55 protein-coding genes (1 of these 55 only partly in view) are annotated in these 57,671 nt (G+C 32.3%); 11 read left to right on the top strand and 44 right to left on the bottom strand.

Annotated elements, in window-relative coordinates; translation table 11 throughout:
- The 8 genes from kdpB to J3S90_RS11845 all read right to left on the bottom strand — a co-directional run.
- Positions 1-1,979, bottom strand: the 5' portion of a protein-coding gene (kdpB, locus tag J3S90_RS11810) for a potassium-transporting ATPase subunit KdpB (protein WP_188050504.1). It extends 31 nt beyond the left edge of the window; 1,979 of the gene's 2,010 nt are visible here — the first part of the coding sequence; it begins with the start codon at positions 1,977-1,979; its stop codon lies beyond the left edge, outside the window.
- Between the two features lie 12 nt (positions 1,980-1,991).
- Positions 1,992-3,680 carry a potassium-transporting ATPase subunit KdpA gene (gene kdpA, locus J3S90_RS11815; RefSeq protein ID WP_210646351.1) on the bottom strand — a complete coding sequence of 563 codons (1,689 nt, stop codon included), beginning with the start codon at positions 3,678-3,680 and terminating at the stop codon, positions 1,992-1,994.
- A 35-nt stretch (positions 3,681-3,715) separates the two neighbouring features.
- Positions 3,716-3,793 carry a potassium-transporting ATPase subunit F gene (locus tag J3S90_RS11820; protein WP_210646426.1) on the bottom strand — a complete coding sequence of 26 codons (78 nt, stop codon included), beginning with the start codon at positions 3,791-3,793 and terminating at the stop codon, positions 3,716-3,718.
- A 6-nt stretch (positions 3,794-3,799) separates the two neighbouring features.
- Positions 3,800-4,159, bottom strand: coding sequence for a DUF7674 family protein (locus tag J3S90_RS11825; protein ID WP_188050506.1), 360 nt, complete (start codon positions 4,157-4,159; stop codon positions 3,800-3,802).
- Positions 4,160-4,298: 139 nt separating this feature from the next.
- Positions 4,299-4,580 carry a DUF7674 family protein gene (locus J3S90_RS11830; protein ID WP_210646352.1) on the bottom strand — a complete coding sequence of 94 codons (282 nt, stop codon included), beginning with the start codon at positions 4,578-4,580 and terminating at the stop codon, positions 4,299-4,301.
- Positions 4,581-4,741: 161 nt separating this feature from the next.
- Entirely contained in the window at positions 4,742-6,082 is a 1,341-nt protein-coding gene (locus J3S90_RS11835; protein WP_210646353.1) for a sigma-54-dependent transcriptional regulator, read from the bottom strand.
- Between the two features lie 201 nt (positions 6,083-6,283).
- Complete coding sequence (locus J3S90_RS11840) at positions 6,284-6,859, bottom strand: YciE/YciF ferroxidase family protein (protein WP_210646354.1); 576 nt, start codon at positions 6,857-6,859, stop codon at positions 6,284-6,286.
- Between the two features lie 12 nt (positions 6,860-6,871).
- Positions 6,872-9,013, bottom strand: coding sequence for a catalase (locus J3S90_RS11845; protein WP_210646355.1), 2,142 nt, complete (start codon positions 9,011-9,013; stop codon positions 6,872-6,874).
- A 342-nt stretch (positions 9,014-9,355) separates the two neighbouring features.
- On the opposite strand from J3S90_RS11845, the gene J3S90_RS11850 reads away from it, so the two are divergent.
- The 8 genes from J3S90_RS11850 (at position 9,356) to msrA (ending at position 21,357) form a co-directional block, all read left to right on the top strand.
- Positions 9,356-9,550: a hypothetical protein gene (locus J3S90_RS11850; protein ID WP_188050510.1), complete on the top strand. Its 195-nt coding sequence runs from the start codon at positions 9,356-9,358 to the stop codon at positions 9,548-9,550.
- Positions 9,551-9,915: 365 nt separating this feature from the next.
- The gene (locus J3S90_RS11855) at positions 9,916-10,350 is read left to right on the top strand and encodes a response regulator (RefSeq protein WP_210646356.1); all 435 of its coding nucleotides are present in this window, start codon (positions 9,916-9,918) and stop codon (positions 10,348-10,350) included.
- Between the two features lie 14 nt (positions 10,351-10,364).
- The gene (locus J3S90_RS11860) at positions 10,365-14,333 is read left to right on the top strand and encodes a PAS domain S-box protein (protein ID WP_210646357.1); all 3,969 of its coding nucleotides are present in this window, start codon (positions 10,365-10,367) and stop codon (positions 14,331-14,333) included.
- A gap of 424 nt (positions 14,334-14,757) precedes the next feature.
- Positions 14,758-15,456, top strand: a complete 699-nt coding sequence (locus tag J3S90_RS11865) for a TIGR04282 family arsenosugar biosynthesis glycosyltransferase (RefSeq protein ID WP_210646358.1) — start codon at positions 14,758-14,760, stop codon at positions 15,454-15,456.
- A gap of 41 nt (positions 15,457-15,497) precedes the next feature.
- Positions 15,498-18,473 carry a TonB-dependent receptor gene (locus tag J3S90_RS11870; RefSeq protein WP_210646359.1) on the top strand — a complete coding sequence of 992 codons (2,976 nt, stop codon included), beginning with the start codon at positions 15,498-15,500 and terminating at the stop codon, positions 18,471-18,473.
- 157 nt (positions 18,474-18,630) lie between these two features.
- Positions 18,631-19,620: a phosphotransferase gene (locus J3S90_RS11875; RefSeq protein ID WP_210646360.1), complete on the top strand. Its 990-nt coding sequence runs from the start codon at positions 18,631-18,633 to the stop codon at positions 19,618-19,620.
- 4 nt (positions 19,621-19,624) lie between these two features.
- Positions 19,625-20,587, top strand: coding sequence for a nucleoside hydrolase (locus tag J3S90_RS11880; protein WP_210646361.1), 963 nt, complete (start codon positions 19,625-19,627; stop codon positions 20,585-20,587).
- Between the two features lie 143 nt (positions 20,588-20,730).
- A complete protein-coding gene (msrA, locus tag J3S90_RS11885; RefSeq protein ID WP_210646362.1) occupies positions 20,731-21,357 on the top strand; it encodes a peptide-methionine (S)-S-oxide reductase MsrA in 627 nt (208 codons plus the stop codon).
- A 7-nt stretch (positions 21,358-21,364) separates the two neighbouring features.
- On the opposite strand, the gene J3S90_RS11890 is transcribed toward msrA, so the two are convergent.
- From J3S90_RS11890 to J3S90_RS12020, 28 genes are all read right to left on the bottom strand, one after another.
- Positions 21,365-22,408, bottom strand: a complete 1,044-nt coding sequence (locus J3S90_RS11890; RefSeq protein WP_210646363.1) for a glycoside hydrolase family 113 — start codon at positions 22,406-22,408, stop codon at positions 21,365-21,367.
- 55 nt (positions 22,409-22,463) lie between these two features.
- Positions 22,464-23,807, bottom strand: coding sequence for a glycosyltransferase 87 family protein (locus tag J3S90_RS11895; RefSeq protein WP_210646364.1), 1,344 nt, complete (start codon positions 23,805-23,807; stop codon positions 22,464-22,466).
- On the bottom strand, positions 23,804-25,285 hold the full coding sequence (locus J3S90_RS11900; RefSeq protein WP_210646365.1) for a cellulose synthase family protein: 1,482 nt from the start codon (positions 25,283-25,285) through the stop codon (positions 23,804-23,806). Before J3S90_RS11900 ends, J3S90_RS11895 begins: the two co-directional genes overlap by 4 nt.
- Before the next feature lie 28 nt (positions 25,286-25,313).
- Positions 25,314-26,003 (bottom strand): glycosyltransferase family 2 protein, encoded by a 690-nt coding sequence (locus tag J3S90_RS11905; protein ID WP_210646366.1) that lies wholly within the window; start codon positions 26,001-26,003, stop codon positions 25,314-25,316.
- 10 nt (positions 26,004-26,013) lie between these two features.
- Entirely contained in the window at positions 26,014-26,403 is a 390-nt protein-coding gene (locus J3S90_RS11910) for a toxin-antitoxin system YwqK family antitoxin (RefSeq protein WP_210646367.1), read from the bottom strand.
- 43 nt (positions 26,404-26,446) lie between these two features.
- On the bottom strand, positions 26,447-27,166 hold the full coding sequence (locus J3S90_RS11915; RefSeq protein ID WP_210646368.1) for a DUF547 domain-containing protein: 720 nt from the start codon (positions 27,164-27,166) through the stop codon (positions 26,447-26,449).
- Positions 27,167-27,178: 12 nt separating this feature from the next.
- Entirely contained in the window at positions 27,179-28,771 is a 1,593-nt protein-coding gene (locus tag J3S90_RS11920; protein WP_210646369.1) for a 4Fe-4S binding protein, read from the bottom strand.
- A 2-nt stretch (positions 28,772-28,773) separates the two neighbouring features.
- Entirely contained in the window at positions 28,774-30,069 is a 1,296-nt protein-coding gene (locus tag J3S90_RS11925; protein ID WP_210646370.1) for an NAD(P)/FAD-dependent oxidoreductase, read from the bottom strand.
- 366 nt (positions 30,070-30,435) lie between these two features.
- Entirely contained in the window at positions 30,436-31,395 is a 960-nt protein-coding gene (locus J3S90_RS11930) for a fasciclin domain-containing protein (protein WP_210646371.1), read from the bottom strand.
- 11 nt (positions 31,396-31,406) lie between these two features.
- Positions 31,407-32,291, bottom strand: a complete 885-nt coding sequence (locus J3S90_RS11935) for a hypothetical protein (protein ID WP_210646372.1) — start codon at positions 32,289-32,291, stop codon at positions 31,407-31,409.
- A gap of 287 nt (positions 32,292-32,578) precedes the next feature.
- The gene (locus J3S90_RS11940) at positions 32,579-33,334 is read right to left on the bottom strand and encodes a DUF547 domain-containing protein (RefSeq protein WP_236023944.1); all 756 of its coding nucleotides are present in this window, start codon (positions 33,332-33,334) and stop codon (positions 32,579-32,581) included.
- A 52-nt stretch (positions 33,335-33,386) separates the two neighbouring features.
- Complete coding sequence (locus tag J3S90_RS11945; RefSeq protein WP_210646373.1) at positions 33,387-34,256, bottom strand: sterol desaturase family protein; 870 nt, start codon at positions 34,254-34,256, stop codon at positions 33,387-33,389.
- Positions 34,257-34,258: 2 nt separating this feature from the next.
- On the bottom strand, positions 34,259-34,897 hold the full coding sequence (locus J3S90_RS11950; RefSeq protein ID WP_210646374.1) for a TIGR04282 family arsenosugar biosynthesis glycosyltransferase: 639 nt from the start codon (positions 34,895-34,897) through the stop codon (positions 34,259-34,261).
- The gene (locus J3S90_RS11955; RefSeq protein WP_210646375.1) at positions 34,887-35,381 is read right to left on the bottom strand and encodes a rhodanese-like domain-containing protein; all 495 of its coding nucleotides are present in this window, start codon (positions 35,379-35,381) and stop codon (positions 34,887-34,889) included. The genes J3S90_RS11950 and J3S90_RS11955 overlap by 11 nt, the downstream gene beginning before the upstream one ends.
- 718 nt (positions 35,382-36,099) lie before the next feature.
- Positions 36,100-36,312: an ATP-binding protein gene (locus J3S90_RS16190; protein ID WP_210646428.1), complete on the bottom strand. Its 213-nt coding sequence runs from the start codon at positions 36,310-36,312 to the stop codon at positions 36,100-36,102.
- Entirely contained in the window at positions 36,313-36,435 is a 123-nt protein-coding gene (locus J3S90_RS16040) for a hypothetical protein (RefSeq protein ID WP_255462856.1), read from the bottom strand.
- A gap of 315 nt (positions 36,436-36,750) precedes the next feature.
- Positions 36,751-37,635, bottom strand: a complete 885-nt coding sequence (locus tag J3S90_RS11965; protein ID WP_188050531.1) for a pirin family protein — start codon at positions 37,633-37,635, stop codon at positions 36,751-36,753.
- A gap of 349 nt (positions 37,636-37,984) precedes the next feature.
- The gene (locus J3S90_RS11970) at positions 37,985-38,914 is read right to left on the bottom strand and encodes a ClpXP adapter SpxH family protein (RefSeq protein ID WP_210646376.1); all 930 of its coding nucleotides are present in this window, start codon (positions 38,912-38,914) and stop codon (positions 37,985-37,987) included.
- 458 nt (positions 38,915-39,372) lie between these two features.
- Positions 39,373-40,620 carry an amidohydrolase family protein gene (locus J3S90_RS11975; protein WP_210646377.1) on the bottom strand — a complete coding sequence of 416 codons (1,248 nt, stop codon included), beginning with the start codon at positions 40,618-40,620 and terminating at the stop codon, positions 39,373-39,375.
- Positions 40,621-40,678: 58 nt separating this feature from the next.
- Positions 40,679-41,425: an SDR family NAD(P)-dependent oxidoreductase gene (locus J3S90_RS11980; protein WP_236023945.1), complete on the bottom strand. Its 747-nt coding sequence runs from the start codon at positions 41,423-41,425 to the stop codon at positions 40,679-40,681.
- 11 nt (positions 41,426-41,436) lie between these two features.
- Positions 41,437-41,991, bottom strand: a complete 555-nt coding sequence (locus J3S90_RS11985; RefSeq protein WP_210646378.1) for an NADPH-dependent FMN reductase — start codon at positions 41,989-41,991, stop codon at positions 41,437-41,439.
- A 23-nt stretch (positions 41,992-42,014) separates the two neighbouring features.
- Complete coding sequence (locus J3S90_RS11990; RefSeq protein ID WP_210646379.1) at positions 42,015-42,824, bottom strand: SDR family oxidoreductase; 810 nt, start codon at positions 42,822-42,824, stop codon at positions 42,015-42,017.
- A 146-nt stretch (positions 42,825-42,970) separates the two neighbouring features.
- Complete coding sequence (locus tag J3S90_RS11995; RefSeq protein WP_210646380.1) at positions 42,971-44,482, bottom strand: catalase; 1,512 nt, start codon at positions 44,480-44,482, stop codon at positions 42,971-42,973.
- Positions 44,483-44,575: 93 nt separating this feature from the next.
- Complete coding sequence (locus J3S90_RS12000; RefSeq protein ID WP_210646430.1) at positions 44,576-45,289, bottom strand: pirin family protein; 714 nt, start codon at positions 45,287-45,289, stop codon at positions 44,576-44,578.
- Between the two features lie 270 nt (positions 45,290-45,559).
- Positions 45,560-46,432, bottom strand: a complete 873-nt coding sequence (locus tag J3S90_RS12005) for a helix-turn-helix domain-containing protein (RefSeq protein WP_210646381.1) — start codon at positions 46,430-46,432, stop codon at positions 45,560-45,562.
- A gap of 41 nt (positions 46,433-46,473) precedes the next feature.
- Complete coding sequence (locus tag J3S90_RS12010) at positions 46,474-47,043, bottom strand: TMEM175 family protein (protein ID WP_210646382.1); 570 nt, start codon at positions 47,041-47,043, stop codon at positions 46,474-46,476.
- A gap of 184 nt (positions 47,044-47,227) precedes the next feature.
- Positions 47,228-47,803: an MliC family protein gene (locus tag J3S90_RS12015; RefSeq protein ID WP_210646383.1), complete on the bottom strand. Its 576-nt coding sequence runs from the start codon at positions 47,801-47,803 to the stop codon at positions 47,228-47,230.
- Between the two features lie 83 nt (positions 47,804-47,886).
- Complete coding sequence (locus J3S90_RS12020) at positions 47,887-48,183, bottom strand: DUF4298 domain-containing protein (RefSeq protein ID WP_210646384.1); 297 nt, start codon at positions 48,181-48,183, stop codon at positions 47,887-47,889.
- Between the two features lie 408 nt (positions 48,184-48,591).
- Here J3S90_RS12020 and J3S90_RS12025 point away from each other — a divergent pair, with 408 nt between their 5' ends.
- From J3S90_RS12025 to J3S90_RS12035, 3 genes are all read left to right on the top strand, one after another.
- On the top strand, positions 48,592-48,765 hold the full coding sequence (locus J3S90_RS12025) for a transposase (protein ID WP_317192543.1): 174 nt from the start codon (positions 48,592-48,594) through the stop codon (positions 48,763-48,765).
- Between the two features lie 827 nt (positions 48,766-49,592).
- Entirely contained in the window at positions 49,593-49,871 is a 279-nt protein-coding gene (locus J3S90_RS12030; RefSeq protein ID WP_210646385.1) for a DNA-binding protein, read from the top strand.
- Entirely contained in the window at positions 49,855-50,169 is a 315-nt protein-coding gene (locus J3S90_RS12035) for a hypothetical protein (RefSeq protein ID WP_236023946.1), read from the top strand. The genes J3S90_RS12030 and J3S90_RS12035 overlap by 17 nt, the downstream gene beginning before the upstream one ends.
- Before the next feature lie 89 nt (positions 50,170-50,258).
- Here the strand turns inward: J3S90_RS12035 and J3S90_RS12040 are convergent, their stop codons facing one another.
- From J3S90_RS12040 to J3S90_RS15975, 8 genes are all read right to left on the bottom strand, one after another.
- Entirely contained in the window at positions 50,259-52,427 is a 2,169-nt protein-coding gene (locus J3S90_RS12040) for a peptidase domain-containing ABC transporter (RefSeq protein WP_210646386.1), read from the bottom strand.
- A gap of 77 nt (positions 52,428-52,504) precedes the next feature.
- A complete protein-coding gene (locus tag J3S90_RS12045; protein ID WP_210646387.1) occupies positions 52,505-53,641 on the bottom strand; it encodes an HlyD family secretion protein in 1,137 nt (378 codons plus the stop codon).
- An 80-nt stretch (positions 53,642-53,721) separates the two neighbouring features.
- Complete coding sequence (locus J3S90_RS12050) at positions 53,722-54,957, bottom strand: hypothetical protein (RefSeq protein ID WP_210646388.1); 1,236 nt, start codon at positions 54,955-54,957, stop codon at positions 53,722-53,724.
- 118 nt (positions 54,958-55,075) lie between these two features.
- A complete protein-coding gene (locus tag J3S90_RS12055; RefSeq protein ID WP_210646389.1) occupies positions 55,076-55,213 on the bottom strand; it encodes a class IIb bacteriocin, lactobin A/cerein 7B family in 138 nt (45 codons plus the stop codon).
- Positions 55,214-55,234: 21 nt separating this feature from the next.
- A complete protein-coding gene (locus J3S90_RS12060; RefSeq protein WP_196831095.1) occupies positions 55,235-55,375 on the bottom strand; it encodes a class IIb bacteriocin, lactobin A/cerein 7B family in 141 nt (46 codons plus the stop codon).
- A gap of 429 nt (positions 55,376-55,804) precedes the next feature.
- Positions 55,805-56,902 (bottom strand): hypothetical protein, encoded by a 1,098-nt coding sequence (locus J3S90_RS12065; protein ID WP_210646390.1) that lies wholly within the window; start codon positions 56,900-56,902, stop codon positions 55,805-55,807.
- A gap of 62 nt (positions 56,903-56,964) precedes the next feature.
- Positions 56,965-57,093, bottom strand: coding sequence for a hypothetical protein (locus J3S90_RS16045; RefSeq protein WP_262897590.1), 129 nt, complete (start codon positions 57,091-57,093; stop codon positions 56,965-56,967).
- Positions 57,094-57,122: 29 nt separating this feature from the next.
- Positions 57,123-57,272 carry a bacteriocin gene (locus tag J3S90_RS15975; RefSeq protein WP_236023947.1) on the bottom strand — a complete coding sequence of 50 codons (150 nt, stop codon included), beginning with the start codon at positions 57,270-57,272 and terminating at the stop codon, positions 57,123-57,125.
- Positions 57,273-57,671: the final 399 nt, after the last annotated feature.

Raw genomic sequence — 57,671 nt, forward strand, 5'->3', positions numbered from 1 at the left:
AATTTGATACCGATGAAGGGAACGATGATTCCACCAACACCAAACAGCAATAAATTTCTTCTCAATAAAGCACTAGCGCCAATTGGTTTGTAACTCACTCCTTTTAAAGCCAATGGAATCAAGAACGGTATAATGATCGCGTTGAAAATTACGGCTGAAAGTATTGCACTTTCAGGACTGTGTAAATGCATTATGTTTAATCCTTGAAGCGCTGGAATTGCAGTGATAAACAACGCAGGAATGATGGCGAAATATTTGGCTACATCATTTGCAATACTAAACGTAGTAAGCGTTCCGCGAGTCATTAATAACTGTTTACCAATTTCTACGATTTCAATTAATTTGGTTGGATCATTGTCTAAATCAACCATATTTCCGGCTTCTTTTGCTGCTTGTGTTCCGCTATTCATGGCAACACCAACATCAGCTTGTGCAAGGGCAGGAGCGTCATTGGTACCATCTCCCATCATAGCAACCAAACGACCAGCCATTTGCTCTTGCTTGATGTAATTCATTTTATCCTCTGGTTTGGCTTCGGCAATAAAGTCATCAACACCTGCTTTTTCGGCAATAAATTTGGCAGTCAAAGGATTATCACCTGTTACCATTACCGTTTTAATTCCCATTTTGCGAAGTCTTTCAAATCGCTCGAACATCCCAGTTTTAATAATGTCTTGCAATTCGATTACTCCAAGAGCCACTTCATTTTCAGAAACTACTAAAGGTGTACCTCCATTTTCAGCAATTACTTTTACTTGGTCCAAAAGTTCGGTTGGAAAGGTATTTCCAGCATTTGTCACCATGTTTTTAATGGCATCTGTAGCTCCTTTTCTAATACGAGTACTGTCAAAATTGATTCCTGAACTTCTAGTCTCGGCAGTGAACTTGATAAATTGTGCGTTACTATTTTGAAAAGTTAAAGGATCTATTTTTGACAATTCAACAATCGATTTTCCTTCTGGTGTTTCATCAGAAATAGAACTTAAAAATGCCGCTTTGATTAATTGTGCTTCTGTAATTCCAGGAGCAGGGTAGAAGTGAGTTGCTTTTCGGTTCCCAATCGTAATTGTTCCCGTTTTATCCAACAGTAATACATCAATATCTCCAGCAGTTTCAACCGCTCTACCACTTTTCGTGATTACATTCGCTCTCAAAGCGCGGTCCATTCCTGCAATTCCAATTGCTGATAAAAGTCCTCCAATAGTTGTTGGAATTAAGCAAACAAAGAGTGCTATAAAAGAAGCGATTGTAATATTAACATTCGAATAATCTGCTAATGGTTTTAAAGTCACACAAACAATGATGAATACTAAGGTAAACCCAGCAAGTAATATGGTTAATGCGATTTCATTTGGTGTTTTTTGGCGTGAAGCTCCTTCTACCAAAGCAATCATTTTATCTAAAAAACTTTCGCCTGGTTCATTAGTAACTTCTACAACAATTCGGTCTGATAATACTTTTGTACCACCGGTAACCGAACTTTTATCTCCACCAGATTCTCGAATTACGGGAGCTGATTCACCTGTTATGGCACTTTCATCAATTGTGGCCAAACCTTCTACGATTTCTCCATCAGTTGGAATAATATCGCCAGCTTCGCACACAAATAAATCGCCTTTTTTTAGTTGAGATGATGATATTTTTTCGCCGCTTTTTAAAGTTGCAGGAGTTTCTTCTCTTGTTTTTCGCAAACTGTCCGCTTGCGCTTTTCCTCTTGCTTCGGCAATGGCTTCGGCAAAATTGGCAAATAACAACGTTAATAATAAGACTAGGAATACTACAAAATTATATCCAAAACTACCTTGTGAAGTTTCGCCTGTTAATGTCCAAATAGAAACAACGAGCATAACAAATGTTCCGATTTCTACCGTGAACATTACCGGATTTCGAAACATAAGTTTCGGATTCAATTTCACAAAAGATTTAACCAATGCTTGTTGCATGATGTCTTTTTGAAATAAGGATTGATCTTTATTCATTTTAAATTCTTTTTAGTAAATGGTAAAATATTCAGCTATCGGTCCTAAGGCTAATACAGGGAAAAAGGCTAATGCAGCAATAATCACTATTACAGTCAATGTTACTACACCAAAAGTTCCTGTATCAGTTCTTAATGTTCCATCGCTTTCAGGTATGTATTTTTTCTGTGCTAACAATCCAGCAATGGCTACAGGTCCGATTATGGGTAGAAAACGTGCTAGAATTAAAACAATTCCTGTAGAAACATTCCACCAAACTGTGTTGTCTCCCAAACCTTCAAATCCACTACCGTTATTTGCTGATGCAGAAGTAAACTCGTAAAGCATTTCACTCAAACCATGAAATCCAGGATTATTTAAAGTTGCTGTACCGTATTCTGGCATCGCTGCTGTTAATGCAGTTCCCACTAAAATCAAGAATGGGTGCATTAATGCGATAATCATCGCTATTTTCATTTCCCGAGCTTCCACTTTTTTACCAAGGAATTCGGGTGTCCTTCCTACCATTAATCCACTGATGAAAACAGCCAAAATGATAAAAACAAAAAAGTTTAAAATTCCAACGCCAACTCCACCATAAAAACTATTAATCATCATGGCAAGCAATTCATTCATTCCAGAAAGTGGCATTGTACTGTCGTGCATAGAATTGACAGATCCTGTTGATATTACCGTAGTAGCAATACTCCAGTAACCAGTAGCTGCCGCACCAATTCTTGTTTCTTTACCTTCCATGGCACCAAGTGAAGTATCAATTCCCATTTTCTCAATCATTGGGTTTCCTTGCATTTCACCGATCACATTTGGAATCGCCAAAGCCAAGAAGCCAATAGTCATAACCCCGAAAATCATCCATGAGAACTTTTTTCTTTTAATGAAATATCCAAAGGCAAATATCATAGCAAACGGAATAATCATTTGAGCCCACATTTCTAACATATTGGTGAAATAAGTTGGATTTTCTAGTGGATGCGCTCCGTTAGTTCCAAAAAATCCTCCACCATTTGTTCCAATGTGTTTGATGGCAACAAATCCTGCTGCTGGTCCGCGAGAAACCTCTTGTACATCACCTTGTAAAGTAGTAATACTGTCTTTTCCTTCAAATGTCATTGGTGTTCCTTGGAAAGCCAAAAGAGCTGCTACAACAAAAGAAAGCGGTAACAATATGCGAGTGCAAGATTTCATGAAATAGGTATAAAAATTCCCTAGTTCCGTTGTTGTTTTATCTCTAAAAGCTCTAAAGACCACTACTGCAGCTGCCATTCCTGTTGCTGCACTTACAAATTGCAAGAACATCAAATAAAATTGTCCTAGATAACTTATTCCAGTTTCTCCTGAATAATGTTGTAAGTTGCAATTGACCACGAATGAAATTGCAGTGTTAAAAGCTAAATCAGCTGACATACTTGGATTTCCATCTGGATTTAGGGGTAAACTTCCCATAGTCATTAGGATAATCATTCCCAAGACAAACCATATTAAGTTTATGGTTAGTAACGCTTTCATGTGTTGTTTCCAGTTCATTTCTTCGGCTGGATTGACACCGCTTAATTTGAAAAATAACTTTTCAAGTGGATTAAATATAAAATCCAGCCAAGTTTTCTCCATTCCGTAAACCTTGGAAATATATTTTCCTAACGGAATAGCGAGTGCTAAGGTGAGCAAGAACATCGCTATAATTCCTAATATTTCTGTATTCATTTTTTAGTATTAAGGGTTAAATAATTCTTTGGTTCCTAAAATTTTTCAGGTTTTAATAGTACATAACAGATGTAGACAAAAACTGCAATTGCTATAATAAATAATGCGGTCATAATTTTTTAGTTTTCTAATAGTGTTCTTAAATAGCCTTGTTTCGATTCTTTTGAAAGAAAATCCAAATGCTTCTTTAAACTTGCTGGATTTTCTTGAGCACTTAATTCAGTAAAGAATTCGTTCTCAATTGCATTTCTAGTGTAGTGATTGCCACTTTCATACAACATGTTGATCACTCTAATAATTTCTCTTGCTGATTCTGACTCAGATTCGTCAAGTGAATCCATTTTCTCCACACAAAATCTAGCAACACTTTTTAATAGTGCATATTGATTAATAGTTTCATCATTAGTAGATGGAAAATCAGTCCAGTTTTTGGAATCGGGAATCCATTGTTGGATAGCCTCGTAGATTTTTGTTTTCATTATTAGATGTTGTCAAAATAATTGATAGAGAGATAGAGCAGCCAAAAGCATAATAAACCGAGAGCGAAAAGGATAAGTGTTAACATAATAAATGGATCTAAGTGAATTAAAATTGTAGTAGGAAGAGTATCATTGGTTATTATACTCCTAAAGAATTGATTTGCTTGTTATACTCTAATTTCAAATTTTTAGGAAAGAGATTAGAAATGCTGCAATGACGGAGTTCCATAAAAGAAGAAACCGAAAAAACATAAATATTAGAAATGACACTTTTAGTTTCATTGCTTCCGCTGTTGAATAAGTATTCTGCGTGCGTTAGACATTTTTTAGCTCTAGCAATATTTCCAGCACTAATCGCTTTTTTTGTGATTTCTGCAAAGCGTTCTGCTTGTTTGTAAATCGTAATGACTTGATTTTTCATAAGGATGAATTTTTATGTTCTCCTCACTCATGCCAAATCCTGTTCCAATAAATATAGATTTCCGTAAAGTATTACTAATGTTGGTTTTAATTAGTTCCTTTAAAAAAAAGACATAAAAAAAGCCTATCATAATGATAGGCTTTTATTGAAATGATAGGTTTTTATTGAATGTTGTATTCTTCTAATTTTCGATATAAGGTAGCAATACCAATTTCGAGTAAACGAGCTGCTTCGGCTTTATTACCTTTGGTATAATTTAGTAATTTTTGGATGTGTAGTTTTTCGACACTTTGCATAGAAAATGCCGACAAGCTTTTCCCATTTTTACTTTGTTCTTGCTGCATTTCGTAAGGAAGCAAATCTGTGGATAAAACTGTACTACTGCATAAAATTACGGAACGCTCAATTACATTTTTTAATTCTCTAATGTTTCCAGGCCATTGATAGATTTCTAATTTTTGCAAAAAATCACTATCAATTTGTAATGTTTGTCTATTCATTTTTTCAGCAAACTGTCTTACAAAATAATGAGTCAATGGTTCGATATCTTTTATTCGTTCCCGTAAAGGCGGAATGGTAATCTCAAAAATATTTAATCTAAAGTATAAATCTTGACGAAAGCGTTTTTCGTCACTTTCTGTTTTCAAATTTCTATTGGTAGCTGCAATCAAGCGGAAATTTGATTTTTTTGGTGTAGAATCTCCAACAGGAATGTATTCGCTCGTTTCTAGTACACGAAGTAATTTAGCTTGTAAATCTATTGGCATTTCGCCAATTTCATCTAGAAATAAGGTTCCGCCATTGGCTTCTTCTATAAAACCTTTTTTATCTTTTATAGCGCCAGTAAATGACCCTTGTTTATGACCAAACAATTCACTTTCTAAAAGTTCTTTGCTAAAGGTGCTGCAATTTAAGGCTACAAATGATTTTCCTGCTCTATTGCTGTTCTCATGAATCGCTTGCGCAAAAACTTCCTTACCAGTTCCGGTTTCTCCAGTTAAAAGTACGGTAGAATCGGTACTTGCCACTTTTTTGGACAACTCGATTACTTGTTCCAATCCTTTTGACTTTCCAATAATAGCATCAAAAGAATACTTTTTTGAAATTCGTTTTTCTAGCTGCTTAATTTTTTGCTGAAGAGTAACCTTCTCAATTGCTTTGTATAAAAGTGGAATTATTTTATCATTATCATCGCCTTTTACAATGTAATCAAAAGCACCATTTTTCATGGCTTGCACACCATCGGAGATTTTACCGTAGGCGGTCAACAAAATAACTTCTGTTAAAGGGAAACTAGCTTTAATTTTCTCGAGAAATTCAACGCCGTTGCCATCAGGGAGTTTTACGTCACAAAGGACAACATCAATTTCATTTTGTTCTAATTTCTTGAAACCAGATTTTAAATCTGCTGCTTCCAAAACTACAAAACCTTCTGACTTTACAATTCGAGCAAGAAGTCCTCTTAACTTTTCTTCATCGTCGATTATTAGAATATTTCTCAATTCGATTACAATTTATTTTTTGTAAAATTAGATATTATTTTTCTTCTTATTTTAAGATCAATACTAAAGTTTTTTATGCATTATAATCGCACATTAATTTTTAAATTTAATTAGAGGTCAAAAGCGTTTAAATAGAAAAATCTGTATCAGATACAGATTTTTCTATTTATTGTAAAATAAATAATCGTAAAAACTTTAATGCTATTTACGAACAGCATCATGATTAACAGCATTCAAGGCAACTTCATTCAGTATAAAGTCCGATTCTTTTTCTTCTGCTAATGTTTGTGTTAACAATTTTGCAGCATCATTTTCGCCCAACGCTTTTGCAAACGCTACCAATGTTCCATAAGTAGCAATTTCATAATGTTCTATTTTTTGCGATCCAGCGATTATTCCAGCATCACGAACAGCCCCTGGCATTGTTTCTTCAAGGATACTATCTCCCTCTTTTAATAGCCCTGCCATTGCCTCACATTTTTTTCCTTCAGCTTTTTCGCTAAGCAGTTTGAAAACGTTGTCTAAACGAATCACTTGATTCTTAGTTACGGCAAAATGTTCATTGATAGCTGACTTAAGAGTGGGCGAAGTAGCATTTGCAGCCATTTTAGGTAGGGCAGTAACAAGTGCATTTTCTGCCCAGTATATATCTTTTAAACTGTCTATAAATAAATCCTTAAGTGTTTTAGCTGCATCCTTTTTTGGTTCTACTATAAGGTTATTCGTTTTGTCTTTAACAGTACTTTTGTTTTGTGTTGGGTGGTCTGAATTTTTCATAAGTTCTATTTTTTATTGGTATAAATTTTCTTCTCGTTCCCAGTAACGGTGTTTACCCATTGCTTTTATAAATTCTGTAGCAAAATCTTTTGACGCTTTTTCTTCTTTCATAATAATTCCTTTGTCACTGGTTTTTATTTTGGATGCAAATGATGTCGCTTTTAATAGTTTTTGCCCATCGCCATCTGCTCCTATAACTTTGCAATGTTTGTAAGCATCATTCAAGAATTCTTGTACTTCTTCGTTTTGCTCTAAGGCTTTTATTTCTTTTCCATGCGGAATATAAACTGAGTCAAAAAGAACGGATGAAGCGGTAAGAAAACTAAAGTCTACTGGAATAGCACCATCATTTTCGGTTTTCAGGCTTCCTTGATGAGGTGCTATCACAAAACCTTTTGCCCCTTCTTTTAACAATGCGCTTTTTATATTGGCTACACAAGCTTCAGAAACTCCTTCATTACAAATAATAGCTACTTTTCTTGAAGTTATTGTATTAGAGTTTGTTGGGTTTTTAATCATGGTTAGCGCATCCGAAGAGGATACGGATTGTTTAACTGTAGTTGATTCTTGATTTCCCATTTCATTCTCTGGTGAAACTCCGTGGTTCATAGGTTTTTCTGGTGAATCAGGAACTTGTGCTCCTAAACCTAAAGCAACTTTTTCGGCTAATTGTTGGTCTACTTGAGCTAAAAGGCCTAACATGCGAATTCTAATAGCTGCGGTTTCAACTTTTCCTAATTCAAAACGTAAGGCTTTAACGATATGGCTTTTCTCCACCTCAGTTTGACTATTAAAAAATAATTTGGCTTGACCAAAATGATCATTAAAACTTTCGCTTCTACCTCTTATTTTGTGAGAATCGATGCGCTCATTAAAACTTGAAAATCCACCTTCATTTATTTTAGCTTGGTATGGACATCCGCCGCCGAGAGAATTAGGATGATAACTTACACGACCCGTATTAATTTCCTGACGCATATGACCATCTCTCTGGTTATTGTGTACGGCTGCAATACTGCGGTTGATTGGTATTTCATGAAAATTTGGACTTCCTAATCTGGATAATTGGGTGTCTGTATATGAAAATAATCGGCCTTGCAAAAGAGGATCATTACTAAAGTCAATTCCAGGAACAAGATGACCGGGGTGAAAGGCAATTTGTTCTGTTTCTGCAAAAAAGTTATCTGGGTTTTTATTCAATACTATTCTTCCAATTATTGTAACCGGCACAAGTTCTTCCGGAATCAGTTTTGTTGGATCTAATAAATCAAATTCATATTTATGTTCATCTGCAGATGGAATAACTTGAACTCCTAATTCCCATTCTGGAAAATTCCCCATTTCAATAGCATCCCATAAGTCTTGACGATGAAAATCAGCATTTTTTCCTGATATTTTTTGTGCTTCATCCCAAGCTACTGCATGTGTGCCTAATTTTGGTTTCCAATGAAACTTTACAAAAACAGATTCGTCTTTAGCATTTATGAGTCGGAAAGTATGAACTCCAAACCCTTCCATCATTCGTAAACTTCTAGGAATAGCTCTATCTGACATAATCCACATGATCATGTGCATGGATTCTGGCATTAAGGAAATAAAGTCCCAAAAAGTATCGTGTGCCGAAGCTGCTTGTGGCATTTCGTTATGAGGCTCAGGTTTAACTGCATGTACAAGATCAGGAAATTTAGAAGCATCTTGAATAAAAAACACAGGCATATTATTTCCTACCAAATCATAATTTCCTTCTTCTGTATAAAACTTAATTGCAAAACCTCTAACATCTCTTGCCAAATCTGTAGAACCTCGAGAACCCGCTACAGTAGAAATACGAGCAAATATGGGGGTTTTTAGTCCTTTGGTTTGCAGAAAGCCAGCCTTTGTCAATTCTGGAATCGGATTTGTAACTTCAAAAAAACCATGAGCTCCAGATCCTCTTGCATGTACAATTCTTTCTGGAATTCTTTCATGGTCAAAATGAGTAATCTTTTCTCTTAAAATAAAGTCCTCTAATAAAGATGGACCGCGTTCACCTGCTTTTAAGGAATTATTGTCATCGTTGATTTTTAGACCTTGATCGGTTGTCAAAAATTTGTTGTTTGCATCCGATTTGTTTTTAGCTAAATCGCGATGCTTGCTGTCTTGTAGATTTTCCATAGAATTTATGATTATTAAATTTATAGCTGTATGTAAGTTGATATTTGTGTACGTGTTTATAATTTTATTTTAAATCTTAAAATCAAATTTATTTATTATCTGATCAAATAAATTATAAAATATTTTTAAAATTTTATATAATTTAAAACATTAAGTATTTGATAATGTTGCTATTGAGTTTTATTCTAATGTAGAATTTTTTAATGAAAAAATAATTGAAACAAGACGTTTTTAAGGATTTTGAATGATGATGAGTTTGAATTTTGCAAATATTGTTTGTGATTGTGTAATAACTTTTTAAGTTCATAATGGTAATTTTATTAAAATTTAAAACCACAAAAAATGAGCACAAACAATTCAACTCCGCAAAATTCGAACAACAAAGGATCAGATAACCGAAGTGATATGAGAAAGCATCAATATAAAGATCACGATCAAGTGTTAACGAATGATGAAAACTACGATGAGGATACTCAAAAATTTAAAGGGGAAGCACCAGATTTTGATGATAAACTCAATAATGAAGAAAAAAAATAAATTTTAAAAGCGTCTTAGAGCAATCTCTAAGACGCTTTTTTTTTGTAGTATTATTATAAATTTATATTTCTTTCCTCAAATTGGTTTTTAAGACTCTTCATAACTCTTAACCATTTTTTGAGAGCTTATATTTTCTAAATAAATTGATTTTAAGACAAAAATTCCTTTTTTATTTTGTTTAAGTACAATTTCATTATCCAAATAACAGACTTCTGCTCTCTATTAAATGCTAGTAATTCTTAAGGCATTAAACCTATATCAATTGTTTAACAAAAATTTTTCTTACTTTTGATTGAATTTTTTATTCCTCTTTAAATAATTAATTCAAAAGCGTCATTAAAGAATCTATTTAAAGGAATATTATTATGCAAAAATTATTACTTGCAGACGATGACATAGATGATCGTCTTTTCTTTGAAGATGCTGTAGAAGAGCTCTTTAGTTCTTACAAATTAGCTACGGTTAATGACGGAGTAGAGCTAATGGAATTATTAGCAAAGGACTCAGAACAATTACCAGATATATTATTTCTTGACATTAATATGCCGCGCAAAACAGGATGTGAATGTTTGTCTGAAATTAAAGCAAATGAGACTTTAAAGGATATTCCTGTTGTTATTTTTTCTACCTCTTTAGATATTGAAATAGTAAACAAGTTATATGATAACGGAGCACATTATTATATTCGTAAACCGGGTGATTTTAATGTATTAAAGAAAGTGATTCATCAAGCGACTATTTTATTACAAGAAGACAAACTTAATCAGCCAGAAAGAAACAATTTTATAATTCATTGTTAACATAATATCTTATTTTGAATAATTCCAACGATCAATACTACTTTCTTAAAGGTGGTGGCAAAATGGGCGATTTAATTCGCAAAAAAGATTGGACAAAAACGCCTTTAGGTTTGCCAGAAAAATGGTCTCAAAATTTGCAGGCAGCAGTTTCATTAGTACTCAATAATCCTTTACCTATGTATATTGCTTGGGGAAAAGAATGTACACAAATTTATAACGATGCTTATTTGCCAATTTTAGGGAAACAACAACAATTAGATTCTTTGGATTTCAAACCTTCAGACACTTTATCACAAGTGTGGCAAATTACTAAAGATAAGTTTGATTTAGTGATGAAAGGTGAATTTGCAAGTTCGTCAAGCTTTATCTTGACTTTGTATAGAGATGGATCTTTAAAAAACTGTTATTTTGATTTTGCTTACAGTCCTATTTTTTTACAAGACGGAGAAATTGGCGGAACACTAGTAACCATTTTTGAAACTACAGCCAAGCAAATTGTTGATCAAGAATTACAAGAAAGTGAGAAGCGATTTAAAACATTAGCCGATAATATTCCAAATTTGGCCTGGATGGCGGATGCTAAAGGATCTTTGTATTGGTATAACAAACAATGGTATGAATACACCGGAACTTCATTTGAAGACATGCAGGGTTGGGGATGGAAATCGGTTTTCAAAGAGAAAGAACTAGAAGCTGTATTGAAAGAATGGAATACCTCTTTAAAAACGGGACAACCTTTTGAAATGGTTTATCCCATTAAGGGAGCAGATGGAGTTTATAATCAATTTTTGACGAGAGCATTGCCAGTAAAAAATGATGCTGGAGAAATTACAACTTGGTTTGGTACCAATACCAATATTAACCCACAAAAATTAGCAGAAAGAGCGCTAGATGAAAGTAAAAACGAACTAGAATTTGTAATTGAAGCTGCAAAATTGGGAACATTCGATTATGATCCAATAACGAATAAGTTTACCTCAAACAACCGATTAAAAGAGTGGTTTGGACTTTCTGCTGAACAAGATATCGATCTTTATCACGGAACAAAAGTTATTAAAGAGAAAGACAAATCTAAGGTAATTACTGCTATTGATACTGCACTTCAATTTTCCTCTGGAGGAATATATGACATTTGTTATGATATCGTAAATCCTATTTCGAAAAAAGAAATAACATTGCATGCCAAAGGAAAAGCATTATTTAATAGCGATAAAAAAGCTTTCCGTTTTAATGGTACTGTCGAAGATATTACGGAGCAAACCATTGCAAGAAAAAAATTAGAGCAAAGCGAAAACAACCTTCGGTTAATAATACTTCAAGCACCGATGGCAATTGCCATTCTTCGTGGACCTAAATATGTAGTAGAAATTGCCAATAAAAGCGCTTTAGATCTTTGGACAAAGACTGAGGAAGAAGTATATAATACTTCTGTATTTGATTCGATCCCTGAATTAGCATTGCAGGGAATCCAGGATATTTTAGATAAAGTAAGAACTACTAAACAACATTTTTCGACTACAGAATTACCCTTAAAGATTATGCGCTATGGAATATTAGAAACGGTCTTTATGAATTTTTCATATGAGCCTCTTTTTGATGATGAAGGAAATAGTGATAAAATTATGGTACTTGGTTTTGATGTAACTACACAAGTTAGAGCACGTAAAGAAATTGAGAAAAGCGAACACGATATACGCAGTATAGTAGAAAGCGCACCTTTTCCTATTGCAGTGTACACAGGTTCTGAAATGCGAATAACACTTGCCAATCAGTCTATGATAGAGGCTTGGGGAAAGGGAAGTGGTGTAATTGGTAAATTATATAAAGAAGTATTACCAGAATTAGAAAATCAAAATATTTATGAACAAATAAGCGGAGTTTTTGCTACTGGAATACCCTTTCATGCAAAAAATCAAAAAGTTGAGATATTAAAGAACGGTATTCTAAAAAGTTTTTATTTTAATTACAGTTTTACACCTCTAAGGGATTTATTAGGAACTATCTATGGTGTCATGAATACTGCTGCTGAAGTCACAGAATTAAACGAAGCTAAAAAAAGAATTGAAGAAAGCGAAAAAAGATTTAGAGATTCGGTGCATCAAGCTCCTGTTGCCATAGTTATTTTTAGAGGAGAAGAAAACATTGTAGAAATGGCTAATGCGCCCTATTTAGAATTAGTTGATAAAACGGAATCAGAATTTTTATCAAAGCCCTTATTTTCATCTTTACCCGAAGTAGAACAATCTATAGATCCCATAATTAAGGGAATTTATCAAACTAAAAAAGCATTTTATGGCTACGAATTTCCTGTAGTTCTAAAACGCTTTGGTAATAAAGAGGATTGCTATTTTAATTTTGTGTATCAACCTTTAATAGAATCAGATACAGTGGTAGGGATTATTGTAGTAGCTACAGATGTAACAGCAAATGTTAGAGCAAAGAAAGAATTAGAAAATAAGGAACAGCGATTAAATATTGTTATAAATGCAAGTGAACTAGGTGTTTGGGAATTAGATCTAAAAAATAATGAAACAAAGGTATCTCAACGTGCATTAGAAATCTTGGGATTGCCTGGTGAAAAAAAATACAATCGCGAACTACTTTCTAGTAAGATGCATAAAGATGATTTAATCATAAGAAAAACCGCCTTTAAAGAAGCGCTAAAGAATGGTATTCTTTATTATGAGATTAGAATAATTATTGATGAGGTAATACATTGGATAGAAGCTAAAGGAAAAGTTTTTTTCGATTTAGATAAAAAACCACTTCGCATCATCGGAACTTTGCGCGATGTTACCGATGAGAAAAACATACAAAATGAACTTTTAGAAAGAGAACAAAAGTTCAGACTTTTGGCAGATTCTATGCCTCAATTTGTTTGGACTGCTAATCGAGAAGGAAAATTAACGTATTTTAATCAAGCGGTCTATGATTTTTCAGGATATTCTAAGGAGGAAATGATTGAAAAAGGATGGCTTTCTATCGTTCACGATGAGGAAAAAGAAGAAAATCGAACTAAATGGATTGAAGCAGTTTCTACAGAGAAAAATTTTATAATTGAGCATCGCTTTCGCAAAAATGACGGAACCTACAGATGGCAATTAAGTAGGGCAATTCCGCAGCGAGACAAATCTGGTGTTATTACGATGTGGGTGGGAACGAGTACTGATATTCAGGATCAAAAAATGTTTACCAACGAATTAGAGAAACAAGTATCTGAAAGAACAAAAGAAATCTACGACAAAAACGAAGCTTTAGAAAAGATGAATAGGGAACTACAATCTTTTGCTTATATATCGAGTCATGATTTACAAGAACCTTTGCGAAAAATTCAGACTTTTGCAACTCAACTTCAACAGAGTGAAGCCAAAAACTTATCCGATAAAGGGCTTGATAAATTTCATAGAATGCGATCTGCTGCAGACAGAATGCAAACTTTAATTCAAGATTTGCTTGCTTATTCCCGAACCAGCGTGCAAGAACGCTCTTTCAAAAGAACAAAACTTTCAGATATAATTGATGAGGTAAAAGAAGACTTAGAGGAAGATTTTGAAGGAGAAAATTCAAACATAACAATCAGAAATGACTGCGAAATTGATATTATTCCATTTCAATTTAGGCAAGTACTCTTTAATTTGATTAGTAATTCATTGAAGTTTACTAAACCCAATCAAAATTGTAACATCGTTATAGATTCACGTTTGGCATTAAACTCAGAAATAGTCACTCATGATTTAGACCCAGATAGAGAGTATTGTTATATTAAATTTACAGATAATGGAATTGGATTTGAAGAAGAGTATTCTGAAAAAATATTTGAGGTTTTCCAACGCTTGCATGGTAAAGAAAAATTTGAAGGTACTGGTATTGGATTAGCAATTGTTAAGAGGATTATTGACAATCATAACGGACGTATTGTTGCAACTGGAGTTTTAAATGAAGGTGCTACTTTTGAAATATTTATTCCGTATCAGAAGTGTTAATTTGGATCAATTATTATATTAAAAGAGGCGTTTAAATAAAATTTATTTAAGCGCTTTTTTATTGAAAGTAAGAATACATTAGAATTTTCTATCTTACAATGAACAAAATTTTGTTCCTAATAGAACAATTGATAAGTGATGCTATTTTTTATAAAATATTCCAAGTTTTTATCTTTTATTTTAAATGTTTAATAATACTGAAAATTAGGTATTAGTTGCTTATCGAAATTGATTTCAAATAAAATAAGAATTTTAATAATTGTTTAATCAATAGAATTATAGGAAGTTACTTCTTTTTTTGCAAAATTTTAAAATATTTTAAAACCAAACTCTTTATTTATACGTAGATGATTACTGTGATAGTATATTCAAATTACTTTTTATTACTTTCACCACAACCACAAATCATTTTGACTTATAAATAATGAATTTAGTAAAGGATTCTAATTCACGAACTGCTATTCTTCTTTTTGCACAAAGCGAAAATGTTGAAAGTATTATTAAGCCAATTTTTCCTAGCGCTAAGCAGAATGTATTGTTGTGGAAGAAAATGAATGGAAATGCTTTAAAAACCATTCAGAAAACTAAATTATCTTATTTTATATCAACTGAAAAAAATCAAGTTGGAACCAGTTTCGGAGAAAAAATAACAAAAGCTATTCAGCATGTATTCGATCAAGGATTCGAGAAAGTTATTGTTATAGGTAATGACTGTATTGAATTAAAATCGCATCATTTATTACAATCCGATCGAGATTTAAAAACAAATTCTTTGGTTATTGGTTCAGATTATTCAGGAGGTGCTTACTTAATAGGAGTTAGAAAATCTAGCTTCAATTCTGCTAATTTTCAGCGTATTCCTTGGCAAAGTAAAGATGTTTTTACGGCTTTGCAAAATCTTTACAAAGAACAATCCATTGGCTATCTTCCGTTTTTGAATGATTGTGATGATGCTTCCGATTTTAAAAAAGCAATTCATAAATTGTCATTTTCTGATGATTTTAGAAAGTTATTACTTTCTTTTTTTAATTCATTAAAAGTTAAAAAGAATAGTGAAATAAAATTTATTTCTACTGCTTATCAAGCGGTCAATTTTAATAAAGGATCTCCCTTTCCTTTATAAATACTTTTTACAACTTTTTTTAATTAATTATTCTCAACCAAATGAAGCAATTTTATATTTGGGCAGTGCTACTTATATCAACAATAGCAGTTGCTCAACAAGATTTAACCGTTTCTGTAATCGATGCAGAAACACAAAAGCCCGTTTTTAATATAGCTGTTACTTTAATCAATAAAAGTAGAAATCTAACACTAAGCCAGATTACCAATACACAAGGGAAAGCAATTTTTAGAAATTTGGAAGCGCTTGATAATTATCAAGTTAATGCTATGGCAACTCAGGATTATTCAGCCGAAAATTCTAATTTTATTAGTATTCGATCCAATCAGAATCCAAATGTAACTTTAGTTTTAAGAAAAGCTAATGCGCAGGAACTAAATGAAATTGTGGTATCTTCTAAATCAACTTCAAAGATTAATAGGAGTGATGCTGAGGTTTCTTCTGAATTAAAAGCAGCTGAAATACAGGAAATACCAGTTGAAGGTCGTGATATTACAAGAGTTTTATACCGTTTGCCAAATGTTTCGCAGGCCACAGGATTTTTTCCTGAAGCGGCAAATGTGAGTATCAACGGAGCAAGTTCTCAAAACACTTCTTACTTAATTGATGGTTTAGATAATAACGAACGCTTTTTAGGTGGACAAAAATTTGCTATTCCTTCAGGATTTGTCAAAGATATAACCGTTTTAACCAATAATTTTTCTGCTGAATATGGTTTAACAGGAAGTGGAATCATAAATATTACGCCGCGTTCTGGTTCTAACGAAACTGCTGGAGAAGCATTTTTTATCACAAGACCAGGCCCAGCAATTGACGGAAAGTCAAGTTTTGCGCAACGTGATTTATCTGGTAATCAAGTTAAAAACGGATTTGCTCGTTACCAAACCGGTGCGGGAATTGGAGGCGCTTTTGCTAAAGATAAAACGTTCTATTATTTTAACTTTGAACATACAACAGACATCAAAGATAATTTATTAAATGTCCCTCAATTAGGTGTTTCAGAGTCGGTAAGAGGAACCAATACATTTGATTACTTTTCGGCTAAAATAGATCAAATCTGGAATACTAATTTCAATTCATCTTTGCGAGCAAACGTTGGGAGAGTTGATGTAGAGCGTCAAGGTGGTGGGCTCGATGGTGGTTCTACTTTTAACTCTGCAGGAAATACTCAAGCGCGAAATAGTATTTTAGTTGCCTTGAAAAACAACTATAAATTTGGTAATTTTTCTGGGGAAACAAATGTTCAATACAGCCGTTTTAGATGGAATTATGCAAAACCATTTAATCCGAATCAATCTCAAGTAACGATATTAGGCGTAAATGATGAAACATTAGGTGTGATTGGAAATCCTGGATATGTATTTGATTCGTTTGAAAACACCATCCAATTGCAACAAAAATTGAAGTATTATTCTGAAAATCATACTTTTAAAGCAGGTTTAAATTTTATTAGAGGCAATCATCAGTTATTTGGAGGTGGAAATCCAGTGGGTAATTATAGAGTTAAATTGAATCAAAATCAAATTGATATTATTAAAAATAGTGGAGTAGCAGGTGCACTAGATCTAAATGATATTCCTCAGGATGTTCAAGTTTTAGATTATAATGTAGAATTGCGACCAACCTCTTTTGGGACTCATCAGGATATTTATTCGGCTTATATTGAAGATTTATGGTCTGTTACCGATCGATTGAATCTTACCTTAGGATTGCGTTACGATTATGATAATTTATCAAAAGGAGGAAGCGATAAAGGTGATTTTAACAACTTAGCTCCTCGTATTAATTTTAATTATAAATTAAATAATTCAAGTAGTATTCGAGGTGGTTATGGTATTGCTTATGACAAAGTAAACTATGCTATTTACAGTGATGCTCTACAACAAAATACGACTTCGCAAAGTTATAAAACACAATTAGAAGAGTTTAAAAGATTAGGGATTTTGCCTGCAAACACTAACATAGATAAAATTACCTACGACGGAAATTTATCCGCTTCAGTATCGGTAGTGAATTATTTGCAAGGTCCTTCTGCTGCAAGTTTGCAAGGGCAAAGAGAAAATGTTTTTTCTGGTGAACGCAGAATTTTGAATCCAAATGGATACAAAAATCCTTATTCACATCAATTTGTAGTGGGTTATCAACTGCAAGTTCAAGAAGATAAATTGTTTTTTATTGATGTCGTGCACAATAGAGGTGAAAATTTAAGTCGTTTGCGCAATCTTAATGCTGCAGCCGAATATACAGTGGATCCTAATAATGTAGTTATTAGAACACAAGCACAAGCAGATGCTAGTCGACCAATTCCTATTGTTAACGGCAGCGCAACTATAAATGGTCAGAACCTTACTGGAGTTGCTAGAAATGTAATTGTAACAGAAAACGAAGGTAAATCGAGATACTACGCCATGAGCTTGAATTATCAAAAAGCAAGAGGATTGGATAATTACTCTTATCGATTGAATTATACTTTGTCCTCTAGCAAAAACAATACAGATGACATCAACTTTAGACCATCGGATGCCAACAATTATGCTAACGAATGGGGCCCTTCTATAAACGACAGAACTCATAATATTAACGGTATTTATAGCTATTACCCTTTTAAAGGTACAGTTATTACGATGGCTGGTTTGTTGCAAAGTGGACAACCTATAAACAGAATTCCACTTGGTTTTGGTACTACTGATTTGAACGGAGATGGTTCTAGCTTCTCGGATGCGTATCAAGGAAATAGTGATCGTTTTCCAGGGGAAAGTAGAAACAATGATCGATTGCCATGGAGCACTACTTTTGACCTTGGATTGCAACATCAATTTAAAATTTCAGCAAATAATAAATTAGAATTGCGTGCTGATATCTTTAATATTTTTAATGCTGAAAACTTAAGTGGTTACAGTAATAATGCTACTCAAAGTAACCAAATTCAAGGTGGTTCTGTTGCCAGTGGTTTATTTACTAAAAGAAATGCTTCGCCACCAAGACAGTTTCAGTTTGGAGTGCGTTATTTGTTCTAATAGCAATTAATATCCTGCAGATTACATTAATTTGCAGGATATTTTTAATTTGCATTAGGGATAGAAGCGGTATCCTTTTGTAAAGCGTTAGCGGAACAAAAGATAAAGTGTATAGCCCGGGCCTTTTTAGGCAATGCCCCAAAAATAGAAAATAATTATGTTTATACTAAACGAAAATGAGCCAACAGAATTGGCTGTTTATTTGAGAGAAAAGAATTGGTTAGAAGAAAATGAAACGATTAACTCTATAGCCAAACCAGGAGAGGGAAATATGAATTATGTATTGCGAATCGTGACCACAAAACATTCTTTTATCATAAAACAATCTCGTGGGTATGTAGAAAAATATCCGCAAGTTTTGGCTCCAGCAAATCGAGTGCTTACAGAAGGAGCTTTTTATACCAAAATTGCTGCTGATTTTGATGTTCAAGCTGCGATGCCTAAAATAATTGCAATAGATGAGGCCAATAATTTAATTCTTTTAGAAGATTTAGGAAAGTCAAATGATTTTACTTTTTTGTATGATTTAGAAGAAAAAATACAAGAAAAGGAACTACATCAATTAGTTGTTTATTTGAATGGTTTGCACCAAAATTTTCAAAAAGAAATTATAGATGAGGAGTTGTCGAACTCTGCAATGAGAGCGCTAAATTACGAGCATATTTTTGAATTTCCTTATAGAGACGATACTGGTTTTGATTTGAATACAGTGCAAAAAGGACTTCAAGAAATAGCAATGCCTTATAAAAATGATGTTGAATTAAAACTAAAAATAGAAAGTTTGGGCTCTTTATATCTTTCAAAAGGGAAATATTTATTGCATGGTGATTTTTATCCTGGAAGTTGGTTAAAGACCGAAAACGGAATTAAGATAATTGATCCTGAATTTTGTTTTTATGGTTTGCGCGAATTTGATTTAGCCGTTTTTATAGCGCATTTGTATCTTACGCAGCAAGAGAAATCTAAGATTGCTTATATAAAAAATAATTATCTTTATTTTTCAGAACTAAATAGTGAAATTCTAAATGGTTTTATAGGAACTGAAATTATGCGAAGATTGATTGGTTTGGCCCAATTGCCATTGAAAATGGATTTAGAAACTAAAGCTAATTTATTGACTTTTGCACGAACTTTAATTTTAAAATAAAAAGATGAAAACTAAAATGATATTTTATGCACTTTTGTTTACTTGTTCACTGCAAGCCCAAACAAAAGTGTGGTTTGATACTGATTTGATGATTGGAATGCCAGATAAAACGGCTCGTGAAGTTGATGATGGAATTACATTAATTATGGCTTTAAAGCAGCCTCAAATTGATATTGTAGGAATCAGTTCGATTACGTATGTCGATTATAGCTACGATATTATTCAGAAATTATTAAAATGGCATCATAAAGGAGAATCAATTCCGGTTTATAAAGGTTCTCCAAAAGCAGATGATTTAGGTTTAGAAAATGACGCAACAAGAGCACTTTATCAGGCACTTAAAAAAGAGAAATTAACGATTTTAGCACTTGGTCCAATGACTAATATTGCAACATTAATTCAGAATCATCCTGATATTATTCCGCAAATCGAGAAAATTTCAATATGTGCGGCACGAACTCCTGGTCTAGTGTTTAATCCAGGAAATGGAAAATTAAATGTATTTGACTATAATTATGAATTGGATAATGCTTCTATGAATGTGCTTTTAGAATCAAGTATTCCCTTAGTTTTTGCAGGTTATGAACCCAGTTCTTACACACATATTGGGAATATTGATTTGGCCAGTTTGGATCAAAATGAAGAAGCAGATAAATGGCTTTTTGATATTGTACAACCTTGGATGGAGAACAATGAAAAATACTTTGGTGTGAGAGGTTTTATTCCTTTTGACTGTTCTACACTTGGTGTAATTACACATCCGGATTATTTTACGTATTATAAGGACATACCTATCAAAGTCAATTACAAAAAAAATGATGCACTAGAGATACAACCTACAACACCTTATAAAAATTTTCTAGAGGTTTCGTATCAATTTAAATCTAAGAAAAAAGTAGATTATGCCATACGCGCTCTACAAGGATTTGAAGAGAAAATATTAGAAACACTAAGTGTAAAAAAGTAACAAAACTTTAATACTTGTTCTAAAGCTAAATTAATAAAATACACGTAAATTACTGTATATTAAATTGTTAATAAAGTCTGCCTCAAAATCATCAGAATTATTTTAGATGTTTTGAGGTTTCTTTATTAAAAAAAGACTTTAAGATGAAAATAGTAAGTTATATTTTGGTTTTAGTACTGCTTGTTAGTTGTACTAATAAAACAGAAAAATTGTCATTGAAACCCAAAAAAGGCCAAGAAGTAGCGATTTTTGCTTCAGGATGTTTTTGGTGCACAGAACATATTTTTGAATCTCTTGTGGGCGTTGATGATGTTATTTCTGGTTACACAGGCGGAACAATCAAAAATCCATACTATGAATATGTTAGTTCTAATAAAACAGGACATGCAGAGTCGGTTGCTGTGTTTTATGATCCAAAGGTGATTTCATACCAAGAATTAGTAAACGTATTTTTTATTTCACAAGATCCCACAACACCAGACCAGCAAGGTCCAGATCGGGGTTCTTCTTATCGTTCTATCGCTTTTTATAAAAATGAAACAGAGAAGAAAATTATTGAGGAAAAAATCAAACAACTTACAGATAATAAGATTTATAATAGTCCTATTGTAACAGAAGTATTACCTGTTGGCGATTTTTACGAAGCCGAATCGTATCATCAAAATTATGTAAAAAACAATCCGAATCAACCTTATGTTAGAGGAGTTTCCTTGCCCCGATATGAAAAATTTAAAAATGACTATAAAGGTAAATTAAAACCTAATAGCTAACTTTTCATTACCTTTCTTTATACCATTTTTTAATAATTTGTAACGCTGGTTTTTCTTGAGGCGTATAATCAATAGGGTTTGACTTTTTATAATAATCATCTGCGTACCATTTCCAAGCAAATCCGCCCGCATACCATTCTTTTTTAATCAAAGATTCAAAGAGTGATTCATAGGCATTGGCTTGCCCAATATTATTTATCTTACTCTGATTTTCTAGCCAAGGTTCTTTTGCAGCATAATCTGAATTTCGGTATCCAAATTCTGTAAAAACGACTTTTTTATTTATTTTTTGTTGGAGTAGAATTATCTTTAAGAGGTGTTTTTGCCAGGCACTATTTAGATTAGATACGGTTGGTGTGATAGCATCCGACAACGGAAAATAAGCATCAATACCTATATAATCTAGTTCTTTCCAAAAAGGAATTTTTTCAAAATCATCCCAATTCGCGGCATAAGTTATTTTCCCCTTATATACTTTTCTGATTTTACTAATTAAATCAAACCAAAATTTAGGCCGTTTTGCTATTGGATTTCCAAGTTCTGTGCCAAAGCAAAAAAGAGCTACATTTTCTTTTTGAGCTAATTCAGCAAATTCAATTATATATTTTTCATAATTTTCTTCCCATTTTTGCCATTCATTTTCTGTTGAAAAGTCTAAATTACCAGTATATAAGCCATTTTTAATCCAAAGATGAGGCTTTAGCATCACTTGTATTTGATATTGATGTGATTTTTTAATAGTTTCTGCTATTCCTTCAGAAGTTTCTCCCCACCATTGTTTACTGTGATTATAAGAAACGGTGGCTTGACTTAAATTGACAAATGCATAAGGAATAAGTGAAATGTAATTGACATTATTTTGTGTTAAGGCTTCAAAGGTTTCATTTTTTAGTTCACTTATGGGAGCAACTAAATTCATTCCCCTGAATTCTATATTTGTTTTCGAATTGGTTTTCGAATTAGTTTTGTTTTCACTTTTATAAAAAGAATAGCAAATGACCAAAAGAGGTAAAATGATACAAAGTTTAAGTATGATTTTTTTTAACTTCATAATGTTCAATTTTTAAAAAATAAATTACAGAATAAAATAGTTAAAACTGAAAAAGTTAAGATGTAGTCAATTGAGATTTATTATTTAATTTAATCCATTTCTCATAGAAAAGTAAACTAAAAACAGCGATGTATTCGATAGCAATTAACCAATAATTCTCTGAAAAAACAGCATTAGAATACGCACTATAACTTAAAATGATGGTAAAACTCCACAGGAACGGATATTTATAGGACGTAAAAGTAGCTATTAAAATAAGGTTAATAACATACCATGGATGCACGGTTGTTGCCATAAAAAAGTAAACAGACAATACTATTAGCATTGTATGAAGCAATTCAATACTGCTTTTGTTTTTTTCTTTAAAACTTTGGTAAGCAATATAAAGAATAATAAAAATAGGAATAATTTTTCCAACGGTATGAATGATATTGTATCCTTTAATCCAAAAACCAATTTCGCGAATAATATAATACACGCTAGCATTAAATTCAAAATTAGTAAACCAAAGTCCAATAGTTTCACTGTAATTATGAATTAATTGTCTTGAAAGAAAAGGGAGAAACAAAATAATAGTGACTCCAATCACTAATGCGTAAAAAGAAACAGCTTTTTTCCAACCTAATTTTTTTAAGAATAAAGGAAGTAATAGGAGTGGCAATAACTTTACCGAAATCGAAAATCCTAATACTACAGCAGCAGTTTTCCATTTGTTTTTTTCTAAGAGGTAAAGAGACCATATAAAAAAGAATAGCATTACTCCTTCAAAATGTAAATTTCCAGACAGTTCTACAAGTACCAGAGGATTTAGAATATACCAAAAAACACGATTTTTTTCTAAGCCTAATCGAGCTAATAATTTTCCTCCAAAATATAATGTTCCTAGATCTGCAGCAATAATTATTACACGCATCATAATAACAGTTCCTAAAACAGATTGTAAACCCAAAAAGCTTGCTATTGCAAATAAAAATTGATTTACAGGAGGATAATTAGAATAATGTTGCGCACTTAAACTGCCCATTCCTTCATACAAAACATTCGCATTTGGAATGCTAAAGCTGTTTTCTTTAATAAGGTCTTGCGGTAAATGTAAATAAGGGCTTATATTTTGTAAGATGAGATTTCCATCCCATATAAAACGGTAATAATCTTGGGATAAGTTGGGTAAAGCGACCAAAAAAAGCAAACGAAATAGTATTGCTGTTACAATTAGAAAAACAAAATTATCTTTTTGAAGTTTAACGATGTAATAAAAACAAACAAACAAAAAAGTAAAAGAAACTATTAAATTTATAAATTCATTTCTTTTTAAGAAATAAGCAATGTACAAGTAAAGTAATATACTTAGAAGTACAAACAAGTATGTCTTTACTTTATTTGATATTACAAAACTCATCTATTTGTTTGTAATGATTTTACAAACACAAAAGCAAAACCTAGAAAAAGCATTAGATGGATCGCTATTAAACTGTAATCTTTTAATACAAATGCACTGTAAATAGCAAACAAGAAGTAAAGTACTAATCCTCCTTCAACAAAAATATTTTTTGAAATGGTTTTAGTGAGATATGTGTTTTGTTTCCATTTTTCTTTAAGGCCTTCAATATTTAATTTTGGAGTTCTTACAAATTCACTTTTTTTGCCCCATAAGCCTTCGAGTACAGCGATGGTATTGTGAAATGAAAAACCCATTGCAATAGTGTAAAAAGTAAGGAATAAAGAAATGTATTTAAAAAAGTTTTTAAAACCGCCACCATGTATGTTTTTATAAGTGGTCCAATAGCTAATAAAAAACAGAATAGAAGTTATGATGAAAAAGATAAGTATATCAAATACTTTTTCAAATACAGGAAATTCATTTTTAATGTATAGCATTGGTACACTTAACATTGCCATTGTAAAAATAGCTAAAAACATGGTACTATTTAGCAAGTGTAAAATACCATGTGCTTTAGTTTTAAATCCAATAGATTTTGAGGCAATTACTCTTCTGGCATTTTTACTAAAATTTTCAGCGCCACCTTTATTCCATCTAAATTGTTGTGAACGAGCAGCACTAATTATCGCGGGTAATTCTGCTGGTGTAACTACATTTTCTAAGTATTTGAATTCCCAATTTTTCAACTGCGCTCTATAACTTAAATCGAGATCTTCAGTAAGGGTATCGCTTTCCCAATTGCCTGCATCTATAATGCATTTCTTTCTCCAAACACCTGCTGTTCCATTAAAATTTATGAAATGTAGTTTTGAATTACGACCCACTTGTTCTAATGTAAAATGTGCATCTAAGGCAAAAGCTTGAATCTTTGTTAATATAGAGTAATCCCGATTTAAATGCCCCCAACGTGTTTGAACAACACCAATTTTGGGATTTTTAAAATAAGGAATAGTTTGGTAAAGCCAGTCTTTTTGTGGTACAAAATCAGCATCGAAAATAGCTATAAATTCTCCTTTAGCATATTGTAAACCTTCTTTTAATGCTCCTGCTTTATATCCTTTTCTATCAGTGCGTGTAATGTGTTTTATATCTAAACCAGTAGCAAAAAGTTTGTTAACTAAAGCTTTAGTTTCTATAATACTATCGTCTGTACTATCATCTAATACTTGAATTTCTAAAAGTCCTCTTGGATAATCTATTTGAGAAATGGTATTTAATAATCGCTCAATTACGTATTTTTCGTTATAAATTGGAAGCTGAATGGTTACTGATGGAATTTCAGATTGTAGAGAAAGATCAAATTGTAAAGATTGGTCTTCCTTTTTTTTACTTTTCAAATAGTTCAAAAGTAAATTGAATTGGGCTAAACTATATAAAAATAAAAGAAAAATTGCTAGGCTGTATAAAATTACAACAATATAAGAAAGTAGTAGCATGTTATTATTTTACCATTTATGGAAGAATTTATTTAAAGGTATATTTAAAAATCCATCCTATTATTTTTATTCCTGCCATAACGGTTCCTTTTAAAGTACCTGAAACTTTTGAAACACCAATTCTGTTTTTATACCGAACGGGAATTTCTAAATAGGACATTTTTTGTTTTAAAACTTTAAGTTGCATTTCTACGGTCCAACCATAAGTTTTGTCCTCCATATTTAATGCTACTAATTTTGAATATTTAATAGCTCTAAAAGGACCTAAATCCGTGTAAGTAGCTTTAAAAAACAGCTTCATTAAAGTAGTTGCTAACCAATTTCCAAAAATTTGCTGAGGAGTCATTGCATGTTTTTCACGCAAGTTTTTTACTCTGGCGCCAATAACAAAATCAATGTTATTCTCAATAATTGGAGTGGTAAGTTTAATTAATTCTTCTGGATAATCAGAGTAATCACCGTCAAGGAAAACTATGATATCAGGCTTTATTGGTTGATTTGAAATGTATTCAAGTCCTTTCAAACAAGCATATCCGTAGCCCATTCTGTTTTCGGTTAGCACTGTAGCACCAGCGTTAGTTGCTACAAGAACTGTGTTATCAGTAGAATTATTGCTAATTACGATGACTTCGGAAACAAAACTTGGTATTTCACCAATTACATTTGCTATCGCTTTTTCCTCATTGTAAGCAGGAATAATTACTTTTATTATATTCATTTTTTATTTATCACGGATTGTCTCTCTGATAACTTGAGATAGAATTCCATTCATTCGTTTTAATTCCTGCATTGTATCGGGCGGCTTTTATGATTTTTCCATTCGTGTAAAAAATACAAAGCCCTTCGGGGAGATTATTTTTGAATTCGACTTTCTTTTGGATTTTTCCATTGGTGTTGTAAATCAACCACCATTTGGTTTTTTTATCATCCGCATAATGCCCTTCTTCTTTTTTTATGCCATTCTCGTAATAATAAAACCAATAATCAACTTTCTTATTATCAGAAAGCCATCCTTCTGACTTCATATTTCCGTTTTCATAATAATTTTTGAAATACGTTTTTTGACCAGAAACGGGTAAAACATAAAATAAAATTAATATGAAAACGGATTTAATCATTTTTTATCAAGTATTAGTCTAGCAAAGGCTATTTTTTTAGATATTATTTTTGGTTCAAAGACCAATCAAAATTATATGTTTTTACTGTAAACTTACTATCTAGTTTTTTTTCTAAAAAGATGTTTATAAAATCGATTTCGTTAAAATAGTTTACTGCGAAATCTTTTTTATACCATTCAAATATTTTTGGTAACTCCACTACTTTTTGTTCCTTCTTAACTATTACGTAGTTTTTAGAGTTAATTACAAACGTCGCTCTTTGTTTTATTTGTTCATCAATTCTTAATGGCATATAAGCGGTATCCAATAAAGGAGCTCCACCATTTGCTGCACTAGATAATGTAAAGTGTATTGCTGGATCAAAAAACAAGTCTCTTAATATGATGTTTTCTATATCATCAAGTGTCAAATCTTGATTACCTACAACAAAATTATTTTCGGTAAAGAAACCTGGTATTTTTTCTACAGAAGTAATAGGATATACATCAATTACTCCTTTTATTACTTGAAGATTATATACGTTAATCCAAAATGCTTTTGCTAATTTTTTATCGCTAAATTTAGTATCAAGTTTTTGAATGTTACTTAATATGTATATCAACTCGCCAGGGCTTTTTTTAATAGTTTCATAGTCAACTTTTCCATCTTCAGTTACATTTTTCTTTAGAAACTCAGTTGCTTGCTCAAAAAATTGCTCGGTTGTTTGAGCTTGTGATAATAAGGGTAAGGCCAAAAAACAAAGCGCTAAAATAATTTTTTTCATTTTAAAAATTTTCTATTTATTATTTATTAAATCTAGTAAATCAACATCATTTCCTAGTAAAATTTCATTAGCATTTATTCTACCTGATACGGAGTTATTTTCTAATTTTAGAACGCCACGAGGGCAAACTGCCGAACATATGCCACAACCAACACAAGAAGAACGCACAATATTTTCTCCTTTTTGAGCGTAGCTACGCACATCAATTCCCATTTCGCAATAGGTAGAACAATTACCGCATGAAATACATTGTCCGCCATTTGTAGTAATTCTAAATCTCGAAAATAAGCGTTGTTGCAGTCCTAATATTGCAGCCATTGGACATCCAAAACGACACCAAACTCGATTGCCTAAAATAGGATAAAACCCAACTCCCACGACACCACTAAATGCAGCTCCTATAGCAAAGCCGTACCATTCTCTCAATGAATTACTATCTAAAAACAGAATGTTTTGTTTTCCAGAAAAATAATTGAGCAGCAAAGATATAATAATTATAGCGACTAATGAAAGCATTGTATAAATCGCATCGGTATCCATATCTTTTCTTTTAAAAACATACAGTACAATTGTAAATAATGCTAAGAAAATTACTATACCAAATATAAATTGATCTTTTGTAATAAAACTCATTTGAGGATTATCAGATAAAAATGTAAATATTACTGCGATTGTCATAATAAATGAAAATACAAGAACACTGTGAATCATCCATCGTTCAATTTTCCATGATATTGTTGATTTACTTGACAAATGTCTAAAGCTATCACCAGCAGTTTCTGCGAGACCTCCGCAACCACAAACCCAAGAGCAATACCATCTTTTACCATAAAAATAGGTAAGGATAGGGGAGATGATAAAAATCATTGCTATACCAAAGATCAACATGAACATGCCTAAATTACCGCCTTCCAACATGCTTTTTAAGTGCCAATCATTAAAAAAATAATAGTTTAGTGGCCACATATTTTTTAAATCCTTAGCAAAATAAGCTTTTTCTGGATTCAGTTTTTCTAAAATTTCGGGAATTAAAAAAGCAAATCCTAATTGAAAAAACATTACTGATAAAGTACGCACTAATTGGTACTTATTATGTCTGTATTTTAAAATAAATTTATAACCTAACCCTAAAATAGCGACAGTATATAAAGTACCATAAACAAACCATTGAGTAGCCGCTTTTCCGTTTAAAATTAGACTTAGTGGATCAAAAAATGCAACAATTCCAGTATTTTTTCCACCTTCTTGATTAAGCCCTAAATACTGAGGGTACCAATATAAAACAACATAAAATGAAGTTAACACAATACCAGTCATCCAAGCCAAAGTACCTTTGTTGGTAAAGTTTGTATGCCAAACGCCATTGTTTTTTATACCTGCTGGCTGATTGAGATAGGTTTTATTTGCATAAGTAATAACACCTACTAAAATTAAAGCTATAGCGGTAGCAAGCCAAATTTCTTTATTTGGAAAATTAACATTAAATAATGATAGTACCAAAATAAATAAACCCAATATGCCTAAAGTAACACTTAATTTTTGCATGCCATTCATCTGCATATTTTCATGAGAAGCAATCGATATATTTTCACCTATTTTAGTCATAATTATGCGGTTTTAAAACTATCGAATTGTTTGTAAAATTGTTTTTGAATTTCTTTATGATGCGAAGTGAAAAATTCCGGATCAAAATTAGCTTTAAGTAAATTTTCGATAACATATTCTACCGTTTTCTTTTCTGTCAAAACCTTATCAAAAAATTCATGACGCATTCGTATACCAAAAGTATTAATACCTAAGAAAGTGCGATTACTTTTATCAAAAGAAATTCGTATTGCTTTCTTTCCTTGCTGATGTTCCCAATAAAACTGTGCTTCGTATTCTTTAGGTTTAGCCAAAACCCAGCCGTAAGTTTGGTATTCTATATCTAGGAATTTAGCCGAATTGAACCAATTTCCTGGATTATATGCTGTGGGTATTCCTGATAATGTTTGTGATAAAGTTTCTCCCATCATTCGACCCGTATACCAAACAGCCTCAACAACTGTTCTTTCTCCAATCGCAACACGTTGTTCAGCACAATCACCAATTGCGTAAATGTCTTTTATATTTGTTTCTAAAAAACGATCTACTTTTATTCCTTTTCCTAATTCTATTCCTGAATTTTTTAAAAAATCAATGTTTGGAGATACTCCTGCGGTCAAACCTACTATATCGCAAAGTATTATTTCTCCTTTATCCGTTACAACTCCTTTAGCATTTCCGCTTTCGTCTGAAAGAATTTCTACTAAATTGGTTTCTAATCTCAAATCAATATTATGTTCTACTATGTGACGGTTAATCATCTGACTTTCGTCAAAAGGTAAAATGCCTGCCCAAAAGGATTTTTCTCGAACAAGTAAAGTAACTTGTATGTCACGAGAGCGAAGCATTTCTGCTAATTCGATTCCTATTAAACCTCCTCCAACAATGACAGCTCGATTTGCATTTACAGACCACTTCTCTAATGATTCTAAATCTTTTTTATGATACAATCCGGTAACGCCTTTTAGTTCTTCGCCAGGCCAGCCAAATTTATTAGGTTTTGATCCAGTTGCTAATACTAATTTGTCGTAGCTTATTTTTTTGTCGTTTGCCAAAATAATTTCTTTTGCAGAAGGAACAACCTGTATAACTTGCCCTAGTGTAAGTTCTATTTTGTTTTTTTTCCAAAAATCATTTTCATAAGGTTGTGTGTGCTCAAATTTCATGTGTCCCATGAAAACATACATTAACGCTGTTCGTGAAAAGAAAAACTCATTTTCATTTGATACAATTGTAATCTTTGATTCAGATTTCTTTCTGATATGTCGTGCAAGCGTGACTCCCGCAATTCCATTTCCAATGATTACAATATGTTCCATATAAAATATTTGAGTATTCGATTACTGAAAAAATAATTTGTTAGCTGATTTAAAAGGATACTATTTTAATCATCATTTTAAAAACCAATACTTTGAATCTACATCAATTTAATAAAATCAAATGTATTTTATAAATATTAATAGAATTACGTGCTTGTTTATCTGACCGCAAATATAGTTTTAAGTTAAAACCATAATGATTAACAATTCATAAAATTTCAATTCTTTTTAGAAAAAAATATTAATTAGAAAGTACAATTATAATGGATTATAAAAACTAAAATCTTTATTTTTTTAGAAAGCAATAATTTAAAAGAAAACAGTTGCAATTATAAACTTGTAACTGTTTTCTTTTGTTTTATATTATTATGGCAATAAAACTTTGTCTATTACATGTACAATTCCGTTACTACATTGTATATCTGGAATAACCATATTAGCAGGAGTTGTAATTCCATTACTTTTTATAGTAAAAGTACCGTTTAAAAATGGGCTATATGTCAACGTTCCTCCACCTGCTGTAGCAACTGTAGTGCTAGTTTGTTCTGATGTAAATTTTCCACCTGCAATTGCATGGTTTAATAAAACTTGTGCTAAAACTGATGCTGGTGCATTGGTAACATCCTGAACAGTTGCAAATCCCGCCGCTTTAAATGCTGCATCTGTTGGTGCATAAATAGTAAAGTTAGCATTTGGATCAGCTAAAACCGGTGCTAAACCCGACTTTACAACCGCTGCCACTAAAAAAGTAAGTTCAGGCGCTTTAAATACTTTAGCAGTTTGTAATAATATTGCAGATTGTACAATATCTACACCAGTAGCGATCATCACTTTATCTATAGCATGAACGGTACCATTACTAGCATTTACATTTGTCAATATTATTTTTGAACCGTTGATGTATAAATCTTTTCCTCTACTTATAAAACGTCTGTTAGGTCCTAAAGCAGATTTTGATGTGTTGCCAGTTATAATTTGATTAGAAAGTAAATCCCCGTTAGAAACATGATACAGTAGGGTATTGGTCAAAAAACTATTTTGTAATCCTCCCAAAGTTCCTGCATCAACTAATCCTAGTCTTGCAAAAGCATCATTTGTAGGAGCGAAAACAGTGTAATGTCCAGAAGGATCATTAGGATTACGGTTGCTTAAAACTCCAACTACACCACCTTGTACTGCAGCTCCTTCAAGTGTGCTAAAATTAGGATTAGCTACTGCAATTCCAGCAATACTAGGTGTTTCATCTTTGTACTCAGAATCACATGAAACTATAGATAACATTAAAGCTACTGCGAAAAAAGCGTTTTTTATATTTGTATTTTTCATTTTATATTTTTTTAAAATTTGTAAACTAAACCACCGTAATAACCTGTCGAATTACCAATATTTCTACCAGCTACCAATGTACTAGCTCCAACAGAAACACCTAGATCTTTATATACAGGAGTATATAAATTTAAACCTATTTTGGTATAATTTACTTTTGTAATTGGGAAAAAGCCTGTAAAACCTTGTCCAAAAATATCTACACCACCAGTTGATTTTTGATTCGCTATAAAAGCGTCCCCGTAAAATAATCTTGCTGCATAACCTACTTTAAGTTCTGTAGCGTAAGAGTTAGGAACATCATTTGAAGCGTAATTTCCAGCTAACTGCGCCGATGCAAAAATTCCTGAATTCATTTTGTACATTGCCATACCAGTTGTACTAACTGTTGTACTTCTATTTCCAATGGCAATAATAGATTGGAATCCTTCTTCAACTTTGTAGTTGCCTAATGGTGTTTTTAATCCTAAAGCTCCAATTAAGCGTAACGAAGAAGAACCAAAATCAAAATAAAACGGACTATATTTAACAAAAACTGAAACATCTTGAAAACCTTTTCTTTCGTTTTCTAAATTTAAATTTGTTAAAACTTCTGGCGTCGCATTCCCTTTTGCAGTTACGTAAGGTAATACTAAAACTACATCAACTTGGTCACTAATTCCATAAGTGGCATAAATAGAAGTACTCGTGATTTTTGTTTCGTTAAAAACAGGAACTCCTTTTACTTTTTCTGGAATAAAATAAACCTCATCATATTTTTCTGAACTAAAAGAAAGAGAAACATTTCCCTTGCCTTTTCCTTGCATGAATCCACTAATTGGACTCTGAGAATGAGCTGTGTTAACATATCCAAATGTTGTTACAGCTAAAATGAATAGTAATTGTTTTTTAATCATGATAATAATGTGTTTTTGTTTAATTTAAATTGATTTACGAAAAAAGAGTAATTATGGTTTTAAAAAAATATAAAATTTTTTAAATTATTTTTTAACGTATTGACTTTTAGAGCTTTAAACTTATTGATTTTGTAAATTTTTGTACAGTTTAAACAATCAAATCACATTCTAATTGGGGTATAATATTTATCTCCAGTTATTTTTTATCAAAGTACTTACTTTCAAAATCTTCTACTGATTTATTGTTATAATAAACTTTATTAAAACACGGAATTAGTGTTGATAATTTAATCATTCAAACTCCAATTGTAGTCTTTGTAATTTAATTTTGCTTTAGGATTTATTTTAATAGAAGAATATTGATTTAAGAATGAAATAACAGAACCCTCTTTTTTAAAATCACCTGCAAACCAATCAAATATTTTAGAAATTTCAATTTTATTAGCTGTGATGCTATTTTTACTTTTATCGTTAATAAAACTTTTTGCTACGGTATTAAGTTGTTGTTCCAATTTTGTTTCCGTGTAAGCGCTATTCAACAAGTTTGGACAAGAAAACGAGGCGCAGTTAATAGCGAAATGTATTCTAGGTTCATCCATTTTTCGTAAAATTTCATGTTCGATTTCTTCTAAACTATATTTTTTATTAGCTAAAGAAATGAATTTTTTACCCCAAGGATTATTGATGTCTTTAATACTTTTTATGGGCATATTATCTAAAATTAATTTAACAGTAAAAGCATTATAAGTGTTAATCCAATAAGCCAAAGCAGCATTTCTTGACCAAGATCTATTGGGAACTCTAGCAGATAATTCATCTAGGTAAGATTGTAACTCTTTACCATCTTTTTGAAAAGCTTTATAATTTACTGTTCCATCTTTTGATACATTTTTTTGCAAAAGTGCATTCCACTTATTATGATCTGTAGCCTCATCAAGTACTTTTTCTGATACAGTAGAAGTTGAAGTAAGTTTTACCTGCTCTTTATTTTTTCCACAGGAAATCATTGGTAAAAGGATCAGTATAATTAGGTATTTTTTCATATTTTATTTAAAGTTAATTTTTAGTAATTAGGCTTGTGCCAATTAGAATTTGTTATTGTAATGGAAAAAGTTCTTGCTTTATAAAATCCTCTGGAAATTTATCATCATCATCAAAACCAAGTTCAATATCTCTACCATCACTCGGAATATAATTGGTTTTAAAAAGGTAATCCCAAATGCTTAATGAAATTCCAAAATTGACCCCATTTTTATTTGGTATTTTTTTACTGTGATGCCAAATGTGCATTTTAGGATTATTAAAAATATATTTAAAAATACCATAATCCCAGCCAATATTAGCATGATTTAGATGTCCAATTGCAATTGATATAAAATGTACAATAAACACATCTTGAAGATTTATTCCACCTATCAAAATAATGGGTATGTAAAGTAGGACTTTGTAAACCAGTGGTTCCATCCAATTGTATCTAAAATGAGCAGCAAAACCCATTTCTTTGACACTGTGATGAGTTTTATGAATTTTCCACAAGAACGGAATTGTATGCAAAAGGCGGTGTACATTCCATTGAATAAAATCGCTAATAACAAAAAATAATAGTAACGAAATTGGTTGAGGAAGTTTAGATATTGATAGGAGCTGAATAGATGTTAGTTCGAATCCAAAGAAATGCAAAAAATCATTGATAAACTGCTCAGTGATGTTTGATAGCGCTATTAATAAAATGAGATTGAGTAAGAAAAAATTAAAAAACAAGTAAAATAAATCCAGCCAAAAATCTTTTCGGAAAATAGCTTGATTTTTTCTCCATGGAAACAAAATTTCAAGCAACCAAACTTTAACAGAAATAGCGATTAATCCGTAGAAATAATTATCCCATTTCCAGTACAATACTTCGTTTTTTAGATAATCGAAATAACCACTATAGGAATTTATTAAAATAGCAATGTATTTATCCATTTTTATACTTCTTTACTTGATATTTCTGCATTTGTATTAATCTTGATGTTTTTACAATTATATCCGCTCCGTTCTAAATCTTCAAAAGTATCAATATCATTCAATGTTGGTAAAATGGCAATTTTAAAATGCTCTAAATCTTTTATTGTCGCTTCATACACGCTATCAGTGCCCCATTTTTTATTTAGAAAAACAGTGTCATTTTTTTTCTTTAATCCTAACAAATAATAACCACCATCTTCGGCCGGTCCTATAGCAACGTCATAAGTGTTTAGTTGTTTAAAAGCGTTTTCAATGATAGATTTTGTTAAGTCAAATAAGTCACTGCCTACAATGATACATCTTTCGTAGCCCATTTCAAAAAGACTATCAAAAGCAGTTTGCATTCGTTGTCCTAAATCACCCTCAATTTGTAGCTTTTTTTGATAAATTGCTTTCGGCCACAAGTCATTTTTACTTATATAACTGTCATAAAAAACAAATTTATCACAATCTGCATGTTCAGTTACATTTTTAGTATGATTGAGCAAATCATTGTACACAGTCAAAGCATTTTGATCACCAATTGTTTTTGCGAGTCTTGTTTTTACTTTCCCAATTTCTGGATTTCTAGTAAAAATAAGTAAGGCATTAGTCTTCATATATTTTTATTCCTTTATTTAAATAAGCGCTCCATTCTTTGTTGTAAGTGTGCACACTATCTGTTTCTATGTTTTTTGAATTCACCACTTTTCCACCAGAATTCTTGTATTCAAAAATTCCACCAAAAAGATTGTATACATTTTTATACCCTAATTTTTGTAATTTTTCTCCAATTCTCTCACTCCGAACCCCAATAGAACAATATACGACTATGTTGGTTTTCTTATTTCTAATTTTTTTAACAATAGGTTTTGCTTTAAAGCGATCAAATCCTACCCAAATTGCTCCCTTGATATGACTTACTTTAAATTCATTTACTTCTCTTGCATCAAGGAAAACCATATTTTTTTTCCCTTTTAATTCATTTACCATGATATATGGAACGGTTTCTTTATTCAGTTCTTTAAGCGCTTTAGGAATATTGCCTTGCGCCTGAATTCCTATCGAAAAAATACAAATAAAAATAGAGAGATAAATTCGCATGTTATTTTTTTTAAAGGTAAATACTTTATTAAATGTTTTAAAACTTATTTAGTTGTTGCGGACTATTTTAATCCAATATAAATGAGTGATTAAAGGTATTTACGTAGAAAACATAAAATTAGTTCTTTAAAATTATGTTATTTCTAAAAAATTACAATAAAGAATTGATAATGAGATTTGTTTAATTTATAAATTGAATAAATTTTTTAAGAAGGAATTACTAATGTATAGGATTATGAAATCGTTTTTAGAAAAAGAATTGTTTCTTTATTGTTGGAAAAATTCAGGCTAATCTACTATCACATTTTATTATTCTATTATCTTTTAGAATTACAGAGATAATTTGAATAGTAAATTTTAATTTCAGATATAAAATGTGTTTAGAGAATTTTTCAACATATTATAAAAGCTCAGAAGAATACAAAAATAAAAAAGCCTAAAAATTTTTTCGCAAATTTTTGATTGCGGACAAAGAGGTACCATTAGCTTTATTAATTTTCTAGTAATTAAAGGGGGTTAAAAGTTACTATTTAACAACGGGGACAACAATAGGTTCACTTTCAAAAGTTTATATAGTTAACAAAAGTAATAAGTTTTATAAAAAAAAGGAAAAATTATTCATTATAAGCATAGTTCAAAGTTGTTTTCTAAATGATAAATTTTAAATTAAATTGTTCAGTGAATAGCTATTTCTAGTAGTAATTATTTACTGTAAAAGTTAAATTGGCAAAATACCTAAATAATATTGTTTGCTTATGCCTCTTTTCTTCCTCATGGATTCCCAAATTAGTTCAAGTCGGCGTGACTGATGAATGAGTCTATTTAAAATAGTATCAGCTGTAGTTTTCTCTCCAATAATATCGTACCAACTCTGCAGTGCTATTTGTGATGTTAAGATTATAGAACCATTATTATGCCTGTGTTCAATGATTTATAAAAGTGTAATTCGGTTATGTGCATCTAATGACTGCATTCCAAAATCGTCAAGTATTATTAGATCTTTTCTTTCTAATTGTAGGATAATCGGAATCCAAAAGAATAAATGAAACTTCATGTTTTTTGAATAGATTGAAATCGAATACAATAAAAAATTCGGATTTGAAATATATGATAAAAATGAATTTAAAAAATCAATCAAATATTTACAAAAATATCGCTTAATTTAAATTCTTCCTTTTATTGCATATCCATCAGCACTTAGAAGCGAAATGATGAAGTAGGAACAACAATGTTATTGTTGATTTTTTACAAAAAAAATAAATGCTGTTGAAGCAACCTGATATAGGTCACAGTCAACAGCATTTTAATCAGTTTTTTTTAATGTATGATGAACTTGCATCATCCCCTAAAAATCCTAAGTATTTCGGTTTTATTTTCTAGGTAAACTCGGATATGGAATAAACTCGTCTTCTTCTCCTTGAATTTTTGGAAACAATTGTTCTTTCCATTTGTTCTTGGCGATTTCAATTAGCTCTTTAGATGAAGAGACAAAATTCCAGTCGATAAAGCGTTCTTCAGCAAAAGTTTCACCACCAAAAATATAAATCGAAGTGTTTTCATGAATGGTAAATTCGCAAAGTGTACTTTCATTTGCCACTAATAATTGTTTTGGACCGTAGAGATTACCTTCACTTTCAATAGCTCCTTCTAAAATATACATCCCAGCCTCTCCGTAAAGATGATGACCAATATTGACTGATTGTTTTGATTTACTCTTTATTTCAATCATAAACAATTTACTAAATACGGGAACGGGCGATTTTTTATCAAAAGCTTCACCGGCTACCAGTTTAAATTGTAAATCACCTTCAGTCCATGATGGTATTTCGCTTTCTTCAATATGCGAAAAAGCGGGCTCCATTTGTTCTAAATGCTTGGGCAATGCTACCCAGATTTGCAAACCGTGCATAAATAATTCTGATTCTCGCAAATATTCTGGCGTTCTTTCAGAGTGAACAATGCCTTTTCCCGCAGTCATCCAGTTTACAGCTCCTGGTTTTACTTCAACATTGTTTCCTAAAGTATCGCGATGCATTATGCTGCCTTCAAATAAAAATGTTAATGTTGATAATCCAATGTGTGGATGGGGCAAAACATCAAAGTTTTCTCTTTCATTCAATTTTACCGGCCCCATGTGGTCGATGTAAATGAAAGGCCCAACCATCCTTTTTTGTCGAAAAGGCAATAAGCGTCCCACCATAAATTTCCCAATCGTGGCAGCTCGTTCTTCTATTATTAATTGGATATTTGACATAGTGCTTAAATATTTTTCAATGTTTTTTTAGTTTGGTAATTAGTTTAACCAATGCCGTATTTAGATACATTCCGTACGCATTAATTGAAAAGCCTTTTAGATCTTAGTGGATCGCAGAAATGGCATAGATTATACTTTTGTTATTCCCATCTCACATTTCTTGAAAACGTATAATTTTATCGATTTCAAAATCGTCTGGATTTAGTTCTACATTTTTTCCTAGACAAATGATGCAATACTGTTCAATATTAAAATTGTGCGTTTACCCTTCAAAGGAAGACCGTTGGTGACTTCTGCCGATTTGGTATATTTTTCCTAAATGATTTTTGAAACTCAAAGATACAATAACTTAAGATTTCAATATTTTCCACATCGAACCATTCTTTGTGGTTACTTTATCTAATATCGCTTTATTTGAAAGTTCATTCAACATTTTTTCGCTTTCCACTCTTGGATTTCCAGATAGTTCCGAAAATTCTTTTGCTGTAAGCGAAGGATATTTTGCAAAAAGCGTTTCCCAATCTTTACGGTATTCTTTTTTTACCGCATTTGGATTTAACTTCAGAATCGCCATTTCATAAAAAGCATAGGGTTTTGAACCATGAACCGTTTCTTTGGTGCCGTTTTCGTCAAAGAAGAAAATTGTAGGAAACCCTCGAACTCCAAGTGTTCTTCCTAATTGCAAGTCTTCTTCAAATCGCTTCTTCGCATCATTTTCAAAATCTGATTTTAATTGGTCAACGTCCAATCCTACGTTTTGAGCTGCAGTTGCAATATGTTCCCATTTAGCAATGTTTTTCTTATTCAGGAAAACCATTTCTCTCACTTCACGCATAAATAGCACCGCTTTTTCCTCGTCTTGCATTTGAGCTGCTTTAAAAGCAATCGATGGCGGATAGGAGGAATCTAGCGGGTCTTCCAACCATAAATCGCCGTCAATAGGCATGTCATAATAAGCACTGACTTCGTCCCAATGGGTTGCAACATCTGATGGTTTTCCAATACCGCCGCTGTTGTAACTCCAGTCGGGTAATAAACCACCCATGCGGTAATCAATATCGATGGCATCGCCGTATTCTAATTTCAATTTACGCAATTGCGGTTCAATTCCCCAACAAGAGGAGCAAATTGGATCGGTATAATAAACCAGTTTTACGCGTTTTGCTGTCGATTGTTGTGTGTTTTTAGTTGTGTTATCGGTCGTATCTGATCCAATTTCGCACATACCGGTTTCGATATCGCATAAAAGCGGATTGACTTTATTCGTTTCAGTACTCATATTTTTAGTTTTTAATTGATCTTGCAAAGCGGTCAAGCTTAACAAATTTATTTGTAATTTAAAGAAATTTTACTTTAACACCATGCTTTTCTTTATTGACTTTTTCAGAAGTAGCAAATTCCTCCATGTTTATTTTAGTGCTTATTCTAACGGCTTTGTTTTTTTAAGTTGTTCAACTAGTACAGACTTCAACCAAATTTCCAGTCTGCACTGCACTAATATTCAAATCATCCATGATTAATGGCAATAGGCCGGAAGGCATCAACTCTGATAATATTCCTGAGAAAGTTACAGAGGAAATCAAAATTATAATCTGCCACGGAAAAATGCTTTTGGCTTTTTAAACACTATACTCTTTAGTCATAACTTTGATTTTAGGAGATTATAGTTTTTAAAGTATTTCACATTAAGTAGTTCAATTGTTCTGAAACAACCAATGTGAAGTACTTTAATTATGATTAAAGAGGTAATGGAATATCGTACGCCATCTCTTTTCGACGGAATAAGAAATTTCCATTACGTACAGATGCCAAGACATCTACTCTTTTTCGCATTGCTTCATAAACCGAGCTTTCATTTAAAACAATGAAATTCGCAGCTTTACCTGCCTCTAATCCATAACTGTCTTGAATATTTAAACAACGAGCTCCATTGTAAGTAATTAAGTCGAAATTTGTTTTTACGTCTTCCGAAGACATAATTTGAGCCAAGTGAATTCCATTATCAAGAATATTCATCATATTACCATTACCCATTGGATACCAAGGGTCATTGATGGAATCTTGAGCAAAAGCAACATTAATTCCGTACTGTATAAATTCTTTCACTCGCGTTAGTCCACGGCGTTTTGGATACGTGTCTTGACGACCTTGCAAATAGACATTCTCGGTTGGACATGCTATAAAGTTCAATTTTGTTTTTTGGAATATATCTAACATTCTAAACGCATACGAATCATCTGCCGAACCAAAGGAACACGTATGACTTGCGGTAGTTTTACTTCCGTAATCTTCCATGTAAACGAGTCCATTTAATAATTCTACAAAGCGGGAGTGGGGATCATCTGTTTCATCACAATGCACATCAATCAGTTTATCGTATTTCATAGCCATTTTTACGATATCGTGAATGGATTTTTCGCCAAATTCCCTTGCAGGTTCATAATGCGGAATTCCACCTACAACATCAGCTCCCATTTTGAGTGCTTCTTCCACTAAATCGCGTCCCCCTTTATACATGTACATCCCTTCTTGGGGAAAAGCCACAATTTGTATGTCAACAATATCTCTTAATTCTGCTTTCAATTCCAGCATCGCTTTTAGTGCCGTAAAGTTGGGATCAGTAACATCAATGTGAGTTCGAATGTGTTGTACACCTTGTGAAACTTCATCTTTAATTCCCTTCATTGCCAATCTTTTCACACTTTCAACGGTTAATGTTTTTTTGAATTGTGGCCATAGTTTAATGGCTTCAAATAGAGTTCCAGAACTAGCTCCTTCTTGTCCAAGTTCCGATAAAGTATAAACATAATCCAAATGCAAGTGCGGATCAACATAAGGAGGCATCACAAGCTTCCCGTTAAGGTCAATTTCTTCGTCACATTTTGGCAAATTAGTGCCAATGTGTATGATTTTTCCGTTTTCCACAATCATTTCAGTAGCAGTGTCGTTGCGATAAATTTTTGCATTAAAAAACTTCTTTTTCATGTTTGATTTATTTTACGTTAATAATTGATTACTGCCAATATCTTACTAACTATTTAATCTATCTTAATTTTATGTCTCCACCATCTGCCATAAGTGTTTGACCTGTCATATATTGACTGTCATCACTTAATAAAAAAGCGACAATTGGTGCGACATCTTTTTGAGGGTCTCCAAAACGTTGCATCGGGTTTTTACTAACAATCTCTTCATATTGTTCAGGAAAATTTTCTTTCCATTGTTTAACACCCTCAGTAAATGCTAAAGGACAAACGACATTTACACGAATGCCATCTACTGCCCATTCATTTGCTACTACACGAGATAATCCCCTAATAGCTTCTTTTGCTGCAGCGTAACTTCCTTGATTTTTTTGACCCAATAATCCTGCTCCAGAACCAAAATTCACAATGGCTCCATTATTTTTTTTAAGCTCTGAATAAGCCGCCTTCATGAAATTTAAAGTACCTTTTAAACCAGTGTCCATGGATAGTGCCCAATCAGCTTCGGTAAGTTCCAATAATGGTTTTTGACGTGAAGCGTGTGCATTATTTACTAAACTTGTCAATTTGCCAAATTTAGAAATGGCTAATGCCACCGCCTCTTTTGCTACGGATTCTTTCGAGATATCGCCATTTAGGAATGCTATCTGATCTGGATTGGAAGCTACCTTTTTCTTTCCAGCATCTTCATTTAAATCTACTGCTACAACAAAGGCTCCTCTTTCTGTTAATTCAGATGTTATAGCTCCTCCAATTCCTGCTGCTCCGCCAGTTACGATTATTACTTTACCTGTTAAATTTTTCATTATAATAGTTATTACTTTACAATAGTTTGAACCCATTTTTCAAAAGCTTCCATAAACGTGGTTAGAAACTTTTTAGTTGAATCGTTTTTTAAATTACCTTTTTCATCAAAAAGATCTGCTGCTCCACCAATATAAGCTTCGGGTTGAGCCATTGTAGGAACATTGACAAAAGCCAATGATTGTCTCAAATGATGGTTAGCTCCAAATCCGCTGATATTTCCTGTAGAAACACTCACTACAGCACCTGGTTTTTCTGTCCAAACATTTTTCCCATAAGGTCTAGAACCGACATCAATTGCGTTTTTTAACACAGCGGGAACCGAACGATTGTATTCAGGCGTTACAAAAATAAGTCCGTCAACCGCTTTTAGAGCTTCTCTTAAAGTCGTCCATTCTTCAGGCGGTGTTCCTTCTAAATCTTGGTTGAACATTGGGATATTTGAAATGTCAATTAATTCCAATTCTAATGATTGTGGGGCGACTTCCATCAACACTTTTGCGGTTTTCAAGTTGAATGATTCTTTGCGAAGACTTCCTACGAGTACGCCAATTTTAAATTTTTTCATATATATCTTTTTTAAATTAATTTTTATTTCATTTTTTTAATGTTGTGAATCACGCCGCCGTCCACTAAAATATCAGTGCTTGTTATAAAACTTGCTTCATCACTGGCTAGGAAACACACTACGTTGGCAACGTCTTCTGCTTGTCCGTTTCGCTGCATCGGTGTGGCTTTTCGAATCGCTTCCATACGTTCGGGATGCTCTTCTGCGGCTTTTAATGCCATAGGAGTTTCAATTACTCCGGGAGAAACAGAAACAATTCGCGCCCCTTTTTGTCCCCACTTATTAGCGTGTTTGTGTGTCAACAATTGAACACCTCTTTTGGCAAAATTGTACATGGTGTCGGAATCTTTGACAAACTTACTAACCGTCTCAAAAGAACCTGAAGACTGCGGATTAGCCAAAGCGTCATCATATTCAGGATTTGGAGGAACCGAATGCGCCATCATCGACGAAAGTAATATAGCTGCTGAATCTTTTTTTGCAATGTCGAAAAACGCATCTACTAAAAGTTCAGTTGCAATTAAGTCAATGCTGTACACTTTTTTCAAATCTTTTACGGTTCCACTGACACCAGCGGTATGAACCAAAGCTTTTAATTGACCTTTTTGGGAAACAAATTTGGTTAGTTTTTCAATGTCGTTTTTATCGGTGATGTCACAAGCAATACCTGCCACATCAAATCCTTCTTTTTTAAAAGATTGTACGGTTTCATCGACTTGATCTTGCGAATAATCGGTAATAATTATAGGTTGGTTTTTAAATGCTCTTGCACAAGCTTGACCTATTCCTCCAGCTCCACCTGTTATCACTATCAACTTTTTATCTTCTTTCATTTTTACTATTTTATATGAATTTATAATTAACTCTAAATTTTCGCAGTTCAAGCAGAACTAGGTTGGAAAAATACTTTAGAAACCTTGTACTAATTATTGAATTTGCTAATCATTAAGGCATTGGTTTTTAATTTTCATTATTTATATTATCCGTTTGTTGGCTTTGGTGCCCAACGATTGTAAGGCGTCAGGTCAAAGTTATTTACTTCTTCCATGGTCAAATTCAACGCTTTTGCCACACCTTCTCCATATTCTGGATCGGCTTTGAAACAGTTTCTAATGTGGCGAATTTGGATAAATTTTTCCGCACCACCCACTTGTGCTGCAGTATTGGCAAACAATAAATTTGCTTTTCCATCTGCTTTAATGATTCGGAATAAATTACCGGGTTGTGTGAAGTAATCTTCGTCGTCATCTCTAAAATTATGAGCATAAGCATCTCCGTTTAATTCTAATGGCGGTTCTTTCGCATCGGGTTGTTCTTGCCATTCGCCAAAACTGTTTGGTTCATAATGTCTGGCTCCACCATAATTGCCATCTACTCGCATGGCACCATCACGATGAAAAGAATTGTAGGGACAAGTTGGTTTATTTACCGGAATTTGAAAATGGTTGACACCTAAACGATAACGTTGTGCATCGCCGTAAGAAAAGAGTCTTCCTTGTAGCATTTTGTCCGGCGAAAATCCAATCCCAGGAACAATATTGTTTGGATTAAAAGCAGCTTGTTCGACATCTTGGAAGTAATTCTCTGGATTTCTGTTCAACTCAAATTCTCCCACTGGAATAAGCGGAAAATCTTTTTTTGACCAAACTTTTGTTAAATCAAAAGGGTGGAAGCGGTAGGTTTTTGCTTGTTCTTCGGTCATAACTTGAATGGACATCTTCCATTTTGGAAAATCATTTCTTTCAATAGCATCAAAAAGATCTCGTTGTGACGATTCTCTATCCGAACCTACTATTTTCATCGCTTCTTCATCCGATAGGTTTTCAATGCCTTGCTGAGTTACAAAATGAAACTTAACCCAATGCCTTTCATTGTTCTTATTGATGAAACTATAGGTATGACTTCCAAAACCGTGCATGTGACGGTATCCTTTTGGAATTCCGCGATCACTCATCGTGATGGTTATTTGGTGTAAAGATTCAGGTAGTAAAGTCCAAAAGTCCCAGTTGTTGTTTGCACTTCGTAAGTTGGTTTTAGGATCTCTTTTCACCGCATGATTCAAATCGGGAAACTTCATTGGATCGCGAAAGAAAAACACTGGCGTATTATTTCCTACTAAATCCCAAATACCTTCTTCGGTGTAAAATTTCAATGCAAAACCTCGAATATCGCGTTCGGCATCGGCTGCTCCACGTTCTCCTGCTACTGTTGAAAACCGACTGAACATTTCCGTTCTTTTACCAATTTCATTAAAGATTTTGGCTTTTGTATACTGCGAAATGTCGTGTGTAACAGTAAATGTTCCAAAAGCACCAGAACCTTTAGCATGCATTCTTCGCTCTGGAATTACTTCTCGATCAAAGTTGGCCATTTTTTCCAGAAACCAAGCATCTTGCATTAACATCGGTCCGCGAGTTCCTGCCGTTTGTACATTTTGATTGTCGCCTACTGGAGCTCCCGACTGTCTTGTAAGTTTGTTTTTATCGTCCATAATTTGTGTTGTTTTGTTATAAAAAATTTAGAACGTTAATTTACGAAATTATTGATGTACTAAATCAATTACTGCACTTTTTATATAAATTACTTATCGGTTCATTGGAACTTCCATCAACAATATCCTTGCTTGTGAATTTGCCTTAATTTGAATTGCGTTGGTATTCCAAATCCCCATTCCGTCTCTTTTTGAAAGTGGTTGATCGTTAATTGTTGCTTCTCCTTCTAAAATAAAAGCATACACTCCGTTACCTTTTTTTTTTATTTGATACGTTTCGCTAGTTTCTTTTGTAAATTGACCGAGGTGAAACCAAGCATCTTGATGGATCCAAACACCTTGATCGTCTTTATTTGGCGAAAGAATTTGATAGAACTCATTTTCTTTTGCAATATCTTTTAGTGAAATCTGATCGTATTTTGGTGTTACATTTTTCTTGTTTGGAAAAATCCAAATCTGTAAAAACTTCACCTCTTTATGAGTGTTTTTGTTGTATTCAGAATGAGTAACTCCCGTTCCAGCACTCATAGCTTGCACATCGCCTTGCTTGATTACTGTAGTGTTTCCCATACTGTCTTTGTGTTCCAAATCACCTTCTAAAGGAATTGAAATAATTTCCATATTATCGTGTGGATGTGTGCCAAAGCCCATTCCGCCTTGTACACTATCATCGTTCAAAACCCGTAATAAGCCAAAGTTCATTCGTTCAGGATTGTTATAATTGGCAAAGCTAAAAGTATGATAAGAGTTAAGCCATCCGTGATTTGCATTTCCTCTCGTAGCTGCTTTGTGAATAACTGTATTCATAGTTTTTATGTTTTTATTGGGCAAATAATTGAATCCTACTTGTTCCATCAATCGATCATAAGTAGATGCGATAACCGGTTGTTCTGCTTTTTTTATGATTTGAGGTGCAATGGTTCCTGCTACACCTGTAAGAAGGATATTTTTTAAGAATTTTTTACGATCCATAATTTTGCCGTTTGTTACTACTACAAAGGTGGCTTTATTATTTCAAGTCTGGAATATGAAAATGGAGTGTAAACGTATGAATTTCCGATTTTTATAGAAATGTGCCTATTTAATTTCTCGTTTCTTGAAGTGAGAAGGAGATAACTTGGTGTGTTTTTTAAAAAAAGCACTAAAATTGGCAGGTTCTTTAAACCCCAATTGGTAGGCAATTTCTTTATTGGTTAAACTGCTGAAAAAGAGGAGTCTTTTAGCTTCTGTAATGATTCGTGCTTGAATAAATTCTTTGGCAGTTTTGCCTACTTTGGCTTTAAATGTTCGATTCAAATGATCCGGACTAATAAAAAGCTGACTGGCATAAAAGGTGGTTGAATGTTCTTTTTTGAAATTTTGGTTTACCGCATTTTTAAAATTCCGAATTAAAGAAGCTCCGGAAATAGCAATATCCGATTCCATGGGATTGATGGCACAACTAGTATTGCATGCAATTAGTATTAATTTTAAAAACGAGCCAATGGATAAAAATTTCATTGCAGCATTACTATTAAATAATTTGACTATTTCATTGGCGAAATTTTCTATGCTTTCAAAATCTTTGCTTTCTAGTTGTAACGGTGGACTTTGTCCGTAATTTTGAAATAGGTTTAAGCTTTCTATAAATGAGATTGGAATGGAGTTTTCAACTAAAAACTGGTTAGAAAAGGTCATCGAAAAGCCCTCAGATTTTTCATTCTCAATTACTTGATGTACTTGTCCTGGAGCAATAAAAAAGATTTGATTTTCAGAAAATTCATAGGAATTAAAATCTATTTTATGAATACCTTTTGCTTTATTGATAATTAAAACAGAATAGAAATTATGCCGATGTGGTTCATCTACTTTACCGTTTCGAAGCTTGTAAATATCCTGCATTTTAGCAATACTAAAATGAAGATTTTCTTGGTTACTATTTATGCTTTTATAGGTTTTTACGGCAGTCATTACTAGCTTTAATTAGAATCTTAAAAGGAGGTTGGTATAAATTATACTTTTGTTTCAATTCTTCGGTCGGGAACCAGCCACATTATAGCAACAATTCCGTAGAAAATTAAAGCTACCCACGGAAAAATAAATGCGGATGCAATTCCCAAGAGGTACAATGCCATTGATATTTTTCCTTTTCGATCTGAACCAATAACTTGCCTTAAAGCAAATTGGTCGTCGTGGAATTTTATAATTATGGCTTGTAAAATAAAGTAAGCTATCGCACAAAAAAGCAAAACTACACCGTAAGCCATTACAGGAAGAAGATTTGTATAATTTTCTCCAATCCAAGCCGTGGTAAATGGAATAAGGGAAAGCCAAAAGAGGAGATGCAAATTGGCCCACAGAATTTTACCGTTTACTTTTTCGGTAATTTGAAAGAGGTGATGATGGTTATTCCAATAAATTCCAACGTAAATGAAACTGAAAATATAACTGATAAAAACAGGCGTTTTTGCAAGTAAAGAGTTCAAATCCGTGTCAACAGGAGCTTTGAGTTCCAATACCATAATAGTAATGATAATTGCCAAAACGCCGTCGCTAAAAGCTTCTAGTCTGTTTGTTGTCATTTTGAAGAAAGAAATTACGTGAAAGAGAAAAGCGAATTTAGTAATTTCTGAATTATAAACAACATCTATGTCGATGGTGCATAAAAAAACGGTTAGAAAAACAAAGTGTCTTTCTAACCGCTAAAATTATAAGTCCATCCATCTGATTACCCATAAACTTGGCTTCAGACAAATCCTATTTTATTTAATTTTCAAAAACCGTTTTACCGTCTTTTGTCAAAGTAAGGTGATCGCCTTTTCCTCTCAATTCGTATTGGTCATTTTTATACCAAATTCCCGAAGCTGGTTTTTCGCCAACCAAATCAATTTGTTCGCCACCGTTTAAATACGCTTTTACGGTATTTTCAGTATTGTTGAACGTCAAATCTAAAGTTTGTCCGTTTTTATCTTTTAAAGATTGCGAACCCATTTCGTCTTTGTGTTCAAAAATCAGTTTACCATCTTTTGTAAGTTCGATGTCATTTCCTTTTCCTCTCAGTTCGAATTGTTCATTTTTATACCAAATGCCAGAACCTGATCGTTGGGCTTTTAATTCGCTAGTCTCGCCGTCAAAATTTATTGTGGCAGTACCATTGATATTGTCAAATTTCATTTCTAATTGTTTGCCTTCTTTGTTGGTCAAAGTCGATGTAACAACGTCTTCATTTTTAACTTCTACCGCTTCTGTTGTAATCACGCTCTCGTCTTTTTGAGTTTTTTCCTTACAAGAAGTAACTATTAATGCGGTCAACATTGCGAAAGTCAAAATTTGTTTTTTCATTTTATATATAGTTTTAATTTTGATAGTTGTATTTCAATAATTGTTCCAAAAATTTTAGATTATTTAAAATTTAAAAATAAAAGCTACCTAATTACTTTGCTTAATTTTTTCATCTTATGCGAAAGTTCAAAAAGATCGGTTAGCAGAATGTGGACTAAATCCTCGCTCAAAACACCACGTTTTAAATCTTTTGGAATTTCACCTCGTTCATCAGCTTGAAAATCCAACATATATTGTTTTTCGTAATACACTTTAAGCTCTTTGAGCTTTTCTACACTTCCTTCTAAATCATTAAGTGCTTTGTTGGAAATTTCTACAAGCAAAGTCAATTCGTCCAGAATATTTTCCATTTTGGTAATACGATCGGTTAGTTCACTCATCTGTTTTAAAATAAATAGGTTGATATTGTAAACTACAAATATAAGGACACTTTAGAAAAGCTAAATCCACAAAAACTAAATTAGAATACAAAATACTATCAAACGGCGATTCCGTTAAGAAACTGCTAGCTAAAAGCGGCTGTATACTATATAAAAACAAATCAAAATGGTCTGAAATTAGCGAAGCGATATCATGAGCATCAAATAAAAATATAAAATAGCGAATAGAACCAAACTAAAAGAGCTAGATTCTTATTTAAATTATATCTTGATATTAAAAAAACATACCAGCTATGTCAATACTTACGAAATGTTTTTGAGAATAATAACGATTAAATTTACGGTCTGAGCAAATTAGCTAAATGGCATGAAAAGTTAGCTCAAGCTGAGTTTAAATCATTTAATACAATATCTATACCTATACAGAATCATTATCAAACAATCTTAAACTATTTTGATAACAGAAGCACCAATGCTTCAGCGGAATCCTTTAATGCTAAAATAAAAGCTTTCAGAAATCAATTTAGAGGAGTCAGAAAAGTTGACTTCTTTCTTTTTAGATTAACTAAGTTATTTGCTTAATCCCAAACTTTAGTTCTTGATCCCAACTTTTGTTCTTGATCCGTTGATTTCTTCCTATTAGATTAACCAAGTTATTTGCATAATCCCCAACTTTTGTTCTTGATCCCAATGTGTTCGAAAAAAGAGATCAGCCATAAAGAATGACTTCAAAACTTTAAGTTTTTTCTACTTTCCTAAAATATCTGGCTATGAAAGCCAGGTAAAAGGATCTTAAAAAATAATCAATAGTATTTTTAAGATTATTTTATCAGACATCCGACTAAGCTCTTTTTTAATGGAGTGGAGCGGAATTATAAACGTGCTTTGAGGATCAATTTTAAAAGTTCAATTCGATAATATTTTATTATAACATGTGGGTTAGAAAGCCAGCAAAAAGGATCTTAAAAAATAATGAATAGTATAAGGTTATTATTTTTTAAGATTCTTTTGTCACATACCCTACCAAGCTTTTTTATAATGAAGTGTAGCGGTGTTATAAATGTACTTTGAGGCATAAAGTGAAGATTGAATTAATAGCACGATCAAATCGCGTACTGAAGTAGATTTATTATTTTCAAGGATATTAAAATAGACCTTCGACTTTCTTTTAAACTGCCATATAGAGACAAATAATACCATTGATGATCACTAAGATAAATGCTATGATCTATCTGTATACTTTAGAACAATAAAGTTATCAATAGGCTAATTAAACAATTAAGTTCTTATTAATTGAATGTGTAAATATATAGCCATTTATAGAAAATCAGAAGTAATAATAATTCTGATATAGAATTCAATTTGAATAGGTTATGATATAGTAGTTGAATTATTTAATAAAGTATATTATGAATGAAATAATAACAAAAGAAGATTTAAGGCATTTTAGTTTGGAATTATTTAATAGTATTAAAATTTTAATAATGCAAAAGACAGAAGTCCAAAATCAAGTAGTAGAGCAGGAGTGGATAAAATGTAAGCAAGTGAGAAAATTAATGGATATGTCACCTGGATCTGTCCAAAATCTAAGAGTAACTCAAAAACTACGATTTAAGAAAGTACTCGGTTCGTATTACTATAATAAAACTGATCTTCTAAAACTTTTCATTGATGAACGACACAAATAAACTTAGTGAATATCGCTTAATGCAATGTTTGTCTGTTTATATGGACGATCCAAGACTAAACGTTTGGCATTTTGCTCTTTTACTTGCTATATTAAGTTTAGGATATAGACAGGGACAAAAACAAAATATTAAAGTTAGCCGCAGCAAGATTATGGCTCTATCTCACATCAACACTCTACCTACCTATCATAAATATTTTAAAGAATTGCAATGTTTCGGATATGTAGAATACACGCCCTCATACCATCCTGGTGCTAGGAGTGAAATTAAATTGAATGAAAAAGAGGTTAAATCATAGTTGGTTTTGTATTATGTCAACGAATATTGTTAGGATGTAGTGGTGAATGGAGACTAAATTAGATTAGGCTCTTTGATTAGATTGAAAAATTAGACGAATTCTTGTTTATTCCACAAATCATAATATTTGCCTTTTTGTTCCAATAGATCCTTGTGATTACCAGATTCTACTATAGTTCCGTTTTCCATTACCAAAATAGTATCAGCATTGGCAATGGTACTCAATCTATGCGCAATAACAATAATTGTTTTTCCTTGAGCTTTAAAATTATCAATAACCTGTTTTACAATATGCTCAGCGTTTGTGTCCAATGAGGACGTAGCTTCATCCATTAATAGAACTTCGGGATTCTTATACAATGCTCTGGCAATAGCTAGACGCTGTTTTTGCCCACCGGAAAGCATAGCACCATTTTCACCTATTTGTGTAGCAAATCCATTTGGTAATTTCTCCACAAACTCTGTTATTCCTAGTTGTTTTGATAAATCCAAAATCCGTTGCATGTTAGGGAATGAATCTCCCAAAGCGATATTTTCTATAATATTTCCTGAAAATAAATTAAGCTGTTGCGGGATTACTCCAATACAATTACGCAAACTTTGATAATGAATGAACTGAGCATCATATTCTCCTATATAGATTTTCCCTTCTTTTATGGGATATAAGTTTTGCAATAGTGAAATCAGCGTGGTTTTACCGCTTCCGCTTTCACCAACAATGGCAGTAGTTTCGTTCTTTTTGAAAACAGCATTAAAATTTTTAAAAACTTCAGTCCGTGAACCATAACGAAAAGACACATTTTCAAATTTGATGTCTCCAATATTTTCTTTTTGCAATGCTACTTTATTCTCAGTTTCTTCCCGTTCTAAATCCATTATTTCAAAAAGTCTGTCTGCCGCAATTAGTGCATTTTGGGCGGTTTTATTCATCCCTATTAAAGAGGCTACTGGCGAAGTAAAATAACCAATTAATGCATAAAAAGAGAATAATTCCCCGGGTGTAATGGCTCTATCGATAACATAACCCGAACCTATCCATATTAGAATGACCGTAAAAATCGATGCTAAAAATTGGGTTGAAGTCCCTGCAAAAATACTGTTTAAACCTGATTTATAAGTAGTAAACAACAATTTAACAAATTTGTTCTCTGTTTTTAAATTGGAAAATTCCTCTATCCCAAATTCCTTTACCGTTCTTATATGGGTAACACTTTCAACTAATTGTGTTTGCAGTTCTGCTGCATTTTCCATAATGGTTCGCTCTACCTTTTTATTGAATTTATTTAAAAAAAAATAAATCAAAGCATAAAACGGTATTACTAGCAAAATTACCAAAGCCAATTTCCAATAATAAGTGAACATTAACGCAAACGAAAATATAACGATGAATACATTTACAATCATCTCGATGGCTACTTCATTTATAAAGGATCTGATTTTTACGGCATCATTAATTCTAGAAGTGATTTCACCAATTTGCATGGTATCAAAAAAACGCTGCGGTAAGTGCAATAAATGTTTGTAATAGCCCAAAATCAATTTGGCATCAATTAACTGTCCTGTTTTCATTACAAAAACACTCTTTTTTGAGCCGATATAGGCTTGAAGCAAAATAATGGCGATCATGGAAACGCTCAATAAATTAAGCAAATTTCTATTGCCTTCCACCAGAACATAATCGGTGATTTTCTGGATATAAATAGACATTGCCAGCCCTAAAACTGTAAACAGTATAGCACCAATTAAAGCTTGAATCAAAATAGTTTTATGGGGTTGAACTAAATGCCAAAATCGGGTTATAGGCGAAACTTTGTCATTATAGGTTTTAAAATCATCATTAGGTGCAAAAAGAATCAATACACCTGTCCATATTTTTTGAAACTCTTCATACGTATAGGTTTCCATTTTACCAAAAGCAGGATCCATTGCTTCAATTTCTCCAACTGACTTTCCTGATGGGGAGGAGACTTTATAAATAACTATATAATGGTGTAATTGTTCTTTGACGACAACGTGAGCAATGGCAGGAAGCGGAATTTTATCGATAGCATCTAGGCCTCCTTTAACTCCTTTAGCGCTAAAGCCCATTTTTTCGGCGGCTTCAATAATTCCTAGAACATTAGTTCCTCGTTTATCAGTATTAGCGTACTGACGAATTCTAGCTATAGGAAGATTAACCTTGTAATGATTTCCAATAGACGCAAGACAAGCTGCACCACAATCTTTGATATCATGTTGTTTTATTTTTATAGAAGTCATAATTTATTTTTTTGCCACGAAGGCACTAAGTGCGAAGTTCTTTATTTGAATTTTAAATCTGAAAACAGAGTAAATTATTACTTGTTTAGGTTTTTCGGGTTCAACCAATCATCCACCTTATCAAATAACAAGTCAAATAAACTTCTTCTGGTAATCATATATCGAGTGGTTAATGTCATTCCTTTTGACACTTTGGTTTTATAGCCTGAATGCAAGTTCATACTTGTTGTGTTTAAAGCAGATCGAACCATAAAGAAAGCTTGCTCGCCCTGAATGGTAATATTTCGATCTATGTCAATTACTTTACCTTCCAGCAATCCCCATTGGTTGTAATTGAAAGCATCCAGCTGAAATTTTACTTTTTGATTTTTCTGGATAAGACCAATATCATTTGGTGAAACAGAGCTTTCTACAATTAGCATATCTGAAGCTGAGATAGTAGCAATGGGTTGTGAAGTATTTAAGAAGGAACCTATCTGAATACCGGAGAAGTTTTCAATAGTTCCCGACATGGGCGCAGTAATGACATAATTTTTTGCCTCAACTTTTATTTTTCGCAGTGTTCCATTAAGATTTTTGAGTTGTATTTCAAGTTCTCTTTTGTTATTTTGCCACATGCTTCGTTGGTTCTTCTCCAATCCAGAGAGCGCTTGCTGGGCATAGGTATAATCGAAACTGTATTTCTCGAACTCGGCTCTGGAAATTACCCCTTTCTCATACAGTCCTTTGTTGCGATCATAGCCTATTTTCGTTTGGGCAATTTTGCTTTGCAACTCGTCCCTTTTATTGACATAACTAAACCATTCCTGTTGTACAGCAGGGGTTCTTAAGGAAATATTTTTTCCTGAAACAACGTGAGACAAATCCCTAATGCGATCCTGTAAATCTATTGCCACATCCTGATTGGTTGCTTTCTCCGTATCTAGATTTTCTTGAGTAAGTGTTATCAGGGTGTCCCCTTGTTGTACCACTTGATTGTTTTTGAGTTTGACAAAAGTAACTTTTCCATTGACTAAACTAGTAAGAGGTACGTTATCTGTCGTACTGCGAATCATACCACGACTCTGACTGCTAATATCTACTTTGATTAAGGGTAACGCTATCAAAAAAAGGAGAATTGCTAAAATGAGCACCAAATAGATAGAAATACTCTTGGTTTTGTTCTTGGTGATAAGATTTTCGAGGGTGTTTATGGGGTCAGAACTGAAGGTCATTGAAATTTATATTGCTTAAAGCAGAATTATTTACTTATGATGTGTTTTTAATGTAATTTCAAAAGATGTGTATTACCATATTACTCTTTTATGGCTAATACAAATCCTAAATGAATTCTAAAATCTTCTTTGAGCGAAGGTGATTCCGGTATAAACCCATCTGTTTTATAGGATGCGCCAAGATTAAAATAAGCTGATTTTGTATTAGTATTCCAATTTGAAAATCTAACCGCAAATTCTGATCTTAAACCAAAACCAAATTTCCCTTCTTTATTTCTAAATTCTAGGTTTTTAGGCTGTTCCCAAAAATCGATAGAAGAATTTAGCAAAAATTTACCATCGCGAAAAGTATAATTATGTAAATTGATTCCTCCAGCTAAAAAAGTATAACTTTTATTAAAATACTGCCGGAAATATGGATTTATTTTGTATTTGCCTTTTATAGTTAAATACACATTTTGTTCTACAAAATCACCAAAAGGAGCTAATGAATAATTTACAGAAAAATTAGCTTCTACCTCTTTGGAAAGATTATACTCAATACGCTTCCAAATATTTGGATTAAGAAAATTAAAAAATGACATATATCCCATTCTTCTCGCATAAGCTTTCTCTTCCGTTGTCAAATCACCTCTTTCAGTATAACGATAAAATTCCATTGTAGGTCTATGTAAATGGCGAATCATACCATACAAATCATGCCCAACAATATCTCTTTCTAATTCTGGATCATCTTCCTCTTTAATCCCTGGTTTCATCGTAAATAAATTTGTAAGATAATAAAACTGAGTACCTAATTTTCTCATAATATAATCAGGATATAACACTTCATTTTTTTCTTCATTAAAATTGAGAAAAGCATCCGATTTTTTCAAATATGCGTAATCTGATTCTAATCCAGCAGTATGTAATCGGATGTAATCGGATAAATCGCTATCACGTAAATTCATTAAAGTTTGATCAGATACTCCAGTTACTTTAGCAACTAAATGTTTGTCAAAAAGGGGCTTACTAATACTCCCAATTCCCAATTCAGACAACACAGAGCGATGCCCTTCTTCGTGTGTAATGGCTTGACCTAATAATCCAGTAAATAAAGACAATCCAGTGGAATATAACTTCTTTTCTTTTTCCGACAAATACTTATCATTTACAGAACCACCGATGTAACGAATAGAATTCAACATCAAATCATTACTTTGGTTCATTGTAAACAAATAACCTTTACCTTCGTAAAAATTATAGCTATAATACTTGTTCTGAGCATTACTTATAATCGGAATCATAAATAGTATATAAAATATTCTTAATTTCATTTCAATGTCTTTTTTTTAAGCACAATGGATGTAATTATGAAATTGCTTATTGAGTTTTATTACTCACTTACAATTACACTGCAATTACACCCAAAGGACAATTTAAATTAAATTGCTATTAATCAAAAATTTCATATGCAAGTTTAATCAAACCAATTACCAAAACCCCAGCTAATATTCCTAATAGGAAACCGCCTTCAATTTCTTTTACCTCTTGAGCATTAAGCTCCACTAAATTCATTTTCTTTAAATTCATAATTTCTCTTTTTTTTTAGTTTTATTCAAAAATAGCTTCTATTGATTTTAATAACAGTATTCCGAGGCCTAGACCCAGTATAAAAGCAAATAAGAATCCACCTTCAACTTCTTTCATTTCTTGAGCATTAAGCTCTACTAAATTCAAATTTTTTAAATCCATCTTTAAGTTTTTAAAACTCGTCAAATGACAAGCAAGATTATACATTTTTTGTTTTTAACAAAAGGCGTTTCTCGAGAACTTTCTTTCTAAAACAGTCTTTATTCCGGCAGCTGTAGTTCCGTTGCCTTGGTTTTATGGAGACCATAGCTTTATAAACTCCATGCTTTGTTTTTTTATTAAGGGTTACAAATTAGCTATATCAAATCCCTTATGCTCTGTTTTTTTTTAAAGGGTTACCATACAGCTGCAGCAATCCCTTATAATTGGTCAAATTTTTTTTTATATTTTTTTTTTCTGAGTAAAGTTGTCCTAGAAAGCTTCATTTGTGAGCTTCAATATTTAGTTCATATTAGCAGATATATTTGTATAGTAGGCTTAATGAATAATTTATAAATGAAGTCTAGTTTTAAAAAGTATTGAATTGTAAAATTATTTTAATTCAATTAAATTCTCTTTTATGAATAATTCTATTGGTTGTGCTAGAGGTTGAAATAAAACATTATTTACTTTTTTCCAATATTCTTCTGAATAAGAACTCGAATTAGTGAAACTATAATTTTGATCCAATTTTTTAGTATCTATTTCTTCTGCAAATCTGTAACCTAAAACAAAAACTTCATGAGTTACATCAACTTTTTGGTATTCTATATCTTTTTTTGCTTTTATTTTGTAATTTCTAGTTTCTTTAAAATACATCAGAGCGTTAAATCCAATTTCTTCAGAATTACTGGCACTAAAAAAAGAATTAATATTGTAGTTTTCCAAAATATTTTCTACTCCAAGACCTTTCATCACTTTCGGCTTGTCATTTGTTATAAATCCTAAACTCAAATTAGCACCATTTTTATTCGTAAAGAGATTTCCTTTAACACTATTATCGTCCTTAGAAGTGATTTTGATTTCTAAATCGGTTTTTTGAAAATTATAATTTTCAATTAAATTATTATAATTTAAAAATTCATTTAACATTGGAGCACCTGTAATTTGAAAAAAGATTTTAGTTAGTCCTTTTTCTTTTAATTGTTTGATTGATTTGTTTTCAAAAGATCTGTTAGAAATAAATTTAATTTTTACTTTTTTGGTTTTTAGTGAAACATAGTATTCTACTATACCATCCATAAAATAATGTATTTTCCCATTATTTATTTGTAAACTCCTTACATACGTTTTAAGGACTAGATATTGATTTTTATCTTTATTTGGTGAAATAACTACTTCCTTTAATTCATTTATAATTGGATTCATTTTAAAAACAGCACTGTCATTAAAATCATTGGTTTCAATAATTTCAGTTTCAAAAAATGAATTTACAAAAGCTAATTTTTCGGTTTTTGAAGATTTTATTTTATTTTTTAGGTCAATTGAGAATATCCCTCCTACATTAGTAACCCCAATTAAATCTCCTTTGTCTGAATAAATTTCAACAAAAGAAATTTTCTCATTAGACAATTGATCTCTAATTTCTTGTGAAAACACAAAGGAATTTAGAGTAAATAAGTAAATAATTGCAATGAATTTATATTTCATACACTAGATTTTTAAAAGGAAAGATAGTTTTACTGCTATCTTTCCTTTTTTTGAATTTTAATTTATGAAAAGTTGAACCAGTCAAAATCAGTATTCCCTTTTATTCCATCAAATAATCCTGTAATTCTGAGGATATACCATCCTCCATCTATTTCTAAGACTTCTTGCACGCTTAGTATTTCTAATTCCAAATTTTCTAAAATCATAATTCTGTTTTTATTTAGTTACTACCTCCTCCAAAAAATGAAGCGCGAAAATTTCCATCAATTCCATCTAAAAACCCTGTGATTCTAATGATATACCAACCACCATCTATCCTTTGTACTTCTTGAGCATTAAGCTCCACTAAATTTAAATTCTCTAAATTCATTTTCTTAGTTTTCAAATTAAACATTTATTGTTGTATCAAAAGGAGTTTCTCGAGAACTTTCTTTCTAATACAGTCTTTATAGCGGTTTCTGTACATTCCGTCTTGCTTTGTTTTTTAAAGGAACAAATTAGCTTTATCTAAAAACCTTTGCTCTGTTTTTTAAAGGAACAAATTAGCTTTATCTAAAAACCTTTGCTCTGTTTTTTTAAAGGGTTACAATCCAGCTGAAGCAGTCCCTAATATTGGCCAATACTATTTAGAAAAATGATTTGGTTTTTCAGTAACGTCTTACCATGAAAGCTTGTCAATTTTCTGAAGCCAAAACTAGAGCAAGAAGGTTTTGTAAGCAAACTTTCGTTAACGGAATTCCTGAATTTCGATAGGGTTTTCCTGAATTTC

Origin of the sequence: Flavobacterium flabelliforme (genome assembly GCF_017948675.1) — a bacterium.
Lineage (GTDB): Bacteria > Bacteroidota > Bacteroidia > Flavobacteriales > Flavobacteriaceae > Flavobacterium > Flavobacterium pygoscelis.

Bases quoted from the DNA above. Each gene is read 5' to 3' on its own strand.
- J3S90_RS11985 (WP_210646378.1), bottom strand. From the start codon at position 41,991: ATGAAAAAATTTAAAATTGGCGTACTCGTAGGAAGTCTTCGCAAAGAA.
- J3S90_RS12045 (WP_210646387.1), bottom strand. From the start codon at position 53,641: ATGACCTTCAGTTCTGACCCCATAAACACCCTCGAAAATCTTATCACC.
- J3S90_RS11820 (WP_210646426.1), bottom strand. From the start codon at position 3,793: ATGACCGCATTATTTATTATAGCAATTGCAGTTTTTGTCTACATCTGT.
- J3S90_RS11980 (WP_236023945.1), bottom strand. From the start codon at position 41,425: ATGAAAAATTTAACAGGTAAAGTAATAATCGTAACTGGCGGAGCAGCA.
- J3S90_RS12065 (WP_210646390.1), bottom strand. From the start codon at position 56,902: ATGAAATATAAATTCATTGCAATTATTTACTTATTTACTCTAAATTCC.
- J3S90_RS12010 (WP_210646382.1), bottom strand. From the start codon at position 47,043: ATGACAACAAACAGACTAGAAGCTTTTAGCGACGGCGTTTTGGCAATT.
- msrA (WP_210646362.1), top strand. From the start codon at position 20,731: ATGAAAATAGTAAGTTATATTTTGGTTTTAGTACTGCTTGTTAGTTGT.
- J3S90_RS11925 (WP_210646370.1), bottom strand. From the start codon at position 30,069: ATGGAACATATTGTAATCATTGGAAATGGAATTGCGGGAGTCACGCTT.
- J3S90_RS11855 (WP_210646356.1), top strand. From the start codon at position 9,916: ATGCAAAAATTATTACTTGCAGACGATGACATAGATGATCGTCTTTTC.
- J3S90_RS11935 (WP_210646372.1), bottom strand. From the start codon at position 32,291: ATGATTAAAAAACAATTACTATTCATTTTAGCTGTAACAACATTTGGA.
- J3S90_RS11915 (WP_210646368.1), bottom strand. From the start codon at position 27,166: ATGAAAAAAATTATTTTAGCGCTTTGTTTTTTGGCCTTACCCTTATTA.
- J3S90_RS11870 (WP_210646359.1), top strand. From the start codon at position 15,498: ATGAAGCAATTTTATATTTGGGCAGTGCTACTTATATCAACAATAGCA.
- J3S90_RS11990 (WP_210646379.1), bottom strand. From the start codon at position 42,824: ATGAAAGAAGATAAAAAGTTGATAGTGATAACAGGTGGAGCTGGAGGA.
- J3S90_RS11890 (WP_210646363.1), bottom strand. From the start codon at position 22,408: ATGAAGTTAAAAAAAATCATACTTAAACTTTGTATCATTTTACCTCTT.
- J3S90_RS11830 (WP_210646352.1), bottom strand. From the start codon at position 4,580: ATGAAAAATCAAGTCATTACGATTTACAAACAAGCAGAACGCTTTGCA.
- J3S90_RS11905 (WP_210646366.1), bottom strand. From the start codon at position 26,003: ATGAATATAATAAAAGTAATTATTCCTGCTTACAATGAGGAAAAAGCG.
- J3S90_RS11950 (WP_210646374.1), bottom strand. From the start codon at position 34,897: ATGAAGACTAATGCCTTACTTATTTTTACTAGAAATCCAGAAATTGGG.
- J3S90_RS11995 (WP_210646380.1), bottom strand. From the start codon at position 44,482: ATGGACGATAAAAACAAACTTACAAGACAGTCGGGAGCTCCAGTAGGC.
- J3S90_RS11865 (WP_210646358.1), top strand. From the start codon at position 14,758: ATGAATTTAGTAAAGGATTCTAATTCACGAACTGCTATTCTTCTTTTT.
- J3S90_RS11840 (WP_210646354.1), bottom strand. From the start codon at position 6,859: ATGAAAAATTCAGACCACCCAACACAAAACAAAAGTACTGTTAAAGAC.
- J3S90_RS11930 (WP_210646371.1), bottom strand. From the start codon at position 31,395: ATGAAAAATACAAATATAAAAAACGCTTTTTTCGCAGTAGCTTTAATG.
- kdpA (WP_210646351.1), bottom strand. From the start codon at position 3,680: ATGAATACAGAAATATTAGGAATTATAGCGATGTTCTTGCTCACCTTA.
- J3S90_RS11895 (WP_210646364.1), bottom strand. From the start codon at position 23,807: ATGAGTTTTGTAATATCAAATAAAGTAAAGACATACTTGTTTGTACTT.
- J3S90_RS11965 (WP_188050531.1), bottom strand. From the start codon at position 37,635: ATGTCAAATATCCAATTAATAATAGAAGAACGAGCTGCCACGATTGGG.
- J3S90_RS11875 (WP_210646360.1), top strand. From the start codon at position 18,631: ATGTTTATACTAAACGAAAATGAGCCAACAGAATTGGCTGTTTATTTG.
- J3S90_RS11955 (WP_210646375.1), bottom strand. From the start codon at position 35,381: ATGCGAATTTATCTCTCTATTTTTATTTGTATTTTTTCGATAGGAATT.
- J3S90_RS11975 (WP_210646377.1), bottom strand. From the start codon at position 40,620: ATGAAAAAGAAGTTTTTTAATGCAAAAATTTATCGCAACGACACTGCT.
- J3S90_RS12000 (WP_210646430.1), bottom strand. From the start codon at position 45,289: ATGAATACAGTTATTCACAAAGCAGCTACGAGAGGAAATGCAAATCAC.
- J3S90_RS11940 (WP_236023944.1), bottom strand. From the start codon at position 33,334: ATGAAAAAATACCTAATTATACTGATCCTTTTACCAATGATTTCCTGT.
- J3S90_RS16040 (WP_255462856.1), bottom strand. From the start codon at position 36,435: ATGAAGTTTCATTTATTCTTTTGGATTCCGATTATCCTACAATTAGAA.
- J3S90_RS11970 (WP_210646376.1), bottom strand. From the start codon at position 38,914: ATGAGTACTGAAACGAATAAAGTCAATCCGCTTTTATGCGATATCGAA.
- J3S90_RS11850 (WP_188050510.1), top strand. From the start codon at position 9,356: ATGAGCACAAACAATTCAACTCCGCAAAATTCGAACAACAAAGGATCA.
- J3S90_RS12050 (WP_210646388.1), bottom strand. From the start codon at position 54,957: ATGAAATTAAGAATATTTTATATACTATTTATGATTCCGATTATAAGT.
- J3S90_RS11945 (WP_210646373.1), bottom strand. From the start codon at position 34,256: ATGGATAAATACATTGCTATTTTAATAAATTCCTATAGTGGTTATTTC.
- J3S90_RS11825 (WP_188050506.1), bottom strand. From the start codon at position 4,159: ATGAAAACAAAAATCTACGAGGCTATCCAACAATGGATTCCCGATTCC.
- J3S90_RS11880 (WP_210646361.1), top strand. From the start codon at position 19,625: ATGAAAACTAAAATGATATTTTATGCACTTTTGTTTACTTGTTCACTG.
- J3S90_RS12030 (WP_210646385.1), top strand. From the start codon at position 49,593: ATGAATGAAATAATAACAAAAGAAGATTTAAGGCATTTTAGTTTGGAA.
- J3S90_RS12040 (WP_210646386.1), bottom strand. From the start codon at position 52,427: ATGACTTCTATAAAAATAAAACAACATGATATCAAAGATTGTGGTGCA.
- J3S90_RS11920 (WP_210646369.1), bottom strand. From the start codon at position 28,771: ATGACTAAAATAGGTGAAAATATATCGATTGCTTCTCATGAAAATATG.
- J3S90_RS15975 (WP_236023947.1), bottom strand. From the start codon at position 57,272: ATGAATTTAGAGAATTTAAATTTAGTGGAGCTTAATGCTCAAGAAGTA.
- J3S90_RS12020 (WP_210646384.1), bottom strand. From the start codon at position 48,183: ATGAGTGAACTAACCGATCGTATTACCAAAATGGAAAATATTCTGGAC.
- J3S90_RS11845 (WP_210646355.1), bottom strand. From the start codon at position 9,013: ATGGAAAATCTACAAGACAGCAAGCATCGCGATTTAGCTAAAAACAAA.
- J3S90_RS12015 (WP_210646383.1), bottom strand. From the start codon at position 47,803: ATGAAAAAACAAATTTTGACTTTCGCAATGTTGACCGCATTAATAGTT.
- J3S90_RS12005 (WP_210646381.1), bottom strand. From the start codon at position 46,432: ATGACTGCCGTAAAAACCTATAAAAGCATAAATAGTAACCAAGAAAAT.
- J3S90_RS12055 (WP_210646389.1), bottom strand. From the start codon at position 55,213: ATGAATTTAAAGAAAATGAATTTAGTGGAGCTTAATGCTCAAGAGGTA.
- J3S90_RS12060 (WP_196831095.1), bottom strand. From the start codon at position 55,375: ATGGATTTAAAAAATTTGAATTTAGTAGAGCTTAATGCTCAAGAAATG.
- J3S90_RS11910 (WP_210646367.1), bottom strand. From the start codon at position 26,403: ATGATTAAATCCGTTTTCATATTAATTTTATTTTATGTTTTACCCGTT.
- J3S90_RS12035 (WP_236023946.1), top strand. From the start codon at position 49,855: ATGAACGACACAAATAAACTTAGTGAATATCGCTTAATGCAATGTTTG.
- J3S90_RS11900 (WP_210646365.1), bottom strand. From the start codon at position 25,285: ATGCTACTACTTTCTTATATTGTTGTAATTTTATACAGCCTAGCAATT.